At 57.3% G+C, this 54,048-nt stretch carries 46 protein-coding genes, 1 tRNA gene, 1 pseudogene and 1 CRISPR repeat array (1 of these 49 cut by a window edge); of the genes and pseudogenes, 22 read left to right on the plus strand and 26 right to left on the minus strand.

Annotated features, from left to right (window positions below):
- The 4 genes from AC2FNC_RS04380 to AC2FNC_RS04395 form a co-directional block, all read right to left on the minus strand.
- Positions 1-1,120, minus strand: the 5' portion of a protein-coding gene (locus AC2FNC_RS04380) for a glutamate--cysteine ligase (RefSeq protein WP_496714691.1). 251 nt of this gene lie to the left of the window's left edge; 1,120 of the gene's 1,371 nt are visible here — the first part of the coding sequence; its start codon is at positions 1,118-1,120; its stop codon lies off the left edge, out of view.
- Between the two features lie 66 nt (positions 1,121-1,186).
- On the minus strand, positions 1,187-1,714 hold the full coding sequence (locus tag AC2FNC_RS04385) for a hypothetical protein (RefSeq protein WP_496714692.1): 528 nt from the start codon (positions 1,712-1,714) through the stop codon (positions 1,187-1,189).
- Positions 1,711-2,439, minus strand: coding sequence for an endonuclease NucS domain-containing protein (locus AC2FNC_RS04390; protein ID WP_480518330.1), 729 nt, complete (start codon positions 2,437-2,439; stop codon positions 1,711-1,713). The genes AC2FNC_RS04385 and AC2FNC_RS04390 overlap by 4 nt, the downstream gene beginning before the upstream one ends.
- Before the next feature lie 9 nt (positions 2,440-2,448).
- A complete protein-coding gene (locus AC2FNC_RS04395) occupies positions 2,449-3,174 on the minus strand; it encodes a 16S rRNA (uracil(1498)-N(3))-methyltransferase (RefSeq protein ID WP_496714693.1) in 726 nt (241 codons plus the stop codon).
- A gap of 11 nt (positions 3,175-3,185) precedes the next feature.
- Between AC2FNC_RS04395 and ubiA the strand changes: the two genes are divergently transcribed.
- The 3 genes from ubiA to AC2FNC_RS04410 all read left to right on the plus strand — a co-directional run bounded on the left by ubiA (position 3,186) and on the right by AC2FNC_RS04410 (position 6,454).
- Positions 3,186-4,148 carry a 4-hydroxybenzoate octaprenyltransferase gene (ubiA, locus tag AC2FNC_RS04400; protein ID WP_209598711.1) on the plus strand — a complete coding sequence of 321 codons (963 nt, stop codon included), beginning with the start codon at positions 3,186-3,188 and terminating at the stop codon, positions 4,146-4,148.
- Between the two features lie 64 nt (positions 4,149-4,212).
- Positions 4,213-6,132, plus strand: a complete 1,920-nt coding sequence (locus tag AC2FNC_RS04405) for an OmpA family protein (RefSeq protein ID WP_496714694.1) — start codon at positions 4,213-4,215, stop codon at positions 6,130-6,132.
- A gap of 1 nt (position 6,133) precedes the next feature.
- On the plus strand, positions 6,134-6,454 hold the full coding sequence (locus AC2FNC_RS04410) for a hypothetical protein (RefSeq protein ID WP_267365430.1): 321 nt from the start codon (positions 6,134-6,136) through the stop codon (positions 6,452-6,454).
- 54 nt (positions 6,455-6,508) lie between these two features.
- On the opposite strand, the gene AC2FNC_RS04415 is transcribed toward AC2FNC_RS04410, so the two are convergent.
- Genes AC2FNC_RS04415 through pgsA form a run of 3 tightly spaced genes read right to left on the minus strand, consistent with a single transcriptional unit; the run spans position 6,509 to position 7,873 of the window.
- The gene (locus tag AC2FNC_RS04415) at positions 6,509-6,952 is read right to left on the minus strand and encodes a molybdenum cofactor biosynthesis protein MoaE (RefSeq protein WP_480474924.1); all 444 of its coding nucleotides are present in this window, start codon (positions 6,950-6,952) and stop codon (positions 6,509-6,511) included.
- 3 nt (positions 6,953-6,955) lie between these two features.
- Positions 6,956-7,201, minus strand: coding sequence for a molybdopterin converting factor subunit 1 (gene moaD / locus AC2FNC_RS04420; protein ID WP_480474923.1), 246 nt, complete (start codon positions 7,199-7,201; stop codon positions 6,956-6,958).
- Between the two features lie 3 nt (positions 7,202-7,204).
- Positions 7,205-7,873 (minus strand): CDP-diacylglycerol--glycerol-3-phosphate 3-phosphatidyltransferase, encoded by a 669-nt coding sequence (gene pgsA / locus AC2FNC_RS04425; protein ID WP_496714695.1) that lies wholly within the window; start codon positions 7,871-7,873, stop codon positions 7,205-7,207.
- Positions 7,874-8,047: 174 nt separating this feature from the next.
- On the opposite strand from pgsA, the gene AC2FNC_RS04430 reads away from it, so the two are divergent.
- Complete coding sequence (locus AC2FNC_RS04430) at positions 8,048-8,932, plus strand: DMT family transporter (protein ID WP_480518322.1); 885 nt, start codon at positions 8,048-8,050, stop codon at positions 8,930-8,932.
- Here AC2FNC_RS04430 and uvrC read toward each other — a convergent pair.
- The 6 genes from uvrC to AC2FNC_RS04460 form a co-directional block, all read right to left on the minus strand.
- Positions 8,929-10,791: an excinuclease ABC subunit UvrC gene (gene uvrC / locus AC2FNC_RS04435; protein WP_480554262.1), complete on the minus strand. Its 1,863-nt coding sequence runs from the start codon at positions 10,789-10,791 to the stop codon at positions 8,929-8,931. The two genes, AC2FNC_RS04430 and uvrC, sit on opposite strands and share 4 nt — an antisense overlap.
- Positions 10,792-11,081: 290 nt before the next feature.
- Entirely contained in the window at positions 11,082-11,861 is a 780-nt protein-coding gene (locus AC2FNC_RS04440; protein WP_496714696.1) for an SDR family oxidoreductase, read from the minus strand.
- Between the two features lie 21 nt (positions 11,862-11,882).
- Positions 11,883-12,845, minus strand: coding sequence for a calcium/sodium antiporter (locus tag AC2FNC_RS04445; RefSeq protein WP_480518634.1), 963 nt, complete (start codon positions 12,843-12,845; stop codon positions 11,883-11,885).
- 171 nt (positions 12,846-13,016) lie between these two features.
- Positions 13,017-13,814 (minus strand): S49 family peptidase, encoded by a 798-nt coding sequence (locus AC2FNC_RS04450; RefSeq protein WP_496714697.1) that lies wholly within the window; start codon positions 13,812-13,814, stop codon positions 13,017-13,019.
- A gap of 114 nt (positions 13,815-13,928) precedes the next feature.
- Entirely contained in the window at positions 13,929-14,690 is a 762-nt protein-coding gene (locus AC2FNC_RS04455; protein ID WP_209598717.1) for an ABC transporter permease, read from the minus strand.
- Positions 14,687-15,616 (minus strand): ABC transporter ATP-binding protein, encoded by a 930-nt coding sequence (locus tag AC2FNC_RS04460; RefSeq protein WP_496714698.1) that lies wholly within the window; start codon positions 15,614-15,616, stop codon positions 14,687-14,689. The genes AC2FNC_RS04455 and AC2FNC_RS04460 overlap by 4 nt, the downstream gene beginning before the upstream one ends.
- A 170-nt stretch (positions 15,617-15,786) precedes the next feature.
- Between AC2FNC_RS04460 and AC2FNC_RS04465 the strand changes: the two genes are divergently transcribed.
- Positions 15,787-16,875 (plus strand): CaiB/BaiF CoA transferase family protein, encoded by a 1,089-nt coding sequence (locus AC2FNC_RS04465; RefSeq protein WP_496714699.1) that lies wholly within the window; start codon positions 15,787-15,789, stop codon positions 16,873-16,875.
- An 81-nt stretch (positions 16,876-16,956) separates the two neighbouring features.
- Here the strand turns inward: AC2FNC_RS04465 and hemE are convergent, their stop codons facing one another.
- Positions 16,957-17,991, minus strand: coding sequence for a uroporphyrinogen decarboxylase (gene hemE / locus AC2FNC_RS04470; protein WP_496714700.1), 1,035 nt, complete (start codon positions 17,989-17,991; stop codon positions 16,957-16,959).
- Between the two features lie 106 nt (positions 17,992-18,097).
- On the opposite strand from hemE, the gene hemC reads away from it, so the two are divergent.
- Positions 18,098-19,063, plus strand: a complete 966-nt coding sequence (gene hemC / locus AC2FNC_RS04475; protein WP_480554268.1) for a hydroxymethylbilane synthase — start codon at positions 18,098-18,100, stop codon at positions 19,061-19,063.
- A 223-nt stretch (positions 19,064-19,286) separates the two neighbouring features.
- Here hemC and AC2FNC_RS04480 read toward each other — a convergent pair whose 3' ends face one another.
- Genes AC2FNC_RS04480 through AC2FNC_RS04505 form a run of 6 tightly spaced genes read right to left on the minus strand, consistent with a single transcriptional unit; the run spans position 19,287 to position 26,873 of the window.
- Positions 19,287-20,558 carry an aspartate aminotransferase family protein gene (locus AC2FNC_RS04480; protein ID WP_480474913.1) on the minus strand — a complete coding sequence of 424 codons (1,272 nt, stop codon included), beginning with the start codon at positions 20,556-20,558 and terminating at the stop codon, positions 19,287-19,289.
- Position 20,559: 1 nt separating this feature from the next.
- Entirely contained in the window at positions 20,560-21,663 is a 1,104-nt protein-coding gene (locus tag AC2FNC_RS04485) for a mandelate racemase/muconate lactonizing enzyme family protein (RefSeq protein WP_496714701.1), read from the minus strand.
- On the minus strand, positions 21,660-22,766 hold the full coding sequence (locus AC2FNC_RS04490; protein ID WP_496714702.1) for a mandelate racemase/muconate lactonizing enzyme family protein: 1,107 nt from the start codon (positions 22,764-22,766) through the stop codon (positions 21,660-21,662). Before AC2FNC_RS04490 ends, AC2FNC_RS04485 begins: the two co-directional genes overlap by 4 nt.
- The gene (locus tag AC2FNC_RS04495) at positions 22,763-23,341 is read right to left on the minus strand and encodes a dimethylsulfonioproprionate lyase family protein (protein ID WP_496714703.1); all 579 of its coding nucleotides are present in this window, start codon (positions 23,339-23,341) and stop codon (positions 22,763-22,765) included. The genes AC2FNC_RS04490 and AC2FNC_RS04495 overlap by 4 nt, the downstream gene beginning before the upstream one ends.
- Positions 23,338-24,420 (minus strand): alcohol dehydrogenase family protein, encoded by a 1,083-nt coding sequence (locus tag AC2FNC_RS04500; RefSeq protein ID WP_496714704.1) that lies wholly within the window; start codon positions 24,418-24,420, stop codon positions 23,338-23,340. Before AC2FNC_RS04500 ends, AC2FNC_RS04495 begins: the two co-directional genes overlap by 4 nt.
- On the minus strand, positions 24,420-26,873 hold the full coding sequence (locus tag AC2FNC_RS04505; protein WP_480604622.1) for an FAD-dependent oxidoreductase: 2,454 nt from the start codon (positions 26,871-26,873) through the stop codon (positions 24,420-24,422). The genes AC2FNC_RS04500 and AC2FNC_RS04505 overlap by 1 nt, the downstream gene beginning before the upstream one ends.
- Before the next feature lie 68 nt (positions 26,874-26,941).
- Between AC2FNC_RS04505 and AC2FNC_RS04510 the strand changes: the two genes are divergently transcribed.
- From AC2FNC_RS04510 to AC2FNC_RS04520, 3 genes are all read left to right on the plus strand, one after another.
- The gene (locus AC2FNC_RS04510; protein WP_480518298.1) at positions 26,942-27,829 is read left to right on the plus strand and encodes a MurR/RpiR family transcriptional regulator; all 888 of its coding nucleotides are present in this window, start codon (positions 26,942-26,944) and stop codon (positions 27,827-27,829) included.
- On the plus strand, positions 27,826-28,914 hold the full coding sequence (locus AC2FNC_RS04515) for an aromatic ring-hydroxylating oxygenase subunit alpha (protein ID WP_496714705.1): 1,089 nt from the start codon (positions 27,826-27,828) through the stop codon (positions 28,912-28,914). Before AC2FNC_RS04510 ends, AC2FNC_RS04515 begins: the two co-directional genes overlap by 4 nt.
- Positions 28,915-29,151: 237 nt before the next feature.
- Complete coding sequence (locus tag AC2FNC_RS04520) at positions 29,152-29,535, plus strand: carboxymuconolactone decarboxylase family protein (RefSeq protein WP_480604617.1); 384 nt, start codon at positions 29,152-29,154, stop codon at positions 29,533-29,535.
- A 6-nt stretch (positions 29,536-29,541) separates the two neighbouring features.
- On the opposite strand, the gene AC2FNC_RS04525 is transcribed toward AC2FNC_RS04520, so the two are convergent.
- The gene (locus AC2FNC_RS04525) at positions 29,542-31,161 is read right to left on the minus strand and encodes a hypothetical protein (protein WP_496714706.1); all 1,620 of its coding nucleotides are present in this window, start codon (positions 31,159-31,161) and stop codon (positions 29,542-29,544) included.
- 32 nt (positions 31,162-31,193) lie between these two features.
- On the minus strand, positions 31,194-31,505 hold the full coding sequence (locus tag AC2FNC_RS04530) for a hypothetical protein (protein WP_496714707.1): 312 nt from the start codon (positions 31,503-31,505) through the stop codon (positions 31,194-31,196).
- A gap of 68 nt (positions 31,506-31,573) precedes the next feature.
- Here AC2FNC_RS04530 and AC2FNC_RS04535 point away from each other — a divergent pair, with 68 nt between their 5' ends.
- Positions 31,574-32,515, plus strand: coding sequence for a YcaO-like family protein (locus AC2FNC_RS04535; RefSeq protein WP_496714708.1), 942 nt, complete (start codon positions 31,574-31,576; stop codon positions 32,513-32,515).
- A gap of 8 nt (positions 32,516-32,523) precedes the next feature.
- Here AC2FNC_RS04535 and AC2FNC_RS04540 read toward each other — a convergent pair whose 3' ends face one another.
- Together AC2FNC_RS04540 and AC2FNC_RS04545 are read right to left on the minus strand one after the other, a co-directional pair.
- Positions 32,524-33,732, minus strand: coding sequence for a DUF8225 domain-containing protein (locus AC2FNC_RS04540; protein WP_496714709.1), 1,209 nt, complete (start codon positions 33,730-33,732; stop codon positions 32,524-32,526).
- A 184-nt stretch (positions 33,733-33,916) separates the two neighbouring features.
- Positions 33,917-35,899: a phosphatase PAP2 family protein gene (locus tag AC2FNC_RS04545; RefSeq protein WP_496714710.1), complete on the minus strand. Its 1,983-nt coding sequence runs from the start codon at positions 35,897-35,899 to the stop codon at positions 33,917-33,919.
- Positions 35,900-36,332: 433 nt separating this feature from the next.
- On the opposite strand from AC2FNC_RS04545, the gene AC2FNC_RS04550 reads away from it, so the two are divergent.
- The 7 genes from AC2FNC_RS04550 (at position 36,333) to AC2FNC_RS04580 (ending at position 43,116) form a co-directional block, all read left to right on the plus strand.
- Positions 36,333-36,422, plus strand: a tRNA-Ser gene (locus AC2FNC_RS04550).
- A 224-nt stretch (positions 36,423-36,646) separates the two neighbouring features.
- Entirely contained in the window at positions 36,647-37,051 is a 405-nt protein-coding gene (locus tag AC2FNC_RS04555) for a helix-turn-helix transcriptional regulator (RefSeq protein WP_496714711.1), read from the plus strand.
- A gap of 118 nt (positions 37,052-37,169) precedes the next feature.
- Complete coding sequence (locus AC2FNC_RS04560) at positions 37,170-38,966, plus strand: DUF927 domain-containing protein (RefSeq protein ID WP_496714712.1); 1,797 nt, start codon at positions 37,170-37,172, stop codon at positions 38,964-38,966.
- A 237-nt stretch (positions 38,967-39,203) separates the two neighbouring features.
- Positions 39,204-39,605, plus strand: a complete 402-nt coding sequence (locus AC2FNC_RS04565) for an XRE family transcriptional regulator (protein ID WP_496714713.1) — start codon at positions 39,204-39,206, stop codon at positions 39,603-39,605.
- Positions 39,606-40,543: 938 nt separating this feature from the next.
- Complete coding sequence (locus tag AC2FNC_RS04570) at positions 40,544-41,431, plus strand: LysR family transcriptional regulator (RefSeq protein WP_496714714.1); 888 nt, start codon at positions 40,544-40,546, stop codon at positions 41,429-41,431.
- A gap of 106 nt (positions 41,432-41,537) precedes the next feature.
- Positions 41,538-42,161: an NAD(P)H:quinone oxidoreductase gene (gene wrbA / locus AC2FNC_RS04575; RefSeq protein ID WP_496714715.1), complete on the plus strand. Its 624-nt coding sequence runs from the start codon at positions 41,538-41,540 to the stop codon at positions 42,159-42,161.
- Positions 42,162-42,219: 58 nt separating this feature from the next.
- Positions 42,220-43,116 (plus strand): EamA family transporter, encoded by an 897-nt coding sequence (locus AC2FNC_RS04580; protein ID WP_496714716.1) that lies wholly within the window; start codon positions 42,220-42,222, stop codon positions 43,114-43,116.
- Between the two features lie 692 nt (positions 43,117-43,808).
- Here AC2FNC_RS04580 and AC2FNC_RS04585 read toward each other — a convergent pair.
- Entirely contained in the window at positions 43,809-45,839 is a 2,031-nt protein-coding gene (locus AC2FNC_RS04585) for a hypothetical protein (RefSeq protein ID WP_496714717.1), read from the minus strand.
- 18 nt (positions 45,840-45,857) lie between these two features.
- Between AC2FNC_RS04585 and AC2FNC_RS04590 the strand changes: the two genes are divergently transcribed.
- The 5 genes from AC2FNC_RS04590 to cas2 all read left to right on the plus strand — a co-directional run bounded on the left by AC2FNC_RS04590 (position 45,858) and on the right by cas2 (position 51,333).
- A complete protein-coding gene (locus AC2FNC_RS04590; RefSeq protein ID WP_496714718.1) occupies positions 45,858-46,226 on the plus strand; it encodes a hypothetical protein in 369 nt (122 codons plus the stop codon).
- A gap of 69 nt (positions 46,227-46,295) precedes the next feature.
- Positions 46,296-46,448 carry a hypothetical protein gene (locus AC2FNC_RS04595; protein ID WP_496714719.1) on the plus strand — a complete coding sequence of 51 codons (153 nt, stop codon included), beginning with the start codon at positions 46,296-46,298 and terminating at the stop codon, positions 46,446-46,448.
- Positions 46,449-46,669: 221 nt separating this feature from the next.
- Complete coding sequence (gene cas9, locus AC2FNC_RS04600) at positions 46,670-50,005, plus strand: type II CRISPR RNA-guided endonuclease Cas9 (protein ID WP_496714720.1); 3,336 nt, start codon at positions 46,670-46,672, stop codon at positions 50,003-50,005.
- 75 nt (positions 50,006-50,080) lie between these two features.
- Positions 50,081-50,992, plus strand: a complete 912-nt coding sequence (cas1, locus tag AC2FNC_RS04605) for a type II CRISPR-associated endonuclease Cas1 (protein ID WP_496714721.1) — start codon at positions 50,081-50,083, stop codon at positions 50,990-50,992.
- Positions 50,993-51,027: 35 nt separating this feature from the next.
- A complete protein-coding gene (cas2, locus tag AC2FNC_RS04610; protein ID WP_496714723.1) occupies positions 51,028-51,333 on the plus strand; it encodes a CRISPR-associated endonuclease Cas2 in 306 nt (101 codons plus the stop codon).
- Between the two features lie 72 nt (positions 51,334-51,405).
- A CRISPR array of direct repeats spans positions 51,406-52,826; the repeat unit is 36 nt; unit sequence AGCTTACCCATTCAGAATTCGAGGTCCAGCCGCAAC.
- A gap of 78 nt (positions 52,827-52,904) precedes the next feature.
- Here cas2 and AC2FNC_RS04615 read toward each other — a convergent pair.
- Positions 52,905-54,047: pseudogene (locus AC2FNC_RS04615) on the minus strand (tyrosine-type recombinase/integrase); the annotation flags it as partial.
- Position 54,048 lies beyond the last annotated feature (1 nt).

Below are 54,048 nucleotides of genomic sequence, written 5' to 3' on the forward strand. Positions count from 1 at the left end.
CGTCTTTGGCCGCTGCAACACGCAGCCCCTCGCGCGTTTCAGCATCCCAGCCCTTGACCAGATCCCACGCCGCATTCAGCGCGGTTTGGTCATAGGTCAGCCCAACCCAGAAGGCCGGCAAGGCGCAAAGTCGTCGCCAAGGGCCACCATCCGCGCCGCGCATCTCCATGAACTTCTTGATCCGCGCCTCGGGAAAGGCCGTCGTCAGGTGATCGGCCCAATCCGACAGGGTCGGCGTTTCCCCCGGCAATGCAGGCAATTCACCCTTGAGGAAATCGCGAAACGACATGCCCAGCGCGTTGATGTACTGCCCGTCGCGGTAGACGAAATACATCGGCACATCGAGCGCGTATTGGACATAGCGTTCGAATCCAAAGCCATCCTCGAACACGAAGGGCAACATGCCCGTGCGCGCATCGTCCAGATGTCGCCAGATATGGCTGCGCCAGCTTTTCTGGCCGTTCACCTTGCCTTCGAAGAACGGAGAATTGGCAAACAGCGCCGTCGCCACCGGCTGCAACGCCAGCGCCACGCGCAGTTTCTGTACCATGTCGTCCTCGGACCCGAAGTCGATATTGACCTGAACGGTACACGTCCGCCGCATCATGGCGCGGCCCATGGTGCCGACTTTTTCCATATAATCGTTCATCAGCCGATACCGCCCCTTGGGCATCAGCGGCATCTGGTCATGCGTCCAGATCGGCGCCGCGCCCAGGCCGATGAATCCAACGCCGATCTCATCGGCGATATCCTTCACCTCGCGCAGGTGAGTGTTCACCTCATCGCAGGTTTCATGGATCGTCTCCAGAGGGGCGCCCGACAGCTCCAGCGCGCCACCCGGTTCAAGGCTGACATTTGCGCCGTCCTTTTCCAGACCGATCAGATGACCGGATTCACGGACCTCTCCCCAGCCGTGGCGATCCCGCAACCCCTCCAACACGGCGACAATGGATCGCTTTCCTTCAAAAGGCAGAGGTTTCAGCGTGTCCTTGCAATAGCCGAATTTCTCATGCTCGGTGCCGATGCGCCAATCTTGCTTGGGTTTGCAACCCGATTCCAGATATTCGGCCAGTTGTTCATGGCGTTCGATCGGACCGCCGCCGGACTGAGGGATGGACATGAACCGTGCTCCGATCCTGCTGTGTCTGTTTTGAAGGTCAAGTGGTGGTCGTAAATGGCGCCAGTGTCAATGCAACGGCAAATGCGCCGGACGCGACGGTGTGCGTTCCCAGATAACGACCGGATGCCGCGATTTGCCGTTGAGTTCCGACAGCATTTGCTCGGTTTTGAGGCCCGGCAGGTTTGAGAATACGTCGAACAACGCCTCGGCTCCTTCCGCATTCACAGGAATGTGAAGCGCAGGTTGGCCCGGCTGATCCAGAACCCAATGTGCGGGGTCGGAGGTCGGGTCAAGGGCCAGACGCTCAATTTCGCGGGACGCGACGATGCCGCCATCCAAGGGGCCCAGATAAGTGATCTGACCTTCATCAATCGTCACGACACCTTGCCCGCCCGCGCCTGTTCTGAAACGCGCGCGCTGTATGCCGATCACAGCCAAAGCCGCTGACACGACAATCAGAAACCAGCCTACCCAGGCCAACAGCCCACCCGGCCCGCTGATCCAGCTCAGACCAAGGATCAGGATAAAAGCCGCGACCAGAACCTCACGCCAACGCCAAAGCGCCAGTTTTGCTTCGGGTCGGATGAAACTCATGCCATCGCCTCAAACGAAAATGACACCGCATAGCGAACAAGCTTCAGGTTTGGCACGGCCTTTGCAGCCGATACTGTGCGTTTGTCGAAGTCGTGGGCGACAATGATGCCCCGGATTGACTCATCCTCACCTTCTTCCAAAAGATCGCCCATATAGCCCAAGATCTGAGCCACAACCTTTGGGTCCGTCCTTCCCGCTTTCAACTCAATAACTACTAAGCCGCCTTCTACATCTCGACACAAAATATCAATAAAACCAGAGACTACTGCGCGTTCGGCGCCATCATCAATGATTGACAGGCTTCCATCTAACAAAGAAATCTCTCGTCGCAGGGCAGACTGCATATCCCGCTCGAGCGCAAATCTCTGGCGCTCAGAGGTCAGAGCTTCTATTGGGGCGGCAGGATCGTTCGCGGGTGCCTCTTTGTTTTGCGAACTAGCTTCGCGCCGAAATCGAGCGTAACGCTGAACCGCGTTTTTGTAAGACTGAAGTCCATTTCGCAAATTGCCGTTTATTGGAATTCGAGAAGGGTTCTTTCGACCGCTGCGCTCGTCTGCGGTGGAATAATTCAAGCCTAAAACAACGTCCTGCAGCTTTCCAGCGTTAAAGGCATCATCTAATGAACCATAGTGCTCTTCCACTTTCTGCACACGATGAATCTGGGCGATACAGGTGTTTTCGGCATACCCTTCCGAAACAAGCCAATCATGATAATTTTTATCCATACCGATTCCTTAAGTCCAATCCCCCAATGCCTGCTGCCACATGGTCAACGCGGCCACCGCCGCTGTATCCGCCCGCAGAATACGCGGGCCAAGACTGACCACATGCGCATAGGGTAAAGCCGACAACCGTGCGCGCTCAGCGTTGGAAAACCCGCCTTCCGGGCCGATGAGAATAGCCCAGGGGCGCCCTTTTTCATTCGCTGCCAGCCGCAAGGCCGAGCCGACCTCGGCTTCGTTGCAGAACATCAACTGCCGACCTTCAGGCCAGGTCTTCAGCACACGGTCCAGCCGCTGAAGGTCTGCCACTTCGGGCACGTAGGTTCCTCCGCATTGTTCAGCGGCTTCGATTGCATGAGCCTGAAGCCGGTCTTGCCGGATACGGTCTGCGTTGGTGAATTCGGTCTGAACTGGCAGGATGCGAGCCGCGCCCATTTCAGCGGCTTTTTCAACAATGAAATCGGTGCGCGCCTTTTTGATCGGCGCAAACAGGAACCACAGATCGGGGGGCAGCTGCAAAGGTTTGGTCTGCCTGATACAGGTCAGAGCGCCGCCACGTTTTCCGGACTCAGCCACCTCGGCTAGCCACTCTCCATCTTTGCCGTTAAATAGCGCCACTGCTCCGCCAACCGGCAGTCGCATGACGCCAAACAGATAGTGCGCCTGATCGCGTGTCAAAGGAACCGATTGCCCCTGACCCAAGGGCTGCTCTACATACAGTCTGATTTTCGCACTCATGAGACCTACATATGCAAGGCAATGCCCCAACACCAGATGGTCAAGTCGCCGATGCCGTCACCGGCAATTGGGTCGACACCCATGCCCCAGCCTTTGCCCGTCCGTATCTGCGCCTCAGCCGCGCGGACCGGCCCATCGGCACATGGCTGTTGCTGCTTCCATGTTGGTGGGGGCTGGCGCTGGCCATCCTGCATGACGGCCAACCGCGTTGGGAAGATCTGTGGATTGCCCTAGGCTGCGCATTCGGAGCCTTTTTGATGCGAGGTGCCGGTTGCACGTGGAATGACATTACAGACCGGGAATTCGACGCACAGGTTGAACGCACACGATCACGCCCGATACCGTCGGGGCAAGTCAGTGTCCGGCAAGCTGCGGCCTGGATGATCCTGCAAAGTCTTCTGGCGCTTGGCATTCTGCTCAGCTTCAATCAGGCGGCCATTGCCATGGGTGTGTTATCTTTGCTGCCGGTGACCGTTTATCCGTTTGCCAAGCGGTTTACCTGGTGGCCTCAGGTTTTTCTGGGTCTGGCCTTCAACTGGGGCGCATTGCTGGCCTGGACGGCGCATAGCGGGTCGCTCGGCTGGCCTGCTGTCACACTGTACCTGTCCGGCATCGCGTGGACCCTGTTCTATGACACGATCTATGCACATCAGGATACCGAGGATGATGAACTGGTCGGCATCAAATCCACCGCGCGCCTGTTCGGCACCGACACGGCGAAATGGCTGAAGTATTTTCTGGTCGCAACAGTATCGCTGATGGGGCTGGCCATTATTGATGCCGGGGTGCCTGACGCGTCGATTCTGGCGTTGGGGATCGCGCTTTGCGGTCCCTGGGCCATGGGCTGGCACATGATGTGGCAATTGCGCGGGCTAGATACCGAAGACAACGCCAAACTACTGCTGCTGTTTCGGGCCAACCGCGATACCGGCTTTATTCCGCTGATCTTCCTCTGCGTCGCCTTGCTGCTCTGATTGCACCCGCTGTACGGGGCCTGTAAAGATCGGCGCAAACGCCTGAGGAGTGCCAAACCCAAACATGCGTCTGCCGTATTTTATCGCTGTTTCCCTGATCTTTCTCGTATCAGCAGGCCTGTCGCTTCTGGCAGCCAGCTATGCCGTTACCGAGATCGAAGAATCATCAGAACTGGCTGTACGGCGCTCGCTGGACCTAAAAGGACATGATTGGGCCGAGGTCGAGGCCGATGGTTTGCGGGTGGTCCTGACCGGTACAGCGCCAGATGAGGCGACCCGCTTTAACGCTCTGACCGCCGCGGGAACCGAAGTTGATACATCTCGCGTAATCGATGAAATGGAGGTTATCGCAACTTCTGCCCTCGCAGCACCGCGCTTTTCGGTAGAAATCCTGCGCAATGACAGTGGAATCTCGGTGATTGGTCTGATCCCGGCCAGTGAGAACAGGGACAAGCTGATCCAACGGCTGGGCAATCTGGACAGATCCGTTGCCGTGTCGGACCTGATGGAAACAGCGGATTATCCAAAGCCCAAAGGATGGGATGCCGCAATTTCTTACGCGTTAGAGGCCCTAACCCACCTGCCCCGCGCCAAAATTTCCGCCAACCCGGATTTGGTCAGGATCACGGCAATTGCCAACAGTCAGCAAGAAAAACAAAAACTGGAACGCGACCTGACCCGTACGGCACCGCCCAGCCTGCGGGTTGGGCTGGCAATTTCAGCACCTCGCCCGGTCGTCACGCCTTTTACTTTGCGTTACCTGATCGACGAAGGAGGTGGGCATTTTGACGCCTGTTCCGCCCAGGATGAGAAGGCACGTGACCGTATCGTGGCCGCCGCGAAAAACGCGGGGTTGACGGGGTCTTATTCCTGCACCGTCGCCTTGGGCGAACCATCGCCACGCTGGCCAGAAGCAGCCGAGAAAAGCATTCAGGCGCTGTTCAGGATCGGCCAGGGTTCGGTCACCATTTCCGACGCAGACATTACCCTGATTGCTGCCGAGGGCACCGATCCTACGGTGTTCGACCGGGTTGTGGGCGAGCTTGAAACCGAGCTGCCTGCGGTTTTCGCACTGCACGCCGTTTTGCCAGAGCCTGAAACAACGAACGCAAACGGCCCGGTCGAGTTCTCGGCCACCCGCAGCCCTGAAGGGCTGGTGCAATTGCGCGGACGGCTGGGTGATGAAACTCTGCGCGACATGGTCGACAGCTACGCGCGCGCGGCCTTTGGGTCCGATCAGGTGTATACCGCCACCCGCATCGTTTCGGATCTTCCGGCGGACTGGCCAGTACGTGTTTTGGCCGGTCTGGAGGCTTTGGGTCAGCTCCACAACGGCGTATTGACCGTTACACCCGATACGGTCGAACTGATCGGCCTCAGCCACGAAGAAGACGCCAAGGCTCGCATCGCAGGTCAACTATCCGACAAGCTGGGCGAGGGGCAGGAATACACCTTGACCATAACGTATCAGCCCCCACCGGAACCCGAGGACGCTCTGCCCGACCCGGAAATCTGCGAGACCCAGATCGCCGAAATTCAGGCCACCGGTAAGATCGCCTTTGAGCCCGGATCGGCCACGATTGCATCAGACTCGCGCGATGTGGTGAACCAGATTGCGGATATCCTGCGCGACTGCGGTCCGATCCGTATGGAGATTCAGGGCCACACAGACAGTCAGGGCCGTGAAGAGATGAACCAACAACTCAGCCAGGCGCGGGCACAATCCATCCTGAACGAATTGCGCGGGCGGCGCATTCCTACCAGCAGCTACACCGCTGTGGGATATGGGGAAACGCAACCCATCGCTGACAACGACACAGAAGAGGGCCGGGAAGAAAACCGCCGGATCGAGTTCCGTCTGATCCGCCCTGAGCCTGTTGCAAGTACCAAAACAGGGCTTGAAGCGCTTGAGACCGAGGCTGCGACATCCACAGAGGACCAAACCGACACGACCGCACCTGATGCGGATGCAGGGGACCAGTAAGTTGAACAGAACAGAATTCGTCATTGTCACTGCCATTATCCTGTTCGCGGCCTTCTGCATGGGCTGGTTTGCCAACTGGCTGGCGCACCGCCTGTCCCGCGTAAGTCAAAGCGATGTCGCTGATCTGGACCGGATGAGTCAGGAGTTGCACGAGGCCGAGGAAACACGCGATCAGGCCATCACCTATTTGCAGCAACGTGAGGCCGAATTGACGAACCAGCTAACCCAGACAGAGGCCGAGCTGGCAGCCGCGATGGATGGCCTGCGGGCCGCGCGTCAGGAGGCCGAAGAACTGCGCGGACGGATCAACAACGCGGATTAAGCGCACGACCTTGCGCCGTCGCCGAAGTTTGCAAGAATAAACGGTCGCTAAGTACTACCACCGGGTCAGCGCGTCTTCGTCTTCGTCTTTGGCTGCGACCCATTCCGCACCAGAGTGGGTGATTTCCTTCTTCCAGAAGGGTGCGCGAGACTTCAGATAATCCATCAAGTATTCCGCTGCCTCAAACGCATCTTTACGATGCGGCGCAGCGGTGGCCACCATCATGATCCTGTCCCCCGGGGCCAGTCGGCCATGACGGTGAATCACCAGGACGTCACCCAATGACCACCGCTCCTTGGCTTCCCGGGCAATCTTGGTCAGGGCCCGTTCCGTCATACCCGGATAGTATTCAATCTCCATCACGTCCAGATCACCGCTTGCCAAGTCGCGCACAACGCCAGTGAAGGTGACAATGGCTCCGTTGGCATCATCCCCGGCGGCAAAAGCATTGGCCTCGGCCCCCAGATCGAATGCTTCCTGCTGAACAGCGATCCGCATGGGTCAGCCGCCTGTCATTGGTGGAAAAAATGCCACTTCCCGAACGCCCGACAGCGAGGCGTCGAAATCCGACAACTCCTGATCCAGTGCAACGCGCAGGGCGGACAAATCGGCAAATGCCGCGGCATAGCGATCTTCCCGCGCGCTCAACTCGGCCACCAGGTCATTGACTGTGACTGCCTGCGTCTCGACCTTTTCCTTTGGCAAGCCGATACGCTCGCGAACCCATGCAAAATACAGCACATCCATCCCTTAGATCTCCTTCAGATGTGGCATGGCTTTACGTAGGTAATCATAGCCGGTGATCAATGTCAGCGTCGCCGCAATCCACAGCAACCACAGCCCGATCTTGCCCGCCCAAAACATGCCATGGATGTTCCAGCGCAGGTGGTTCACATCTTCAACCTGGCCCGCGATGACCTGTTCTACCAGCGCAGCGTCCATGCCGAAACTCGCCATCACGGCATAGTGTTCAAAGATACCCTGCGAAAACAGCACGGCAATGGCGATCATCTGCGCTGTTGTTTTCCACTTAGCCAGCTTTGTAACCTTCAGCGTCCCCGCAACATCGCCCAGATATTCGCGCAGACCCGAGACAAATACCTCGCGGAACAAGATTACGGTGGCGGGTAGCACGAGCCATGGCGTCCAGTGTTCGGTCGAATAGCCAACCAGAATCATCAGCGCGATCACCACCATTGCCTTGTCGGCAATAGGGTCCAGCATCGCACCCATCTTGGTTTCCTGTTTCCACGCACGGGCCAGATAGCCATCAAACCAATCGGTGATCGCCGCCGACAGGAACAGGATCAAAGCGAACCAGTCCGCATAGGGCCGCGTGAAGTACAAAAACATAACGGCCAGACCGGGCGCAGCCAGCAGGCGTAGAACCGTCAGGATATTGGGCAAATTCCACTTCATGGCTTGGACCCTATATCGCCGGTTCAAGACAGAAAAGACAAACCGGTAAAAAACTACATCACTCACAACAGCTTGGTCAAAGCGCCGCAGGTCCGACGCTTTGCGCCTCGTGCACTTGGCGTTTCACGTCTTTGCAGTCAGATTGCCCGTCGACTGCAAAGCGGAACGTACAGGATGACAGCGCATATTCAAACCGACGCCCGGTCGAACATGATCGGCAGCCTGTGGATGGTGGCCGCAATGGCGGGCTTTGCGTTGGAGGATGCGTTGCTGAAAGCAGCATCGACCGCGCTTCCGATCTGGCAGGTTCTGGTTCTGTTCGGGACTGGCGGGTCCGTAATCTTTGCCGCGCTGGCGTCGGCTCGTGGAAAACGTCTGATACACCCAGACGTTCTGTCCCGCCCGATGAAAGTTCGGGTGCTGTTCGAAGTCTTTGGTCGGCTGTTCTATGTGCTCGCCATCGCGTTGACGCCCTTGTCCTCGGCCACCGTGATCTTGCAAGCAACGCCTTTGGTTGTGGTCGCAGGCGCGGCGTTATTCTTTGGTGAAGCGGTTGGTTGGCGGCGATGGAGCGCGATTTTTGTCGGTATGATCGGAGTCGTCATTATTCTGCAACCGACCGGGGACAGTTTTTCACTACTGTCGATGCTGGCCGTGCTGGGTATGTTAGGGTTCGCAGGGCGTGATCTGGCCAGCCGCGCGGCCCCTGCGACCCTTGGAACCGAAGTACTGGGGTTTTATGGTTTCCTCAGCATTATCGTCGCGGGCCTTGCCTATCGGATGTGGGAAGGCGCGCCCGTGGCACCGGTTAGCCTGCACACCAGCCTGCATCTGACGGGCGCGGTTCTGATGGGCGTCATGGCCTATGCCGCGCTCATGAACGCAATGCGCACGGGTGAAGTGTCTGCCGTGACCCCGTTCCGCTATACGCGACTGCTGTTCGGTATCGGGTTGGGTATCGCCCTGTTCGGCGAAAGCCTGGACCGTACTATGTGGGTCGGCAGCGCGCTTATTGTGGCTTCGGGCCTCTATATCCTGTGGCGGGGGCGACAGGTCTAACCCTTGTCGTGGAAGAAATCATAGACTTTCTGAGCCAACCCGGCCGAGATTCCCTCGACCGCTTTCAGGTCTGCCAGATTGGCCCGGCTTACCGCTTTGGCGCTGCCGAAGTGAGTCAGCAAGGCGCGCTTGCGTGCAGCCCCGACGCCCGGAATTTCATCCAGCGGCGTGGCACCAACAGCCTTGGCGCGTTTCGCACGGTGGGTGCCAATGGCAAAACGGTGCGCCTCGTCCCTTAGCCGTTGAATAAAGTACAAGACCGGATCGTTGCGTTTTAGGGCAAAGGGGCGCTGGCCGATCCGGTGAAACTCTTCCTTGCCGTGGTCACGGTCGACCCCTTTGGCAACACCGACCATCGGAATGTCTTCGACCCCGTGAGCCTGCATGATCTCGTGCACAGCGCTGACCTGCCCGGCACCGCCATCGATCAGCAGCAGGTCGGGCCAAAGCCCCTTATCCCGATCCGGGTCTTCTTTTTGCAGGCGGGTGAAGCGACGGTTCAGAACCTCTTTCATCATGCCGAAATCGTCACCCGGGGTCAGGTCATCGCCACGAATGTTGAACTTGCGATAGGCGTTCTTCATGAACCCGTCGGGCCCTGCCACGATCATGCCGCCAACAGCGTTGGTACCCTGAATGTGAGAGTTGTCGTAGACCTCGATCCGACCGGGCGGGCCGTCCAGATCAAATGCTTCGGCCACACCGCGCAACAACTTGGCCTGTGTCGCGCTTTCCGACATGCGCCGGGCCAGAGACTCTCGCGCATTGCGCAATGCACCTGCAACCAGTTCCTGTTTTTCCCCGCGCTGCGGCACGAGAAGCTCGATCTTACGACCGGCTTTTTCCGTCAAAGCTTCCTGCATCAGATCGGCGTTTTCGATCCCGTCCGACAAAATCAACTGCCGTGGTGGTTCCTTGTTGTCGTAGAACTGGCCAAGGAAAGCTTCCATCACCTCGGCCGGAGATACATCTGGTCCTACACGCGGGTAAAAATCCTTGTTGCCCCAGTTCTGGTTGGCACGGATGAAGAATACCTGAACACAGGCTTGCCCGCTGTCCATATAAAGGCCGATCACATCTGCTTCGGTCACACCACGAGGGTTGATGCCTTGTGCGGTCTGTACCTGCGTCAGCGCCCGGATACGGTCGCGCAGACCGGCGGCGCGTTCGAACTCCATGGCCTCGGACGCAGCCATCATCTGTTCGGCCAGTTCCTCCTGAACCTTGGTCGAGCGCCCCGACAGGAAACGTTCTGCATCCTTCACGCTTTCACTGTAATCCTGTTCCGAAATCAAACCGACACAGGGCCCCGAGCACCGTTTGATCTGATAAAGCAGACAGGGCCGCGTGCGGCTGTCGAACATGGAATCCGAACAGTTGCGCAGCAGGAATGCCTTTTGCAGCTGGTTCAATGTGCGGTTTACAGCACCCGCGCTGGCAAATGGTCCGAAATAGGCGCCCTTCTCCTTCTTGGCCCCACGGTGTTTCTTGATCTGCGGAAACTCATGATCCTTGGCGACCAGGATATTCGGAAAGCTTTTGTCGTCCCGCAGCAGCACATTGTATTTCGGTTTAAGCTGCTTGATCAGGTTCTGCTCCAGCAGCAGCGCCTCGGTTTCAGTTCTTGTGGTCAGAAACATCATCGAAGCGGTCGAAGCGATCATCTTCTCGATCCGGCCCGAATGACCCGGCCTTGTATAGTTCGACACCCGCGCCTTCAGGTTTCGCGCCTTACCCACGTATAAAACCCGACTGTCGGCATCCAGCATCCGGTACACCCCGGGTGAGCTGTCCAGCGTCTTTGCGTAGCGCTGAATGCAGGCATAACCGGTCAGGGACGATTCACTGTGGGTAGTCATGGGATTCCGATATGATTCTCTTTTACTGGCTGCAATCTTGCGGGCCTCAGATCAAGAGAAAACAAATCCACGATTCCTGTGGATAAGTGTGAAGATAAGTTTTCACAGCCATAGAATTTCCCTTGTTTCATTACCACTTCATTAACATGCACAAAAAATAGGCACATTTTCAAGATATTGATTTTTAACAATATTTTTTCACACATCTAGCAAGTGTATGAAAAAAAAGACATTTTTGTAACACGCGGGTAACACAAACGTGCGCGGTGCAAAACTTGCAGCGATATTGCTTATTCAACTCCCAGAACATCCGGCGTTTTCCACCCAAGGTGCTGACCGCCATCCACGCAAATAAGTTGTCCCGTTACCGCGTGCGCATCCAGAAAATACCCCATGGCGGCGGTGATATCCGATGGATTTGACCCGCGTTCCAGAACCGTATTCGATCTTTGCGCCTGGAAATGCTCGGCGCTTTGACGATGCCCCTGTACCGTCGGTCCGGGCCCAATGGCATTGACTCGGATTGCCGGGGACAGCGCCTGTGCCGAGGTACGGGTCAGCGTCCATAACCCCATTTTGGCGATGGTGTAAGACATGAACTCGGGTGTCAGCTTGCGTACGCGCATGTCCACCATGTTGATGATCAGACCGGTCGCAAGGGGTTCACCGTTTTCGTCTGTATCTGGGACCAGCCCCTGCCCGGCCATGGCTTGGGTCAAAACGAACGGTGCGCGCAGATTGCTGTCGAGATGGCGGTCCCAGCTTTGGCGGGTCGCTGTGTGAACGCTGTCATATTCAAAGATCGATGCGTTGTTTACCAGACAGGTGATCGGCCCACCCAGAGCCTCGGCTGCTTTGGGCAGCAGGTCCTGCACCTGTGCCTCGTCCAGCAGATCGGCCTGCAATGCCACCGACCGTCGATCCAATGCCTGTACCTCCGCCACGGTCTCGTGCGCGGGGCGTTCTGAGGACGCATAATGAACGGCGACATCATATCCACGACCCGCCAGATAAAGCGCCATGGCCCGACCCAGACGAATACCGGCACCGGTCACTAAAGCTCGGGTCATGCTTCACCTCGTTTCGTCAGATCACACCAGCAATACAGTGACATAAAGCGCATAAAGGAGGGTCAGCACCAGACCCCAAACGCGAGAGATATCCTGCTTGAAGACAACAAAGGGAACCAGAAGCAGTGATGCGCCCAACATGACCCAAAGGTCAAAATGCAGGAAACCGGGATCGACCGGGATACGCCCGAACCAGGTTGCGATCCCGATAATGGCCAGAAGATTGAACATGTTTGAGCCAATCACGTTGCCTAGGGCCACATCAGCCTGCCGGCGCAAAGCGGCCATGACAGTCGTTGCCAATTCGGGCAATGACGTTCCGACCGCAATCAAGGTCAGACCGATAACCGTTTCACTGACACCATAGTTCCGGGCGATGACCGTCGCATTTTCCACCAGCAGGTGCGCCCCCATCGGAAGACCCACAAGCCCGAGGATCAGGTAAACTGATACCTTCCAGTAAGGCATGTCAGGATCGGCTTCTTCCAGGCCGTCTAGATCGTCATCATCCGCACAGGCTTCGCCACAGGCCTTGCGGTGCGCCTTTGCTTCACGAAAGGCATTCGTCAGAACCAGGCCCAAAGCCGCCAGCAGGATCAGGCCGCTGACGACGGTGAATGTTCCACAAAACGCCAACCCTATGAACAGGGCCGTCGCCATCAGCATGAAGGCATAGTTCCTACGGCTGTCGCATTCGCTGGTATGGATCGTTGCCAGCATCGCTGGAAGACCAAGAACCAACAGGATATTGGCCGTGTTTGATCCGACAACATTGCCCAGCGCGATACCCGGTGCGTGTTCCTTGACGGCGCTGATAGCAATCAGCAACTCGGGCGCTGACGTGCCGAAGGCCACAATCGTAAGGCTGACGATCAGGGCTGGGACACCCAAACGCAGGCTCAGGTTCACTGCGCCCCGCACCAAGGCATCGCCTGCCAGCAACAGGATCAACAGGCCAAGACCAGACAGCAGCCACGTGGTGATCAAGCCCGGCCTCCTTTTTCACAGGCACAGGGGCCCTTTCCGATGCGGTACCGACCGCATCGCGGACATTTTGCCGAGCTTAGCCTTTTCTGCCCGGGAAACCGCAACTTGCCGAACATTGCCAATACGCCCATTGCGATCAGAAAAAGAGTGACAGCCTTTACGATCACGTCACAAACCGAAACGCGCGTAGGCTGCCCGCTCCTCTAACCCTGCGATGGCGTCCTGCGCCAAGCTGGCCCCAAACCGGGTCCAGACCGGTTTTTTCACGCCATAGCGGCGAAATTTGACCTTGTCGCCGAAACGGTCCTGCATCTTTGGCTTCAGATGTGCGATGCCGTCGATCAACCCCAATTCCTGCGCGCGACGCGCCAGCCAGACCTCGCCCGTGAACAGATCAGCTTCCTGATTCAGCTTGTCCCCGCGCCGATCTTTGACATGCGCAATGAAATTCTCGTGGATATCGCCCAACAACCCTTGCAGGCGGGCCACGTCCTCTTTCTTTTCCGGTGAAAACGGATCGAGCATGGACTTCGATTTCCCGGCGGTATGGACCCGCCGCTCAAACCCTTGCCGCGCCAGAAAGACATGCGCACCAAATCCAGCCGAGATCACACCGATCGATCCCAGTACGGAACTGTCATCGGCCCAGATCTCATCCGCTGCGGCGGCCAGCCAATACCCACCGGATGCAGCGACGTCTTCGACAAAAGCGATGACCGGCACGTCCAGTTCTTCGGACAAACGCCGAATGCGCGCACCGATCATTGAACTTTGGACAGGGGATCCGCCCGGTGAATTGATCTCAAGCGCCACGGCCGCAGGTTTTCCCTTGCGAAAGGCTTTCTCGAGAACCGGCGCCAGCGTGGCGTCGTTCAAAGATCCGCGCCCGGCCATTCCAATGGCGCCGGACAGGCGGACGATGGCCACACAGGGGTGATTTTTGACGAACGGCAGGCTGAGCTTCATGGGTGCCGATGTAGAGTGCCACCAACCCGTAAACAAGGGACTCTTCGAACCTTGAACGCGACGTGAACCAGATTCGCACACTCGACGGGCAAAAATGCAACGCCCCGGCGCGGGTTAGCTGCGAATGCGCCAGCCGGTTTTGAAGATCCAGCCAATGACCGCCAGACACACCCCAGTAAAGGCTATGATGGCCAGCAAACTCAGGGCGATGGGCACATCCGCAAGCCCGAAAAACGACCAGCGAAACCCTGAAATCAGATAGACGACCGGATTGAACAACGTGATCGTCTGCCACAAGGGCGGCAGCATCGAGATTGAATAAAACGTACCACCAAGGAAGATAAGTGGCGTAACCACAAGCTGCGGCACCAGTGACATCTGTTCAAAATTACTGGCCCATATGCCGATGATAAAGCCCAGCAACGAGAAGCTGAGACATGACAGGATCAAGAACGCCGCCATGGCAAAGGGGTGTTCGATCCGTATGTCGACGAAGAAGGTCGACGTGGCCAGAATGACCAACCCCACAAACAGTGCTTTGGTGGCCGCCGCACCGACATACCCAATCACGATTTCTATAAAATTCACCGGTGCCGACAACAGCTCGTAGATGGTGCCCAGAAACTTGGGAAAATAAATTCCGAAAGACGCGTTCGAGATCGACAGCATCACTACAGACAGCATGATCAAGCCCGGCACGATGAACGCGCCGTAGGATACGCCCTCGACCTCCTGAATTCGACTGCCGATGGCGGTGCCAAACACCACGAAATACAGCGAAGTGGAAAGAACCGGCGACAGGAAGCTTTGCGCCAGGGTGCGAAAGAAGCGGGCCATTTCGAACCGGTAGATTGCAGCAATTGCGGTCCAGTTCATGCCGCCTCTCCGGATACCAAATTGACAAATATCTCCTCCAGGCTCGATTGCCGTGTCTGCACATCGCGCAACACCAACCCGGCCTGCGACACGTCATTCAAAAGGGTCGTAATGCCTGTGCGATCCGCATGGGTATCGTAGGTATAGATCAGGCTATCCCCGGCGCCATTGAGGGTCAGATTGTGGTTGGCCAAATCATCGGGAATCTTGGCGATTGGCTCGGTCAGCATGACGACAATCTGCTTTTTGCCCATCTGCGCCATAAGCGTGTCTTTGTCCTGCACCAAAAGCAACTCACCCTTGTCAATGACGCCGACGCGATCCGCGATGGCTTCGGCCTCTTCGATATAGTGGGTTGTCAGAATGATGGTGACACCGTCCCGTTTCAGCTCGGCCACGATTTCCCACATATCCTTGCGCAGCTCGACATCCACACCTGCCGTCGGTTCATCCAGAAACAAAACACGTGGTTCATGCGCCAGAGCCTTGGCGATCAGCACGCGGCGTTTCATGCCGCCCGACAGCTCCTTGATGGGGTTCTTGCGCTTGTCCCATAGCGAGAGCTTGCGCAGAATGTCCTCGATCCGGGCGTTGTCTTTGCCCAGCCCAAACAACCCGCGTGACAGCCGAACTGTGTTCCAGACCTTTTCAAACGGTTCCAGCGCGATCTCTTGCGGGACAAGCCCGATCATCCTGCGCGCTGCGCGATAATCCGACTGAATGTCGTGCCCGCCGACTGAAACCGCACCGGATGTTGGCGTGGTTATTCCGCAGATCGTCGAGATCAGAGTGGTTTTCCCCGCCCCATTCGGCCCCAGAAGCGCAAGAATTTCGCCTTCTTCAATGTCCAGAGACACACCTTTCAGCGCCTCGAACCCATCGGTGTAAGATTTGCGCAGATCTCTGATGGATAAAATGGTCGTCATATCCGCTCCCCGTTCTGGCCCAGACCCTATCGCCCCGAACACAGGGATAACAGGCCCATTCCGTACCATGTGATGAACAACTGCCAAAAGGAAGACCGTCCTCGTCGGCAATCATCCGGCTTGCAATCCCGACACCAGCTAGCAAACTCTGCCGGGAACGGAGGGCCCTGATGCTGAACGGAATACGTGTTGTCGAACTCGAAGGTCTGGGCCCCGGCCCGTTTGGTGCCATGTTACTGGCAGATCTGGGCGCTGACGTGATAACAATCCACCGCAAAGGGGGCGCCGCAACACCGGGTATGCCGGAACGTTCCCTGCTGGACCGCGGCAAAAGATCCATCGCACTTGATCTGAAGGACGCCAATGATTTGGATATCGCGCTTCGCCTAATCGACACAGCCGATACGCTGATCGAAGGATTCCGTCCCGGTGTGATGGAAAAACTGGGGCTCGGCCCGGATGTCTGCCTGACCCGCAATCCAAAACTGGTCTACGGGCGCATGACGGGCTGGGGGCAGGATAGCCCGCTGGCCGACACGGCGGGGCATGACCTGAATTACATCGCCCTGTCCGGTGCGCTCTGGTATGCTTCGCATCCCGGCCATGCACCGCAGACCCCGCCAACGTTGGTAGGTGATATCGGCGGTGGGGCCATGTATCTTGTGGCGGGCATTCTGGCCGGGCTGATCAATGCACAGCGAACTGGCGCAGGTACTGTCGTTGATGCGGCAATCTATGACGGCTCAGCCCATATGATGAACCTGCTTATGACAATGCGCCAAACCGGCAACCTGTCTGAAACCCGGGGTCAAAGCCTGTTGGACGGTCCCCACTGGAGCAGCACCTACGCCTGCGCCTGCGGCGGCTTTATTTCCGTGCAATGCCTCGAACCAAAATTCTATAAGCAGTTTCTGAACTTACTGGGCCTCACAAACGATACCGAGTTTCAGCGGCAATACGACCGTGTTCTGTGGCCTTCGCTTTCACGCCGTCTAACCGACATCTTCGCCAGTCAACCGCGCGACCATTGGGAGGCCCTGTTTCGCGGAACAGATGCCTGCGTTGCTCCTGTCCTCAGCCCGGACGAAGCCCGCTCACACCCGATGAACCGCCATCGCAACAGCTGGCAGGATTTTGACGGCACGTTCCAGGCCGCCGCCGCCCCACGGTTTTCAGGCCATGACTGGACCCCGAAACCCAGCCCCAAGCGCGGCGAGCATACTAATGAGATCCTCGCAGAGCTCGACGGCCTGCGCTGATCCGTACTTCATCTGGCCCAAAATATCCCGGGGGGTGGATTGGCCTCAGGCCAAGAAGGGGGCTGGCCCCCTTTAACCTGCTTACTGCCCGCGTACCGTATCGATCATCAGCCGAACATTCTCAGGATCGGCATCCGGCGTGATCCCATGTCCCAGGTTGAAGATGTGCGGTCCCTTAGAGAACGCCTCGACAATCCGCCGCGTCTCATCCACCAGAGCCTGCCCACCGGTCACCATATGCGACGAGGCCAGGTTTCCCTGTACACAACCATCAATCTGTACATGTCTGGCGGCCCAATCGGGCGACACCGAATTGTCCAGCGCGACGCAATCCACACCCGTCGTCTTGGCAAACCCGACATACCCCTCCCCCGCCTCGCGCGGGAAACCGATCACCGGGATGCCGGGGTGACGCTCCTTGATGGCCTGTGTAATCACACGACACGGTTCCACCGCGTATTTGCGAAACGCGTCACCTTTCAGGGAACCCGCCCAGCTGTCGAAAATCTTGACCACCTCGGCCCCAGCGTCGATCTGAGCTGACAGATACTCAATTGTTGCCTCCGTGATGCGATCCAGAAGCGCCTCGAATAAAGCAGTATCGCTCTCTCGCAGAGCGTGAGCTGGTCCCTGATCGGGTGTTCCACGCCCGGCGATCATGTAGGTCGCGACCGTCCAGGGCGCGCCGGCAAACCCGATCAGCGCGGTCTCAGACGGCAATTCTCGCGACAGGAACCGAACCGTTTCATAAACGGGCGACAATGTCTCATGAATCGCGTCCACCGGCTTCAGCGCTTCAAACTCGGCTTGCCGCGTGATCGTCGACAAACGTGGGCCTTCGCCGGTCACAAACCACAGATCCGCACCCAACGCCTGCGGCACCAGCAGGATATCGGCAAACAGGATCGCAGCGTCAAACCCATAGCGCCGGATTGGCTGCAATGTGACTTCGGCGGCCAGTTCCGGGTTATAGCATAAAGACAGAAAATCCCCGGCCTGGGCACGGGTGGCCCGGTATTCCGGCAGATACCGACCCGCCTGGCGCATCATCCAGATTGGCGGCACATCCTGTACTTCACCCGCCAGCGCCCGCAGCAGCTTCTTTGTCTCGGCCATATTCGCCCCCAATCTTCCGGTTTTGGCAACGGGTCGTCCTTCGGCGGCAATTTGTCAAGCTCAGCCCCCATTGTCAGGGCAATGTGACGCGACTAAAGCTGTGCACATGACTTTGACCCTGCCCACTCCCGCATCGCCCCTCAGAATTGGCACCCGTGGTTCACCGCTGGCTCTGGCTCAGGCCTATGAAACCCGCCAACGCCTGAGCGATGCTTTCGATCTGCCCGAAGCGGCCTTTGAAATCGTCGTGATCAAAACAACCGGCGACAATCGCGCAATGATCGATGCGGATCGTCCCCTGAAGGAAATCGGCAACAAGGGCCTGTTCACCAAGGAAATCGAAGAGGCGATGTTGCGCGCTGAAATCGATATCGCCGTGCATTCAACGAAAGACATGCCTGTTGAACAGCCCGAAGGGCTGGTTCTGGACACATTCCTCCCGCGCGAAGATGTGCGTGACGCTTTCATCTCACCGCGCCTTAACTCAATCCACGATCTGCCCGAAGGGGCCGTTGTGGGCACCTCGTCTTTGCGGCGCCGGGCACAACTGCTGAATCGGCGGCCGGATCTGAAAGTGGTCGAGTTTCGCGGGAACGTGCAGACGCGGCTGAAAAAACTGGAAGCCGGGGTCGCGGATTGCACTTTTCTGGCCATGGCTGGCATTCGCCGTCTGGACATGGACGAGGTTCCAGCCAACGCCATTTCTCCGGATGACATGCTGCCCGCGATTGCACAGGGTACCATTGGCATCGAACGGCGCAGCAACGACATGCGCGCAGCTGAAATGCTTGAAGCGATTCATCACGCGGAAACAGGATGGCGGCTGGCCGCCGAACGCACCTTGCTGGCCGCGCTGGACGGGTCTTGCGAAACTCCGATCGCCGGTCTGGCAGAACTGGACGGAGACAACTTAAGGCTGCGCGGCGAAGTCCTGCGCCCCGATGGATCGGAAACCGTGAACAGAGATGTGACCGGTGCTGTCAAAGACGGGCCGGAAATGGCCCGCGCGATGGCGGCGGAACTGCTGGAACAGGCGGGTCCGGGTTTTTTCGATTGGAAAAAATCAAATTAAATTGAGGCAGTGTGAACTTGATCACTGTGGCTGCCAGGAATCTCAGGCATTAATGTGACATACCGATGAGGAAGTCGGGTCAGTCTCGAAAGTATCGAAAAGTTTTCAGATTGCCGGTGATTTAATCAGTATTCGAGGGGGCGAGGCTGACCCCCGACTTCCAAAGGTAGCGGGTCGCTGTTGAATTCAACGGCGACCCGTTTACGTTGTATACATCCAACCTTCAGGAAATGGCATCAACAGCGTGACGGACAGCGTGGCGGGTCTGTTCCAGATCCGCATCGGTGATCGCCAGCGACGGATAAAGCTTGCCCGGAGACTTGAAGATTCCATGGGCGCGCAGCACCGCATTGTAAGTGGCGTTACGCTGTTGATCATCATGGTTTGCACTGCGATAATCACGGCATTCAGCGTTGGTGAAATAGATGTCAAACAAAGTCTCGTCACCGCAAATCCGATGCGCGATGCCCGCTTCATTCAAGGCGTCCGACTGAATCTGCTGCAAGTGTTTTCCAATTGCGCGCAAACGCTCATACGCGCCGTCACGCCGCAGAATCTCCATCGTCTTCAGACCAGCTGCCGAGGCGACCGGATTCCCCGATAGGGTCCCCAACTGCATCAGCCAACCTTCTTCCCCGACCTTCGATTTATCGAAATGCTTCATGATCTCGACGCTGGCACCGAGCGCAGCCAGAGGGAAGCCACCGCCCGTGATCTTACCCAAAGTGCAGATATCCGGTGTGACCCCGTATCGTTCCTGCGCCCCGCCATAAGCCAGCCGGAATCCGGTGACAATCTCATCAAAGATCAACAGCACACCATGTTGATCACACAGGGCTCGAAGGCCCTGCAAATATCCTGGTATTGGCGGGATAATCCGTTGTAAAGGCTCGACCATAATCGCGGCAACGTCGTCATTTTCATCCAGCAAAGCAGCGACGGCTTCCAGATCGTTAAAGGGCGCGATCAGCATTTGCTCGGCCACGCTGTCGGGGATACCGGCGCTGTCGGGAACTGCCTGCGGGAAATTGACTCTGCGGCTTGGGGCAAGGCTCATCTGCGCCTCGGCGCTCATACCGTGATAACCGCCTTCAAACTTCAGGATCTTGCTGCGCCCGGTATAAGCCCGCGCCAGGCGAATCGCATACATGTCGGCTTCGCCGCCCGACGCGACAAAGCGCACCTGCTCGCAGCAGGGAACGGCGTCGATGATCGCTTCGGCCAGTTCGATGCCCTTGCTGTTGTTTGCAAAAAACGTCATCCCCTTGGGCAGCTGTTCCAATACGGCTTCCATCACCTCGGGGTGGCCATGGCCCAGCAGCATCGGACCCGACCCGATCAGATAATCGACATATTCGTTGCCGTCCTCGTCCCAGACTCGGCTGCCTTCACCACGGGCGATGATGATTTCGGGATCAAAGTTGCCAAACCCCCCGGCGGGCAGAACGTCATTCGCGCGTGCAATCCACTCGGATTGTGTTCGGATTTTCAGCATCTCAGTCGATCTCCATAATTGGGGTGCCGAGAATATCGAGGTCCGGCACAACACCTAAACCCGGACCTTCGGGCGGAGCAATCCGGCCGTTTTCACGAATTGGTGCATCAGGACACAGATGTGGGGCCACGTAAGAAGACAAGTCGCACGTGTTCATCAGAGAACCTTTCGGCGTTGACGCCGCAAAGTGAAGTGAAGCCGCAGTAATAATACCAGACCCCCATGTGCATTCCGCGCATATCTCGGCGCCCAGATGCACGGTCAGATCCCGAGCACGACGCATTGCCGACAATCCGCCGAATTTCGAAAGTTTCAGCGCCACTGCATCCATGCACCCCAGTTCATGCGCACGCATAAGCGAGGCAAGATCAAAGGCACTCTCGTCGATTTTCATCGGAAGACCGGTAGCCTGACGGACAGCGGCACAGTCTTCCAGCGTTTTGCCGGGCTGTTCCAACATCACGTCCAGATGTGCCACCGCACGCCCGGTTCGGGTCGCCTGCAAGCGCGATGCCCCACAATTCCAGTCACCATATACCAACGGCCCGGTTCCCACGGCTTCGCGCACTTTGATCAACCGTTCGGCATCCGCCTGCCAATCTCCCTCGACGCCCAGCTTGACCTGAAACTGGCGGATGCCGGTTTGAAAAGCGGATTTGGCAATGCGCGCCATCTCGTCCGGTGCAATGCAAGTAATTGAATGATAGAGTGGCATATTTGCCTGCGTTCGCCCACCCAACACCGCATAAACCGGCAACCCTGCCGCCTGACCGAACAGGTCCCAAAGCGCGATATCGACGATTGATTTCGCGTATTGATGCCCTTGCAATAGCCCGTCCAGCTTGCGCATTGGGGCGTCTATACCAAAAGGAGTGATCCCGAGGATTTCAGGCCCCATCTCAGCAATGGCTCCCGGCACCCCATCCGCATAGGCCGGCAGGTAATGCGGGATCGGGCAGACCTCACCCCATCCCCTGTGACCGGTATCCGTTTCAAGGCTCAGAATATGGGATTTCACAGTGGCACAAGTCTTGCCGTCAGCCATGTGGTACGTTTCGTGACTTGTCAGATCGACAGACCAGAGCGTTATCTTGTTGATTTTCAAGCGTATACTCCCACTGGATCACCTAATGTGCTTTCATCCGGATGAACGCCAAGTCCAGGCTCTTCTGGCAGGTGCAAGTGGCCATCAACATTCCGAGGCCCACGCCCCCCGGCAATATCGACCGTGATCATGTCCTGACAGGCCCATACTGCAAGGCAGTTGTTATCCGGGATGGTCGCGGCCAGATGCAATGCTTCGGTATCGGCCAGAACCGTACCGCCAGTGGCCATTACGAACATGTCTATCCCATGGGCCAATGCGATATCCCGAATGCGCGCAGCCTTGGTCAGCCCGCCGACGCGGTTCAACTTGATCCCGAAAATCTGAGTCAGACCATCGCGGGCGATAAGGGCCGCATCCTGCAAAGTCACAAGGCTTTCGTCCACTGAAACGGGCGACGAATGAAGCCCCGAGATTGCAGCAATGTCATCCAGCGTCTCACAAGGTTGTTCGAACATGACATTAAGTTCCGCGCAGGTGCTCATCACACGCAACGCTTGCTGACGCGTCCAGCCTCGATTGACATCATAAAGAACGATCTCGCCGGGTCGCCGAATACTCTCGACATCGCGAACACGCGCGATGTCCCGTTCAACGTCACCGCCGATCTTTACGGAATGGGCGATGTAGCCCCGCTGGCGATAACGCTCTATGACCGCGCGCGTTTCGTCGACGGTTTTCGCCCCGACCGAGGACGCAATCGGGCGCGGTGTCCGCGATCCACCCCCCATCAGATCGGCAATCGGCACGCCCGCCGCCTGACCCGCGATATCCCAGCAGGCCATATCAATTGGGCTTTTGGCATAAAGGTGCCCGGGCAAGGCAAGATCCATCGCCCGTTCCACCTCCAAAACCCGTCGCGGATCCAGGCCCAGAATGAACGGCGCCATCGTTTCAATTCCAGCGCGGATACCCGGTCCATGCGCGGGCACATAGGTATGGCCCCATGGGGTCCCTTCACCCCAGCCAACAAACCCCGCATCGGTCTCGATTTTCACGAGTGTCGCGTCAAGGGTTTCGAATTTCAGCCGCCCACCAGACAACCAATATGGATGCTCAAGCGGGAGATCGATGTTATATACAGTGATAGCTTTGATCTTCATGCGATATCCATCCGGGGCAAGTCACCCATGCCTTCACCGCGCCACAGGACATAGGTCAGGATCGGCTGATCTGTGGTGACCATGGCATGACTTTGCCAACTTGCGTGCAAGCGCGTTTGATTGGCACCAATATAAGTTTCGACCCCATCGACCTTGAACAACGCACCTCCGCCAAGAACGAGGTAGAGTTCTTCGGCCTGATGGCTGTGCCAATCGTAATTCAGGCCAGCCCCCCAATACGCGATGTAGCCGCGCAGCAGGGTCGAGTGAAAATGTCCGGTTGGACCGAACAGCTCATAATAGCCGTATCGGTTCAGGAAATCCGCACCAACTTCGTCTTCAGTGTAGGTGTGTTTCCAATGTGCCAGATGCGCCGTCGCTTTGACCGCCGTGATCAGGTCACGGGTTGGCGCGTCTTCAACAAGGTCGAAGGCTGCCACCAGTCTCGTTGCGGGAATGGGTGCGGGATCCAACCCCGTCGGGGTCAGATTACCCGGCCAAGACGCGAACGCAGCCAGATCCGGATGCGCATGGTGCATTTGCCGGGCAGCTTTAAGAACATCGTCAAGCGTCATGGCATCACCACGATGTTGCCGGCGTGCTCTTTCGCAATGAACGCGGCTTGCGCATCTCGGAGATCCTCCAACGGGTATGTCGCGGCAAGCGCTGGCTGGATCTCACCAGCCTCGATGTATGTTACGAGGTTCTTCATGACCTGAGGGTCAATGACGGTCGAACCGGTGAAGGTCAGGTCGCGCAGGTAGAATGTGCGCAGATCAAGTTCGACGATCGGGCCTGCAATTGCGCCCGAACAGTTATAGCGGCCACCCCGTTCCAATATGTCGATCAGGTTCGGCCAGTATGGTCCGCCCACGACATCTGCGACCACACTGATCTTTTCTACGCCCAGCGCCTCGCGCAGGTTCGCAGGAGCGCGTGGCAGAATGACGTCAGGGCCAAGCCTGGCCACGTCCGCGTGTTTGGATTCGGATGCCATCGCGATCACCCGTGCGCCGCGCCGTTTGGCCAGTTGCACAAGCGCACCGCCCACACCGCCGGAAGCACCTGGAACCAAAACCGTATCCTCGCCGGTCACATTGGCACGGGTCAACATGCCTTCGGCGGTGGAGTAAGAGCAGGAAAAAGTTGCCAGTTCAGCATCCGTCAGGTTCGAGGTGATTGCCACAGCATTCACCGCCAGAGTTGTCGCGTATTCGGCAAAACCACCATCCCGTTCCGAGCCGAAATAACCAGTCTTGTCCATATTGTCGGGTTCCACCGGGTCGCGCAGCCAGCCATCCGTGATAACACGCTCACCAATACGCCCCCGGTCAACACCGTCGCCGACGGAAACGATATGCCCGCAGATATCGGCCCCTTGAATTCGCGGAAAGGTGATCGGATTACCGCCCCAGGTGGGATCTTCTTCGCCAACCTCTTCAAACGCACCACCGGTCGTTGCGGCTGAGACCGTCTTAGAGTACCAACCCGACCGCGTGTTGACGTCCGTATTGTTCAGCCCACATGCCGCAACCTTGATCAGCACTTCACCCTCCGCAGGTTCAGGACGCGGCCAGTTATCGTGCCAAACTATCTGCTCTAAACCTCCATGGCCCATCGTGACCATGGCTTTCATTGTGGTGGGCAGGTTCATCAGGCGGTCTCCACTACTGCGTCTATGCGGGGCAGCAGGCTGTCTGGATCGTAGGCGGGCTTATCCAGTACTCGGGCCGGACGCGGCTTGCCGTGAATCACGACCTCCAATTCGGTTCCCGCTTTTGCTGCTTCGGGTTTGATGTATGCAAAGGCCAATATCTTACCGACCGTGTGACCGAACGCGACCGAAGCCGTCGAGCCTATGACACGCCCGTCCAGCATCACCGCCTCGCCTCCATGGCCGTCAATTTCGCCATCCGGCTCGATTTGCAGATAGGCACATATCCATGGCAAATCGGCGTTCAGCGTCTTGTCCCTGCCCAGGTAGTCCTTGCCCGTACGGGCAAAGCGCAGCGCGTCAGCTTCGGCCAGCGTGACCTCGTTGGTCAGCTCACCTGCCCCTTTGAAGCCCTTCTCCATCCGCATCACGTTCATGGCGAAACTGCCATAGTCTGCGATGCCATACGCCTCGCCCGCAGCCCATAGCGCATTGTAGACATCAAGGCAGGCGGCGTTGGGCATATGCAGCTCCCAACCCAGTTCACCCGCATAAGACATGCGAAACGCCCAGAGTTTATGACCGGCAATCGTGACCTCTTGCGCCGACAGCCAGCGGAACCCGGCATTGCTCAGATCGGTATCCGTACAGCGCGCCAGAACTTCGCGTGATCTGGGGCCGTTCAGCGACAAGGCAGACCAATCAGAAGACAGCGCGGTGATCTGCACATCTTCACCCTTGCGCTGATGCGCCAAATGATCAAGCAAACGCTGTTCGAAGAACGCAGCACAGACCAGATAGAAGCGGTCTTCGGCCATGCGGACAATCGTAGTCTCCAACTCAATCCGGCCACGGCGGTTCAGCATATGGGTCAGTGTGATCGAGCCAACCTTTTGCGGCATCCTGTTAGCAGTCAACCGATCCAGCAGAGTATAAGCATCGGGCCCCGATACTTCGACTTTGGTGAAGGCAGTGACATCCATGATCCCGACACGTTCCCGCACGGCTTTGACCTCGGTCGCGACCATATCGTCGGCAGGAGTGCGGCGGAAGGAATAGTGATCGCGTTGTTCCACGCCATCGCGGGCGAACCAGCGGGGGCGTTCGAAGCCATAGACCTCTTCATGTACCGCGCCTTTTGATTTCAACAACTCATACAGTGGCGACGGCTTGATCGGACGCCCTGCAAGTCGATTGAAGTGTGGAAACGGGATTTCGTGACGTAAGCAATAATCTTCCTCGGCCTTGATCACCTGCCAGTCTTTGCTGGCATAGCTGCCAAAGCGGCGCGGATCGAAATCCCGCATCGAGATATCGGCAGCCCCATGCACCATCCAGCGGGCCAGTTCACGGGTCAGACCCGGCCCCCAGCCGATGCCGATCTGCGTCCCGCAACAGCACCAGTAATTTCGCACACCCGGCGCAGGACCGATCAAGGGGTTGCCGTCCGGCGGATGTGATATCGCCCCATGCACATCACGTTGAATGCCCAGTTCGGAAAAAATCGGCATCCGGTTCAGACTTTCCTCAAGCCATGGCATTACCCGGTCATAATCCGCGTCGAACAACCAGTTCTCGTACTCCCAAGGGCAATGATCATGCCAGACCGAGTTCGGATTCTCTTTCTCGTATATTCCGATCAGGCCGCGCTGCTGCTCCATCCGGATATAGCCCGAGACTTTGCGGTCATCGCGGATCACCGGCAGTTCCTTGTCCAAGTTCTGGAATTCGGGCACTGGCTCAGTCACGAAATAATGGTGCGTCATTGACGTCATGGGCAGTTGCAGCCCGGACCATTCGCCCATCTGGCGCGCGTAGGTGCCGCCCGCGTTCACCACATGCTCACAGATGATGGTGCCCTGTTCGGTCTCAACAATCCATTCGCCGTTTGCGCCCTGCGTGATGTTCGTCGCCCGGCAGCTGCGGAAGATGCGCACGCCCTTCTGGCGTGCCCCGGCTGCCATCGCCATGGTCACATTGGTCGGGTCCACATGCCCGTCATCCGGTGTATGCAGCGCGCCCAGAACACCTTCGAGGTTATAAAACGGATGCAGTTCAGCCACCTTCTCGGGACCGACAAGTTCGATATTGAAACCCAGCGACCGGCCCACCGACAGGGTATGGCGCAGCCAATCCATCTCATCCTCGGTATATGCGAGACGGAACGAGCCGCAGCCATGCCATGTGACAGGCTGACCTGTCTCGGCCTCAAGCAGGCCGGAATACAAACTGATGTTGTAATCGACGCATTTGCCCAGACCAAAGCTTGAGGTTGAATGCGTAATCTGCCCTGCCGCATGCCATGTACTGCCGCTGGTCAGCTCGGCCTTTTCCAGCAGAACAGTCTCTTCGCCCCAGCCTTCATGGGCCAGATGGTAGGCCAGACCAACGCCCATGACGCCGCCTCCGACGATGACCACGCGTGCGTGTGACGGCAGTTCATTCCCGGACATGATTTTTCCTCTTCCCGAGTCGCTTTTCTGCTCGACAGGCTAATTCCACATTTGTACCATCGTCAATCATGAATGACACAAATGTATCATCAACTGTTCTGGACCGCCTGACCGAAGAGTGGGACGCCCTGACCCCTGAGGCGCAGAAAGCCGCGCGTTACGTTCTGGAGAACCCTACGGATGTAGGGGTCTCAACCGTGCGCGAAATTGCCGAGGCGGCAAAGGTCAAACCCAACACATTCGTGCGCATGGCACGGCAAGTGGGGTTTGAAGGGTACGAAGATTTTCGCGAACCCTTTCGCGACGCGATCCGAAAAGGGCGCGTGTCGTTTCCAGACCGTGCCAGATGGCTTCAGGACATCGGCAAATCCGGTGAATTGGGCGGCCTGTATGCCGATATGATCGGCGCCGCGATCCGGAATATCGAGGAAACATTTGCAGGGATCGACGCGAACCGCCTGAAATCTGCTGCCGAAGTCATCTGGAATTGTCGCCAGATTTTCACACTCGGCGTGGGCGTCAACAATTCCAACGCGCGCAACTTTACCTATCTGGCTTCGACCGGGATGAAGCAGTTTCATGCAATCCCCCGCCCCGGTTCAACCCCGGTAGACGATCTTGCATGGGCGGATGAACAGGACGTGCTGATTGCGATCACCTGTCATCCCTACCGAACCGAAGTGATCGAGGCGGTCAAACTGGCACGTCAGCAGGGCCTGACTGTCATAGGTATCTCAGACAGCCCGGCCAGCCCTGTGATCCGGAACGCCCATCACGGGTTTGTCGTCGCAGCAGATACGCCGCAGTTTTTCCCATCATCCGTTTCGACCATCGCGCTGCTGGAAACGCTGCTGTCTTTCGTGATCGCGGTATCCAGCGACGAGATCGTCGAACGGGTCGAACGTTTCCATCGTCGCCGCCATCAGCTTGGCATCTATGCGGAGGAACCCGAATGAATGTACCCCTGACCCATTCACTGGACGCGCGCTACTATACGGATCCCGCCATTTTCGAGAAGGAGATACAGGGGCTTTTGGCCCGAACATGGCAGTTCGCAGGCCATGTCGCGCAGGTTCGGGAAACAGGGGATTACTTTGCTTTTGAGATCGCCGGGCAAAACCTGTTCTGCATTCGCGGACGCGATGGCGAAATTCGCACTTTCTATAACGTCTGCCAGCACCGCGCGCACGAAATGGTCTCGGGCGCAGGAAACACCCGCGTCGTCGTCTGCCCTTACCACGCGTGGACTTACGAGTTGTCCGGCCAGCTGCGCGCGGGTCCAAATATCAAATCCGTCCCCGGATTTGACCGCAGTGCAATCTGCCTGACGGCGGTCCGGACCGAAATCTTCAATGGGTTCATCTTCGTCAATCTCGACGAAAACGCAGCCCCGATGGATGACTGGTATCCCGGAGTGCGGCAGGAAATCCGTACATTTGTCCCACATATCGACGAGCTTGAGCCGCTGGAATGGGTCGAGATCCCTGAACACTGCAACTGGAAGGTCAGCGTCGAGAATTATTCGGAATGCTATCACTGCCCGACCAACCACCCGACTTTTGCTGAAGGTGTCGTCAAGCCCGAAACCTACGACATCCAACCCGATGCAGGCGGCGGTTTCGTGCTGCGCCACACGACCGAATGTCAAAGTCTCGACAAGATGACTTACCCTATCGACTTGTCGGTGCCTCATGCGGGCGAATACCAATCGTGGTTCCTGTGGCCTATGTTTTCGTTCCAGTGCTACCCGGGCAATGTGCTGAACACATATCACTGGCGCGCAAGTGACACGGATCACTGCACCGTCTGGCGCGGTTGGTACACCGAAGGTGGTTCGGAAAGCGCGGTGATCCTGCAACTGGCCGTTCAAGACAGGGAAACAACGGTCGAAGAAGACATCCGGCTTGTGGAATCCGTGCATCGCGGCCTCAGATCGCGCGGTTACCGCCCCGGCCCGCTGGTGCTGGATCCGGGTTGCGGTGTGATGTCTGAACACTCAATCGCGAAGTTGCAACAATGGATGCGCGAGGCCGTGGAATGAAACCCGCCCCAGGCAGACATAACCTGTTTGCCCTGCCCTTGAGCGGATAGATCAACCACGCTGATGCCCAAGGAATGGCACCTTTGCGAAGTCGACCGGTCCTGGCCTAAAGCCACGTAGGTATATCGAGATAATGGACCAGCCACACCGGTTAAAACAGATGTGCCACTGGATAATTTCGCACTACGATCCCGCATACAACCACCACCTGACACGCTGACAAACCGGAGACCCGCAATGGCCGACTTATTTGACGAAGACCTGTTCCTGAAAGGGTTGGAACAACGGAAGAATACACTGGGCGCGGACTATGTGGAAAAGAACCTTGCAGCAGCTGACGATTTCACCCGCCCGTTTCAGGAAGCCATGACCGCCTGGTGCTGGGGTTTTGGCTGGGGGGATGACGTGATCGACGCAAAAACGCGATCGATGATGAACCTGTCCATGATCGGCGCTTTAGGAAAGATGCATGAATGGGAAATCCACTGCCGCGGCGCCATCACCAACGGGGTCACCAAAGAAGAAATACGCGCCATCATCCACGTGGTCGGGATTTATTGCGGCGTTCCGCAAGCATTGGAGTGTTTCCGCGTCGCCCGTAAAGTGCTGGAAGACAAATAAACGCCATCAAAGACCAGCTTCGGCCAACAGTCGCGCGCCTTCGTCATAGTATTTTCTGTTTTTGAAACAGCCGGGCCAGGCCCAGCGCTCGGCCGTAAATCCGGGCTGCAATTCCAGGATGCGACGGGCGTGCCGACGTGCCAGTGACTGGTTGCCTGCCGCAGCGGACAACATGCATAACACGACCCGCGCCCGCACGCTGCCGGGGTCCACTCGCAAGACATTATGCGCGTGCTGCCATGCTGCCTTGTCTTCCGAGAGGGCAAGGGTCATTGACAAGTTCGCCTCGATCCAGATCGGCGGGTGCGGAGTTAACGCAAGAGCTTGCCGATACGTGGCTATTCCGTCCTCAAGCCGGTCGTCATACATCAACAAGACACCATAATAGCCCAGCAATTCGGGGCTGCTGTGGAACCGCTCAAGAACCTTGCGCATCAGCTGGCAAGCCTTGGCAGTATGGCCAGCAACATTTTGGGTAAACGCTTCGAGCGCGGCACAATAGGGATCCGCCGGGTGTTTTTCACGCATGATGGCGCAGTCGGCCTCGACCAGAGCCAGCGTTTGTTCCGGCGAATCTTCCATGCCCAACCGGATCAGGTCCAGGCGGCAGAAACCGACAGCGATCCGCGCAGGCAGATAGTCCGGATCGCGCTGCAAACAGACCTCATACTGGCGGATGGCACGAAACAGGCCGTCCTTGGTCGTAAGGCTTTCCTGAATGCGGCCATTCTGAAATGCCGTCCAAACTTCGGTGGATGTAGCGTGTGCTGACCAGATATCGGACCAGTGACCATCCCGCAGCCGCAACTGAAGCGCTTCGACAACTTTCATTGCGATTTCTTCAACGGCGTCAAACGTATCCTTTTCCCGAAACCGGAAACGTTCGGTCCACAGGCACACCTGATCCACAGTTGACGTCAATTGTGCTGCCACGCGCAGCCCTTCGGCCCCTACCACGCTGCCGCTTAGCATATAACCGTCGACAGGCCCTTCCTGTCTTCGCGCATCGCGCAATTCAATGACATCCGACAACGTGCCCAAAAGGAAAAGCAATTCGTCCCGGATCGAGGCCGCCGCCACGTTGATGTTGTTATCGTCACCAATTACTTCAAACGGCTCGACAACAATTGCTGGTCTCTGGCGCCCCCAATGGGATGGAAAGCGCGCGCCAACCGGAACGGGCGCGTTTTCATCAAAACCAACATCCCAATAAGCTTGCCGTTCAACGGCCAACCAGTCTTCAAATTCCGGGTCTGCAACATCCAACCCTTCCAGAAGCTCGGCGCGATCCGGTTGAAGCGGTTCATCAAACAAATCAATTTCAAGCGCTTTCAGGTCGATGGAGACATTCTCGCGCCCGATGTCCAGAAACCCCAGACCGAACCCGGCCAGATGCTTGGTCAGGATACTAAGTTCCTTGCGCAACGATGCCGCACCCTGTGCGGGTGAGCTTTTGCTCCAAAGCTTGTCTTGCAGCCAGGCCCTGCTGCGAACAGCATTTTTAGATAACAACACCAAGGCGAGAAGCGCTTTCGCCTTGGTGCCGCGTGGTGTTGCATCCTGGCCGTCGTCGCAAATCACCTGAAACGGACCGGTCAGGAATATCTTGGTTTTTGCCTTACTCAAATAAACTCCTCAGGCAAGTTCAGACACTGCGGTCAGGAACCACAGCCATAAACGACAATGCCACCCATCGCTTCATAGGCCAGCTTGCAGCACCATGACTGGTGATCGGGATTTGGGTCTGGCTCTTTTTCGCTCAGATCGGGGATGACAATGTGAACCCTGTCCTTGGAATCATAGACGAACTCCACCGCAGGATTACCGACATCCGAAAGGATGTCATGTATCTTCTGCTCAGACGCATCGCGATCTTCTGGCGACCCCAGCGCGTTGCTCCGGGCGGCGTTCAAAACTTCACACCCAAGATCCTTAAGTGTGTATTTCGGATTAATAGTCAAACGAGCCATACTAAAAGTCCTTTCTTAACAACCACAACCATTTGTATAACCCGTTACATACCTATCCGGAAACAAAAATGACCGACGCGCTGATTGAACTGGCCGAAAACGCAGGGCTTATTTCCAGACCTTCTTTTGCTGAATTTCCCAAAGGTGCTCCGATCCACACCGCCTTTCGCATGATCAATTTGCGAAACGGAACAGTGCCACCCGCTGGCGCAATGAAACATCGCGTGTCCTTCGGCACTGCGCGTAACCGGAACGAAGCCGCACGGCTTTCGGGTTTCGAAGCGATCGAACGTTATGCGCTGCAATACAGCGCGGATTCGCCTGAAACCCGCGAGAGCCTGATTTCATCGGACGGTGCCACGCATTTTCTGCCACGTGATGCCCTTGCTCTGGGTGCGCCGGGCAGCGACGGGCAGATCACGTCGAAGGGGGGCGCAGCGGGACCAACGCATGAGGCCGCTGCGCTATGGGCCTCGCTCGAATGTCTGGAACACGCGCTTGGACCACGTGGGTTCGACCAGGTGTTGCCCGAAACAGCGCTGCCGCGCGATCTGACCCGCTGGCTGAACACCTACCTGCGCAATCTGAGCGTTCACCTTCGCGTGGTTCCGGCGGTCGGCTTGCTACTGCGTGCGGTCTGCGCCGATGCGGATGGCGGGCGGCCAACCTATGGAACGGCTTTTTCCGCCGATCTAGCGACAGGTGTCTGGCACGCGGCATGCGAGGCGGTTGTGTCCTGGCGCAATATGGTGACGCTTGACCACACCGGCGTGACAGATGACGCGATGAATGAGGAACAGGCACGCTTGTTCCGACTGTATCGCGGCGCGCAAACCGATCGCCCGCCAACTCCGGCATCCTCTTTCGATGTGGATGCCTGGCAAAGCCCCGGCCCGACGCTAATGGCTGTATTGACAGCGGCGGCCAACGCTGCCGGGCGTCCGATTGCCATATTCGATATGACGGCGCCGGAAATACCTTTGCCCGTGGTCAAAGCCGTGCCGGTTTGAAACCTTTGTCAGTGACTGAATTGGCGAGTTAGCGCTACGTTGCCAAAGACCTCGGTTTCGGTCCGGTCCGCAAATTCAGAAATCTGTTTGCATCGTTTGGTTTCTGGAAGCCCACAAACGATGTCGCCTGGATCAACAGGCGGGACTTCAACAAATTCGACCCTTGTGATCGCGCGTGGTTTGGCCGCTACTGTTATCAAGGGGCCAACTTCGATCAGGCTGGCAAGCGCGTAACCCGACACAGGCCGTGCGGTTGGCCCTGTTCCCATGGTGATATCGTCCAGAAACCGGGGATCATCGTCGCCCGGCCCGAACTCAAGGCGCATGGGCATTCCAGCTTCACCGCGCGGATAACGCACCCAATCTGTCGGCACATTCACCGCATCCACGAAGAGTTCGGAAATGTGAAACGCCCGAAAATAAAGCCCCAGAGGATTCACGAATGCCATCGCACGCCCTGTCGGTGTCGCCGCGCCCATGGAGAAGGCCAGATCAAGGGCTTCACCCGCCAAACCAGATCCCGCATGGCGACAATACAGATCCTGTCGGTTGGCAAAATGTAACACCTCACAAAGCCGCGCGGGCCTTCTGCTTTCGCCATGGCCGACAACATAGGGGAATGAGGAAAGATGCATTGTGGCGATCAGGTCGCTCAGGCTGTTTGTCTCTGTGGTCATGAACAAAGCATGTTCGATATTCAACGGATGCTCTGGTGGATGGGCAAAATCTGTTCCCACCAGTCTTTTGTGAAAACGAGCGATGCGTTGAGGCACATCCATCTCGCACCAATCTGCTCGCGAAACCTCGAACAGCTCTTCGCAGGAATATGAACATCTGGATACGGTTTCGACGACCGAAAGGAAGTGATTCAGATCGAACACTGCCATGGTTCTCCACCACTCCATCAGTTCGGTCGTGGCGACAAAGCGCTTCGGCCGCATTTTGCCGTCGGAATCGGGACGTAAAATCAGCACATATTCTAAAAATTCATTGTGCAGTTCAGCCCGGCTTGCCCATCCCTGATCCGAAAGACTGGCGGCCAGCTCCTCGCCCAGACAATCCCGGGGTTCGCGCGGGTTGGCAGACCATTTGAACCCCGTCGATATCTGACCGTCGAAGATGTCGTCTGGGTCCATGACCAAGAACGGGCTCACTCCATTGCCATCGAACATCCCTTCAATTCTCGAGTTCCAATCCGACAGGGCAGCTTCACTCACCCCCCTATCGGCGCAACCTGGCGATTGAAAAACAGCCATCACCGAACACCGATCCGTATCTGAAATGCAGGGCTGATCTGCCATCAATAATTGCCACGGCAGTTCCAGCCTGGTTCGAGAGATCATCATCGTTGACGGGCACGGAAGCATCATGAAAAAACTCCCTCCGAAAAAATCTGAAACCTCATCCGCCCCAACCTGCCTGCTCTGGCAGATGGCGGGTCCACCACAACTCAGGCGAACTATTGGCAACGTGGATTTCACTGCCAGAAGACCGATTACCCAAGATGCTGAGATGATCGCCGTCAAAAGTCTCAAGCGACACTTTCGATGACGCCGGTGATTTTGCCATATGCTCTGCCAGTATTCCGACCGCGATACGCTCACCCATCCGGATACTGTCGAAATAATCGCTGTAGAAATGAACGCCCGCCAAGTTGCGCCCAAGTGCAATATTCGCAGCGAGCTTGTTTAACTCGCCATTTAGCGTCAGGCAGTCTGCACTGTCTTCCGGTCGGGTCGAGTTGTTCAGGGTCTTACCCCCCGCAGCTGGCACAAGGACCCGAGGCAGACCAGCCGCAGCCAAAGATACCCGTGATCCATCCAAAGCGTGCGTTCTGAAGAAAGCTTTGAGCACAGTGACGCATGCCCCGGCAACGGCACCATGAGCCGCCCCATAAGACGGGTGCATTGGCGAGCCTTCGGGATAAGCAACCGGCAGCAGCAAGTTACGGTCATTTTGCGGCAGGCCCTTATGGGAAATGGCGTTATGCGCAAACCTCTTCACCGAAGGCGAGGCGGCGATTGCATCCATAAGACTGAAACCTTCGCTTGCCGCAGCTTCGAGTTTTCTCAGATGAGCCGCGGCAAATGACTCGGCCGCGCCAAGAGTTGCGCCGTGACCGTTTGCCATCAAACTCGTCACACTGCCCAGCTTTTCAGGCCGGGCACGATTGTGCACCTGAAACGTCTGACGTTTCGCGGCCCTCAGGGCCCGTGCCCCGGCTTCCGTCAGCAGGGACAAAACATGCGCGCCGCCCCAGGTAGAGCCAGGATCACGCACACCGGCATATCCATCCTCAGGCAGACCTTCGTCTGTCGGAGTGCCCTGTCCAAGCATCAGCAGGCAGGCATTGAAAAAAGTCTGATAAATTCTGTCAAAATGCACGTAAGAGGCAAGGTCGCGCGGTGTTTCAATGAATTTCGTTCCGTCGCTCTCAAAGGCTTGTTCGGCCGTCGTGTCCGCCCCGTTCTGAACGTCCAGCCACTCAGCCCAATCCCGCAGATAGTCCACGCCCGCCGCCTGCGGCAAGATCTTCTGGTCGATCCTCAAAGCGCCGAAGGGAACAGGCCCGGCGGCCATTGCCAGCGTCAGCTTATGCTTCTGCCGGCGCGCTTGATCTGCTGTCAGTGGATCGTGGCCTTGTACCAGGAACTGCGACAGATACGGCCCCTGCGCACAGCCCTGCGAGCAACCACGAAACAGGGTTTGAGGGGTCAGGCCGCCACCATCCCGAACCCGCCGCGCCGCCGAAACCTTTCCAATCTCAGCGCCATCGGCGTCCCGAGGGCTGCCATCGCGCCGGAACCATTCCAACTGACCAAGGGCACCAGCCACGTTGGCCGCATCACCGACACCATCCCTGATGGATTCGAACGGTACATCCCGCAGAATGGCCATCGCGTAGATCTCGGCCATCTCCGCCGCCAGCTCATCCGAGCCAAGCCGGGGCGCGGGGGCAATACCCAAACCCCCGGCGTCACATCCGTTGAGACCAAGCCGGTGGCCCAGGATTGGCCCTTCCCACGCACGCCACCTAAATTCACCACCCTCTGATGGCGCGGTGCGGAAGGGCCCGGAGTAGGCTGGCATGTCGAACAACGCCAACCGATTGCCAAAATTGTCGGTGCAGGTCGGATCAGCCACTTCTTCCAGAAACTCGGTATAGACCTGCGCGTCGACAATTCCGTTTACGTCATGACGCAACCCCTTCGAGAAATTCGTGGGCCATGTTCCTTCAAAAAGGTCCGATTCACCGTTGTGATCCTTGAAAACCTCCTGAGAGGAACGCGCCAACACACTCAAACGGCTTCGACCCCGGCCTACCTTTTGATGGGCTTCATAAGGGTTCTGCCATGGTTCAGACGGAACGGTATGTTGCGACATGATGTTCTCCTCATCGACACCAGAACGAATCGCATCACGGCGTTACCGGATCGTGACTTCCAAAAAGGGAATGTGTTTTCTACTTTTTTTCAATAAGTTGCCAGCTTCACGCCGGCGTACAGAACGCTATCACGCAAAAAACCGTGACCCGGTCTCACGTTGCAAAGCCAACCGAGCACTTGAACGCCGCTGTAGACTTGCCACGTCTCAGATTCTCGCAAACCAGGCCAGATGCCACAGGCAAGGCCCGCGATTCTAAAGACATTGCGAACTGCATCAGTCCGGAAGAAAGTGAACCAGTTCGTACCAATGGTGGATGCAAACCGGTGCGATTCCGTTCTATTTCAAAGAGTTCGGATGGATCTGTAAAAAAAACCAAACACTGCGGAATTGACCTTGTATTTCCGTTGCTTGCACGGATATACCCGTCGGCGGAGACGTGGCCGAGTGGTCGAAGGCGCTCCCCTGCTAAGGGAGTAGGCCCGGAAGGGTCTCGAGGGTTCGAATCCCTTCGTCTCCGCCATAAAACCGTATAACTTATTGATTTATATATGTTTGATGGCTTAAAGTAATTTCTTGCCATCATAATTGCCACCAAAGATACTTCTATTGATTGCAACAAAAAGCAACGTTTTGCTGTTCCGTCGATTCTTAGACTGACGTGGTTCTCATTCTGTTGGGCCGTTCTGCTTCTTCGACGATGTTTCGTATCGGTTGCGATGCCGGACGCAATGCCGACCTCCAAGTATGGAAAAACCGAATTCGCACAGAATTCTCTCGAATTCTCATGCGGATCGGGAAAAAATCTGCTATACGCAAACCATACAACAACATGCACCCGAGTTGCCTCTGCCGGACCAGTTGAACTGTCCGAAGCGGGTAAAATTTGTATGCCTAAACTGGAGATCTGCGATTGTGACTGCCCCCGCGAATACCCTCTACCTTTCTGTTGACCAGGTTGCGCATCGTTTTGGCGTATCCAAGGACTCGATTTGGCGTTGGAAGCGCAAGGGCGACTTCCCTGCGCCTGTGAAGTTGGGTGGGACTACCACCCGTTGGCGTCTTGCCGATATCGAGGAGTGGGAAGGCCAGCTCGCGTGTGGTCTCATCTGTAGCCTGGATTTCGATCCGAGCGCCCTCTTGGCAAGCTGACAACCGGCTCCTTTCCATCATCATAAACCAGCCCCGAACCTCAGCGGGGCGCGGTGCCCTATGACGGCGCGGCTACTGTCGCGGCGATCGCCCCTTCTTGTCCAAAAGAGACTTCACAATGACCGATCAGAACACCCCTTTCAGTGCCGACTCCTACATTGAAAACGTCGTGCATTTTCCCTCGCGTGCAGGGTCGTCGGCAAGTGCTAAACCGGGCGCAATCATTGAGGTGACTCCCGACGGTATGCCGAGTAATTTCTCACTGAACGCTGATGGCATCTACCAGTTGCGGCCGGGGGAGGATGACGACCTGGTGCCGGTGCGGATTTGCTCACCGTTGATTGTCAAAGGGATGTGCCGGTGGCCGAAAATGGGTGGCTGGGGTCGCGTCGTGTCGATCGAGGATCCGGACGGGAATTGGAATGAGGTGATCCTTGAAGCTCGGGATGTTTCGAAGAAATCCGCCGCGGCACTGAGTCCCTTGTTCGATCGTGGGTTGGAATTGGCGCCCGTAGAGAAGGCAGTGCAGGGCGTGTCAGAGCTGTTAGCGACCTGGAGGCCGGCGGCACGGTATCTGCGCTCGGATCGGCTGGGATGGGCTGATAGTAGCTTCAGCGCCTTCACACTGGGGGATGGCCGAGTGCTTGGCGAAGGACTTGTGGTTACCGATACCGTTTCGGATGATGTCGCCGCCGCGATGCATGCAAGGGGCAGCCTGGAAACCTGGCGAGCGGCTGTGGCAGAGCCCTGCATCAGTAACCCGCTGATGATTCTGGCGCTGTCTCATGCATTCACCGGGCCGCTCCTGTCGGTGCTGGGGCGCGACGGCGGCGGCTACCACCTGCGTGGCGCCTCCTCTCGCGGAAAATCTACGCTGCTGGGGGTGGCTGCTTCGGTTTGGGGGGCACCGTCCTTGGTGCAGAGCTGGCGCGGCACTGACAACGGGATCGAAGGGATTGCTGCGGCCTGCAACGACAGCTTGCTGGTGCTTGACGAGCTCCACCAGGTGGAGCCGCGTGTAGCGGGAGAGATCGTCTATATGCTTGCCAATGGTCGCGGAAAGATGCGCATGGGTTCCAACGGCAAAGCCCAGCAGACCAAGCGCTGGTCAGTGCCAGTTCTCTCGAGTGGGGAGCTTTCTCTTGAGGAGCATATGGCGAGTGGTGGTCGCACCATGTATGCCGGTCAGGACATCCGTCTCATCGACCTCGCGGCCGATGCCCGACAGCATGGTGCCTTTGACTGTTTGCACGGCGCGACAGACGGACGGGCATTTGCTGAGCAAATGCAGCGAGCGGCGCGCGAGAACCATGCTGTGGCCGGCCCTGTGTTCGTCATGAAACTCATGGAAAGTCTGAACCAGCACGACAAGCTTCAGCGAGTTTTTGATGGTTTCTGTCACTTGTGGGGGAATAAGGCTGATCTTCCACCCGACGGTCAGGTCCAGCGCGTTATGGGGCGGTTCGCTATTGCTGCGCTTGCTGGCGAGACTGCGACGAAATTTGGGCTCACCGGCTGGCCCTGCGGCGCGGCGCAGTCGGCTGCGTTCGAGCTCTTCCAGGGCTGGCTCGATGCGCGCGATGGTGCCACCCGTGCCGAGATCAACGAAGCTGTGGAGCGGACCCAGTCCTATGTATTGAAAAACCTGGAGCGTTTTGCAGTGGTCGGCACTGGAATCGGTGAGAATCTTGACGGCTGGCGGGATCAGGACTGGTTCTACGTCACACCTGAGTGTTGGCGTCGGATCCATCAAAACGGCGATGCGGTTGAAATTGCGCGCATCCACAAAGCCGCCGGCCTTCTGAAGACGCAAAAGGGGGATGGGTTGCAGTTCAAGATGAGCCGCAAGGTGTCTGGCCGCCCTAACGTATATGCAGTCAGGGCTTCGGCACTTGTTAGCACTGAGGGAAGTTGAAGGACGATATTGGAACCGGTGCGCACCAAACAGACGCGTTCCGGTTTCGACTTGGACCACCCGGACCGGAAGCCTCAACATCGATATGATGGTGTATCAGGATTTGCCCGGTCCGAGCGGTCCGAGCGGCCCGAGCGCTCCAATCATCTTAGTTCCATCCCGCCACTCGTTCCCATTCTCATCGTCGCTATAGAGAAGACGTGCAGCGCATGCTGCGTCACATCTGAGAAGGTAGCGATGACTATGAAACCTTATGTTGACACCCGGCTGGCGAGGTATGTTGACCGCCGGGTGCTTGAACTGAAGCCCCAAAAATCCCAGTCGCAGATAGCCAGCGAGGCAGGCTTTCCGAACCCGAATATGGTGACAATGATCAAGCAAGGCACGTCAAAGCTGGCGTTGGATCGTGTGCCCAGTATGGCGCGCGCTCTGGATTGCGATCCGGCATTTTTGATGCGCCTGGCCTTGGAGCAGTCTGCTGGCGACACGGCGGCCTTGGCCATTGTTGAGGTGTTCGGCACCCCGGTCACGGCGAACGAGCTTGGTTGGCTGCAAGAGATCCGTGACGCATCCAAAAACGACGTTCCGCGGATTACCAGTAGAGCCCGTGCCGAGATCAGGGCAATCTTTGAGAGGTAGGCATTATGGAAGGCCAGAACGATCTAACCCCTAACGAGCGCGCCTGGTTACGCTTCTTGCGCGAAGTGAGTAACGACAGCGACCCCAAGCCCACATTGCGCCGGGTGCATCTCTTGCGTCGCCTTTGTCGACCTCACAAAGAAAAATGGAAAGGTTTCTCGAGATAGCGACGAGGAATGGCTGGTCCGCCTTGCCTCGCCGGATCCCGCGCAACCTCAGAGGTTGCATAAAGTTGACAAAGGTTTACATCGCGACGGCCGGGATGGACGGAATGTAAACCTTTCACCCCTCAAAACAGCCGATTTCGGGCCAAAAGGTTTACACTAAGTTTACATTAAGTTGACAAATCCGGACCGAAATCAGGTTTTTTCCAGAAAAATGTAAACCTTTGATCGAAACAAACCCAATAAAACATGGCTCTCCGGAATCTACATATCCCAACACAGGCCAGAAAAGCGCGCGCAGCGACGAAACACAGGCCATCTAACACCTGACACACAGAAGAAGACGGACGCAACTCAGGCCAGAGCACAGCGCTCCAGAGACAAAACCTCATACAGTGCATAAGCACAGGTCTAAGCCAGGCAGTGTATTGAGCGTCTCCGAAGCAGAGAAACCGACGATTGCTAATTGTGGGGGAATAGTCGTGAATAGTGAGCTGCACCGCGTAGAGGCTGACTGTGCCTTGATATACAAAGTAGTGCTAGGTCAGCCCTAAAAGCTGGTTGTCTAATAGAGAGGCTGGTGATGGGGAGATTGTAGGGAGGAGCTCTCAGAACCGAGAACTGTTCCCGAGCTCCAGTTCACAGGTGTGATGGATGCTCCCCAAACAGAACTGAATTAGATCAGCTCAAACTTAAAGAATGTGAATTTGGGCATGATTTAGATCCGATCTATCGCGTATCACGTCATAAGCAGCTTTTTCGAAGGGTCATAACTTGGACAAACTGTCAGTCATGCAAGCTTTTCGCCGTATCGTTGAACGCGGTAGCTTTGCCCGTGCGGCGGAAGACCTTGGTGTTTCTCCTGCGCTTCTCAGTAGAGAAATCAAGCTTCTGGAAGAGAGCCTGGGAACCGTTCTTCTCACCAGAACGACGCGATCCATGTCACTGACGGACACCGGCAGTCTCTATTACCAAGATGCAATTGGAATTCTCGACGCGGTCGAAAAAACGGAACAGACCATCAGGGAAGGCTCAAAAGCGATGCGTGGGCACCTTCGGGTGAATGCGTCAAGTTCCTTCGGCCAAACCGTTATCGCACCGATGCTTCCAGAGTTCTTGGAAACCTATCCTGATCTGCGATTTACGCTTTCGATGGACGACAAGGTGATCGATATGGTCGAGGGCGGGTTCGATCTGTCGATACGCATCCGTGCCGCGATGCCGGATTCGGCACTTGTTGCCCGACGGATTGGCGTGATGCGGCAGAGAATATTTGCGTCTCCTGACTACTTGGAGCGATGCGGGACACCGACCCAGCCGGCGGATCTAAAAAATCACGCGATCATCGGCTTTTTGCTTGCTGATCATTTGTCGAGCTGGAAGCTCTCGGCCGCCGAAGGTGTCACAACATTAGAGCTTGATCCGCGCGTGCGGGTCGGCAACAGCCTCGTTTTGCGAGATCTGCTGATAGCGGGGCAAGGTATCGGAACACTGCCCGAGTTCGTCTCTGACGCTCCCGAAGCCAGCGGGGCCTTGGCGCGAGTTCTTCCTGACCACGAACTGCCCGCGCCGGAAGTATTCGCCGTTACAGCATCTCGCTTGGGAATGGACGCAAAGGTTACAGCCTTTCTTGATCATCTGCGCCTGGCTCTCAGGTCCTGACATTATTCAATACAGGTAAAGAGTGATGTCAAAGAGCGCGACTTAATTGGCGGCGCAACAAATTCCATTCTCTCAGGGAACAAGTCGCAGCCCTGAGAGGTATCCTATGTCACGTATTCTCGTTCTCTACTATTCAAGCTATGGCCACGTCCGCGCATTGGCCGGTGCCGAGGCCGAAGGTGCCAGAAGTGTTCCCGGCACCGAGGTTGACGTCCGGCGCGTGCCCGAAACTGTCCCTGAAGAAGTCCGCCAGCAGGCCGGCTATGTCGTCGATGATACGCCTGTCGCCTTGCCGACAGATCTGGAAAACTATCATGCAATAATTTTAGGAACACCGACCCGATTTGGCATGATGGCTGGCCAAATGAAGTCCTTCCTGGATCAGGCCGGAGGGCTTTGGGCCAGGAATGCACTGGTTGGTAAGGTCGGAGCGGTCTTTGCATCAACAGGTTCGCAACATGGCGGGCATGAGGCCACCCTTCTGACAACGCAAGTCCCGCTTCAACACTTTGGGATGCTGATTGCCGGAATGCCCTACACATTTGCTGGCCAGACTACATCAGAAGAAATCATTGGCGGCGCACCATATGGTGCCGGAACGATCGCCGGTGCTGATGGTTCCCGCACGCCTACCGAAACTGACCTGGCCGGAGCGCGTTTCCAGGGCGCGCATGTTGCAAGGATTACAGCGTGCCTCGCTGGATCAAACCTCCAAGCGGAAGCAGCGTAACCCGCGCGCCTCTGACGTCTCACTCAACTTTTCCAACGCCTCAGCCGGGAGACATACCATGTCACGCTCAACCGATATTCTGCTCACTTCACTCGCCCCAGCGGTATGGGGAAGCACTTATCTGGTAACTACGGAAGCGCTCCCGGCAGGCTATCCTATTACCCTGGCTGCGTTACGAGCTCTGCCTGCTGGCTTGTTGTTGCTTGCAGTGACGCGCTGCGTTCCACCACGCGAATGGCTCGGTCGAACTTTCGTCTTAGGCAGCCTCAATTTCGCTCTGTTCTGGGTGCTCCTCTTCGTTGCTGCGTATAGGTTACCCGGTGGTGTGGCCGCCACCCTGGGATCGTTGCAAGCAATGATCGTGATTTTGATGGCGTGGGGATGGCTGGGAACCCCAATCCGACTTGGTGCACTCGGCGCCGCCGCGACTGGCGTAATGGGTGTTTCCCTGCTGCTTATCGGACCAGAAGCACAACTTGATTGGATCGGTATAGCAGCGGGTTTGGGAGGAGCCGCGTCAATGGCTGCTGGCACTGTTCTCAGCCGGAAATGGCAACCTCCGGTCTCGGCGCTTAGTTTCACAGCGTGGCAATTAACAGCCGGTGGTTCGATACTGCTGCCAGTTGCACTGTTCCTTGAGCCGCCTCTACCTGCGCTCAGCGCGACAAATGTCGCCGGCCTTATTTGGCTTGGCTTGATTGGTGCTGCAGCTACTTATGCTCTTTGGTTCCGGGGTATAGCACGTCTGGAGCCCAGTGCAGTCTCGATGCTCGGCATGATGAGTCCTGTTTCAGCTGTCGTGCTCGGCTGGGTATACTTGGGGCAAACGCTTAGCCTCACTCAGTCAATAGGAGCAGCCATAGTTATTGGCTCTGTTGTGGTCGGCCAGAGCGTGAGTCGAAGGGACAATTCGGGTGTGAAAAAATGGAGACCAGCAACAGCTGGATCTGCTTGATGGGTTTGAGTCGCAAACAATGGGCCCGATCACGCAAGTGGGCGAGGAATGGCTCAGCGCCTCGCTCATGCCCGTTCGCCAGACCTCTAGAATGTCGAAGTCCTAGGTTTTCCCACGCGCAGCGAAGGGGATGGGTTCTGGTGCCGCGGCATCTGGACGATCCAAACCTCCCTTAGCTTTTGTTGCGTTGTGGGCGATCGATCCAAAGCGCTGAGAGCGCTCAGGGCTTGCGTTTCTATTTCAGTGCTGTCGTGATCAAAAACTACGTTGGATGCTGTCAGCGAGCACCCTAGCCAGCCCAGTGATCTTCCTCGGCGGGAAACGGAACCGACATCAGCTCCTAGCGCTGGTAACTCCGAGCATACGATTAGCTCCTAAGCACACCAATTTGACATCAATTTATCGGATTAAGGAGTGGCAAGATGCTGATCCCACGAGGGATGAAAGCACTGAATGTTCAGTAAACGCTTACTTTGAGGCGTTTTGCCGCCCATCGCCGCGCCTGCGACCGCGGATCGCCCTAATAACTAGGGGAACCCTTCTTCTTATACACCATACCTACACATCACACACTAAGCATACTCCTCACCTTGCATCACGCTGAAGACAGATGCGCAGGCGTCGAGGTCGCGGCGCTGGCACAATACGTCGAACTTGATCACTCGGCCCCTAATTCGCTTCGCGCGCTGAGCCTATTTCCAGGAGAAGCAGGTCCATCGACGCTGTAGTTCATCAAGCGCTTTCCCGACCACGTCATTCATCTCCTTCCAGCTTACCAGTCCTCGGCCTTCCAAATCATTCTTGCGGCCCATTTTCTGGCCGCCGCGTCGCCGCTCCTCACGTTCCTCAAGCGCTCGTGCGCGGTTCCTCAACTCTATCCCGTAGACGCCGCGTGTCCGCATCTGGATTTGTGCGTCGTCAAATAAGTGTTGAAAGGGCTCAATCTCAGCGAGCTTGAAAGAAAGAAAGGGCATGGCCAATTTTCGGAACGAAACAGACGCCAGGTCGATCACGTTGTCTAGCCCTTCCTTTCGAAGTGTGTCACCTCCGGAAATCGTAACCTCAATCCGTGCACGGCGCTCTGGACCTTGCAGGTCTTCCTTAGTTTGCTTTCCAGGGTTTCGACGGTTGGCGATCTTGTGCTGGATACTGACCTGGTATGCTGAGTTTTCGGCGCCCTTCCAGATTGTCGAGTTCAGGTAAAGATCTCGTCCGGGACGGGTGGCCAGCAAGTGCTTTCGAACATCCGGATCGTCGAGGTCGCAATCAGAGCCGGATGTCGTTTGCCTCTCCTTCGCGAAGAAGTAGTCTGTCTTCGCTTTATTATTGGCTTCCAGATAGAACTGTCTCGCATCCGCATTACGTGGAACAGGCAGACAGTGACGATGAAAGAGGCTGTGCTTTGCCCAATGATGGCGCTGTAGTAGCCCAACCATCTTCTCTCGGAACAGAATTGCCTCTTCCGGAAATCCGCTATTGCGCGGGTAGAAGTCGATGGAAATCTCGATCAGATGAAAATTGACCTCACCATCGATCCCATGGGCGTCTCGGATCACGTTAAGAATGACAGAAAGCAATTCCGGGTCGGGATCTTGGATCAAGACTGCGAAATAGTGACCTAAAGGTTTCGTGGAGTTTAGTCGCGGAAGAGAGGCGCGCCAGTCTCGCTTGTTGATTTGCTTTCTTAAGTCATGTGCGAAAATCTTTGAGCCCGTCGCCTCGAAAATCTTATTGTTGAGATAATGAGGTGCCGTTGGGGTCGTTGTCTTAACCAGGAGCACCAGCCGGTCGACCAACGCCTCGACCATCCAGTTGCCGCGTATGGTGATTTCCGGGACCAAAACGATCTTGTCTTTCCGACCCTCGCGGACCGTGCCGCTCGTTGATGTAGAAGACACCGAAGTCGGCTTGTATCGCAGTCGGGATGGCGGCAGCGAGCTTCCGGTGAGGTTGCGATATTCATCCTCCTGCGCAGACGACGAATAACGTAGCTCGATATCGAATGGTGCCAGATCTGCCGGCACTGGCGTCACTGACTCCGCCATCGCGGAGACGTTCGCTTCTGGTCGAGGCGTGTTTTTGCGGGATATCGCCTCCAGAACTCTCGTGATTTCCTGCGATTCCCAAATCTGCTTGCCGTCAACCACAAAGGCTCCGGACTGCATGTGCTCTAGGTAGGCGGATAGGATACGCTTCATTGACCGCAGGCGCGTATCGAAAAACGAAGGGTCTTTCAGATCACCGAACATACCTTCCCATCGTAATGCTAGGTCTCGTTTTGTGATTTCCTTCTTGCGACTTTCCCGAGTGGCATGGGCGAGGCCGAGCTCTTGGAGTTTAGGGCGGACTCGCAACTCATTCATGGCAATTGCGACGCATTTCAGGATCACGCGTGGGTCCGGCTGCTTTCCGCCATGTTTCTTCATCCCGGCTTGTCCTTCGAGAAGAAGCCAGCGTCCGAAGGCGGCGAGTTCCGCGTGCCTGTGAAGCTTCCCTTTTGACGAGATTGCACCCGAGAGATTGGCCGGCGTGTTCTTCTCGGCATCTGCTTTTCGCCGAGCCACGGTTGTGTTGAGGCGAAGAATGAAGCTTTGATCAGAAATCTCTTCTGAAAGCTCGCCGATTTCGAACAGGGCGGAGGCGGCCGCAAGACGTTGGGCGCGTGGCTTGTGAACGGCTTTTTCCGACGCAGTATTGCTATTGGACATGAGGATGTTCTTCATCTGGGACGACAGCGGTCTATGCCGCTGGGCAGCTATGCTCAAGCTGCACTGTCAAATTTCTTTACGCCGAGAGCCGCATTGCGGCGGGCAAGCGATCTGACGCGAAGCAGCTGCAATCGTGCTTGCGCTTCCGATCGCGACGTAACATCCTATACGAGAAAAGAATTTGCGGCATTCATGAGCAACAACGACATCAAGAGCTCGGGCAGTTTTGTTTGGTCAATCGCTGAACTTCTCCGATGCGATTTCAAGCAATTCGAGTGTGACAAGGTCGTGTTGCACTTAGTGGTGTTGCATCGTCGCGATTGCATCCTGGCGCCGACCAAGGATGGTGTGTTCTCATTGGCTGAGACCCTCCCGGTCGACATGGACGAGATCGTCCGGTAGCAGATCCTCTATGCCGCCAGCGGCGATCACGTCAGCGCCTACAACACCAGCCGATTCACTATTGCAACGATGCTCCAGCAGCAGGCGAGTAACATCCACAAGAACCTCACCGACTTCATCACCAAGTTCTCGCCCACCTACGGCAACCGGGGCACGACCGATCGCAGCCTCGGCCGAATCGCGAAAGAGATGGACGAAGCCGGTTTACGGCCGCCACGCTGATCTGAGGCCTATGGCGAGTTGGAGCGCGCGGACCTGATCTGTTTCAAGGTCAACTCGGTCACCGAGCTCGATCGCATCCTGGATCATCAATAGGTGGGGGCATGAGCGCGCTTCGCGGGATGTGATATGACAAAAATGGGCGCAAAGGAAAGGCGGGCCGTGGCCCGCCTTTCAATTTGGTGCAATCGAGTGCTTGTTAACGGCTCGACCACGAATTCTGAATGTTGTTGGATATTATCATTTCCCAGCTATTGCTGCAATATCATCTTGCAGTTGAATTGTTTCTTCAGGAGATTGTCTCCATTCGGAGGGTAATTTTCATGCGGCTTGGTCTCGATATTGGCACGAACTCCATTGGCTGGTGGCTCTATGCAACCGATGGCGAAAACATTACCGAAGTTATCGACGGTGGGGTGCGGATATTCTCAGACGGAAGGGATCCCAAATCCAAGGCTTCGCTGGCCGTTGACCGACGCGCCGCCCGGGCCATGCGTCGGCGGCGCGACAGATACCTGCGCCGCCGCGCGTCGTTGATGCGCAAGCTCGCCGACGCCGGGCTGATGCCTGCCGACCCGGTCCAGGCCAAGGCGCTTGAACTTCTTGACCCTTATGAGCTTCGCGCCACCGCGCTCGATGATCCGTTGCCCCTGCACCACCTTGGCCGTTTGCTTTTTCACCTCAATCAACGGCGCGGTTTCAAATCGAACCGCAAGACGGATCGCGGCGACAATGAAAGCGGCACGATCAAGGATGCCACAGCGCGGTTGGATCAGGAAATGGCCATCAAGGGGGCCCGGACCTATGGCGAGTTTCTTCACATGCGCCGGGCCGCCGCCCCCGATCCGCGCCGTGTGCCGTCGGTGCGCACTCGGCTGACTGTTGCAAAACGCGGCGGGCCGGATACCAAGGAGGAGGCCGGTTACGATTTCTATCCCGATCGCCGCCATCTGGAGGATGAATTCGCGCAGATATGGGAGGCGCAGGCGGTGCATCAACCTGAGGTGCTGACGAACGAACTGCGCGAGGCGGTTTTCCAGACGATCTTCTACCAGCGCCCTCTCAAGGAACCCGAGGTCGGCCTTTGCCTATTCTCGGGCCATCACGATGTGCCGTCGGACGAGCGTCGCCTACCCAAGGCGCATCCGCTGACCCAGCGCCGCGTCCTCTACGAGACCGTCAACAACCTGCGCATCACCGTCACTGGCCGTGAAAGCCGCCCGCTAACGCGGGAGCAGCGGGATACGATCATCCACGCGCTAGACAATAAGAAACCGACCAGGACGCTCGCCTCCATGGCGATGAAGCTGACCGCACTGGGCAAGGAGGTGAAGCTTGCCCCGGGGGAACGCTTCACGCTGGAAACGGCCAACCGTGACGTCATCGCCTGCGATCCCGTGCGCTCCTCTCTGCGCCATCCGGAGCGCTTCGGGCCGAACTGGTCGACGCTCGATCCCGACACGCAATGGGAAGTGATACGCCGCATCCGCGCAATGCAAAGCGAGACCGAATTCGCTGCGCTGGTCGACTGGTTGATGAGCACACACGGTTTGGAACGCGCGCAAGCCACCGCCACCGCCAATGCCCCCCTTCCAGAGGGCTATTCCCGCCTCGGGCCGACCGCCACGCGACGCATCCTTGCCGCGCTGCAATCAGATGTGCTGACCTATGCATCCGCCGTTGCAGCCTGCGGCTGGCACCATTCCAATCATCGCACCGGCGAAGTTCTGGATCAGCTTCCTTATTACGGCGAGATCCTCGAGCGTCACGTCATCCCCGGCAGTTTCGAAGCCGCCCGGCACGATCCGGTCAAGCAGGCCGCCGACTACTTCGGCCGGATCACCAACCCCACCGTGCATATCGGCCTGAATCAGCTCCGCCGCCTGGTGAACCTCATCGTCACCGTCCATGGCAAGCCCGACCAGATCGTCGTCGAACTGGCGCGCGAGCTGAAGCAGTCGGAAAAGCAGAAGGCCGAGATCAATCGCAAGAACCGCGACAACCGCGATAACGCCGAGCGCCGCAGCGCTCAGCTGGTCGACCTAGGACAGCCGGATACAGGCGCCAACCGGATGCTCCTGCGCCTCTACGAGGATCTCGGACCCGCCATCGGCCCGCGGCAGTGCCCCTACACTGGCAAGCCGATCAGCGTCGAGATGCTGTTCAACGGCACTTGCGATATCGACCACATCCTGCCCTATTCCCGCACCCTCGACGACAGTTTCGCCAACCGCACTATCTGCCTGCGCGAAGCCAATCGCAGGAAGGCGAACAAGACTCCGTGGGAAGCCTGGGGCGATACTGAAGAATGGGACGCCATCGAGTCCAACCTCAAAAACCTCCCCGACAACAAGGTATGGCGCTTTGCCCCCGACGCAATGCAGAGGTTCGAGGGAGAGAACGATTTCCTCGACCGAGCTCTCGTCGATACGCAATATTTGTCACGGCTGGCGCGGACCTATCTTGACGCACTCTATACCCAAGGCGGCCATGTCTGGATCGTGCCCGGTCGCCTGACTGAAATGCTGCGTCGCCACTGGGGGCTGAATTCCCTGCTGCCCGACAGGGAAGGTGCCGGCAAGGCCAAGAACCGCACCGACCACCGCCACCACGCCATCGACGCCGCCGTCATCGCCGCCACTAGCCGCAGCCTGGTCAAGAAGATTGCAGACAGCGCCGGACATGATGAGGAAGACGGCAAATCCGCGGAGGAAGTCGCTCGCTCTACCCCCGAACCTTGGGAGCACTTCCGCACTGACATCGGCAGCCAGTTGGATCGCATTATCGTCTCGCACCGCGCCGATCATGGGCAGATCGGCAGGACAGCGCGAAAGCAGGGACGCGACAGCACCACCGGGCAGTTGCACAACGACACTGCCTATGGAATCGTCGATTCGCAGACTGTGGTCAGTCGCACGCCGCTCCTATCGCTCAAACCTGGCGACATCGAGGTCACCACCAAGGGCAAGAACATCCGCGATCCGCTGCTTCAGCGCAAACTCGCCCTCGCCACCATGGGCAAGGACGGCAAGGTTTTCGAGGGCGCCCTGCGCGCTTTCGCGGACCAGCCCGGCCCCTATCACGGCATCCGGCATGTCCGCCTGATCGAAAGCCTGCAATCCTCGGCTAGGGTCGAAATCGACGGGCCGGACGGCACCCCGATCAAGGCCTATAAGGGCGACAGCAACCATTGCTATGAAATCTGGCGCCTGCCCGATGGCAAGGCCGTGGCCCAGGTGATCACCACGTTCGAGGCGCATGGCAACACGAACCGGCGCCCTCACCCCGCCGCCAAACGCCTGCTCCGCATCTTCAAACGCGACATGGCGGCGATCCAGATCGGGGGGCAAACGGTGATCTGCTACGTGCAGTCGATGCACGTGAAGAACGGACTCTACATGGTGCCCCATACTGAGGCCAACGCGGATGCGCGAAACCGCGACGGTTCCGACCCGTTCAAGTTCTACCAGATGTCCGCCAACTCGCTCCTCAAGGCGCGCATCCGCCGTGTTTTCGTGGATGAAATGGGTAGGTTGCGCGATCCGGGTCCCGCAACCTGATCTTGCTCAGATCCGGCAAGGTTCGCGCGAATCGAAAAATTGTGCCATTCTTCCAACGTGTTGGGAGTGCAACAAATGGATCAGATTATAGATATCACCACCGACGGGCGCCACCTGTCGCGCGATCGGGGCTTTCTCAAGGTGTCGGAAGGCGGTCGGGAAATCGGTCGCACGCCGCTTGACCAGATCGCCGGTGTCATCGTCCATGCTCATGGCACCACATGGTCGACCTCTTTGCTGACCGAACTGGCGGATCGGGGAGCGCCGGTGGTGCTCTGTGGGGCCAACCATGCGCCCCGTTCGGTTCTCATGCCGCTCGAGGGTCACCATGCTCAAGGCGGCCGGATCCGTGCTCAGTGGCAAGCAAGGCAACCCCTAATCAAGCAGGCCTGGAAACAGGTCGTCACGGCCAAGATCGCCATGCAGGCCGCCGCCCTCGCCGCCATGGGAGAGACCGACGCACCGCTGCGCATGATGCTGCGCAAGATCACCTCGGGGGACAGCACCAATATCGAAGCTCAGGCCGCCCGCCACTACTGGCCTCGGATGATGGGAGAGGCGTTCCGCCGCGACACCGACGCCCCCGATGTCAACGCCTTGCTGAACTATGGCTACACCGTGCTGCGCGCGGCTACGGCACGTGCCATCGTCGCCGCCGGGCTGCATCACTCGATCGGATTGCACCACTCAAACCGTGGCAATGCCTTCGCCCTGGCCGACGACCTGATGGAGCCTTTCCGTCCGCTTGTCGATTGCGCCGCGCGTCATATCGCGCTGGATCACGGGCCACAGGTTGACACCCTCGCCAAGCAGACCCTCGCCCGTCTGATCGCCATCGACCTGCCTCTTGGCGACGGCCTCACGCCGGTCTCGGTCGCCTTGACCAAATTGGCCACATCGCTCGGGCAGAGTTTCGAGGCAGGAAAGCTGTCCCTTGCCTTGCCGCGTCCGCCCGACACGCTCACACTCGCGGGGCTGGGCCGATGAGCGTGAAACCCGAAGTTCTATCAGGATACCGGATCATGTGGATACTTGTGATGTTCGACATCCCGACCGATACGAAACCGCAGCGCAAGGCCGCGACCGATTTCCGGAATTTCCTGCTGGACGAGGGGTTCGAGCGCAGCCAGTTCTCGGTCTATGCCCGCTTCGTCAACGGCAAGGAGTCCTTCCAGACCCGGGTCAACCGAATCGGGCGCAACCTACCGGAGATGGGCGACATCCAAATCCTGAACTTCACCGATCGGCAGTATCGTGATATCGTCCACTTCTCGGATCAGGGCCGCCGCAAAGCCCGCGAAAATCCACAGCAACTGGTGATGTTTTGACCGATTCGCGCTGGAAATTTCAGCTAGTAGCCGAGAATGCTCCTGTAAAAACAATAACATCCCCGGCGATCTAGCTTACCCATTCAGAATTCGAGGTCCAGCCGCAACATGCGTCGGGTTTGAATCCCGAAGGCTTCTAGCTTACCCATTCAGAATTCGAGGTCCAGCCGCAACTGATGCCCATCAGGTAAGCAACAAGGGAGCAGCTTACCCATTCAGAATTCGAGGTCCAGCCGCAACAAATATCCCGCTGCACTGGCGGCAGCTTATAGCTTACCCATTCAGAATTCGAGGTCCAGCCGCAACAGGGCCTTGAGGTGAGAAAATGAGCAATTTAGCTTACCCATTCAGAATTCGAGGTCCAGCCGCAACGATTGACGCTGTGCGGATTTTGCGGATTGTAGCTTACCCATTCAGAATTCGAGGTCCAGCCGCAACAAGATAATGTGGCGACGTTTGTTCGTAGAAGCTTACCCATTCAGAATTCGAGGTCCAGCCGCAACACCGTAGACGGGTGTGTAGCCGAGTTCGTTAGCTTACCCATTCAGAATTCGAGGTCCAGCCGCAACAATGCAGCCGCCGCATATACCCTGACATCAAGCTTACCCATTCAGAATTCGAGGTCCAGCCGCAACTGAAGCGATGGCCGTGGCTCTCGCCACCCAAGCTTACCCATTCAGAATTCGAGGTCCAGCCGCAACTGACGGCCAGCCCGACGCTACGCTGGTGCGAGCTTACCCATTCAGAATTCGAGGTCCAGCCGCAACATGTTCCCCGTCAAGAAGTGGGCCGCAGAGAGCTTACCCATTCAGAATTCGAGGTCCAGCCGCAACCTTCGGTCCCTGCCGAAAGTGTCCGCGATGAGCTTACCCATTCAGAATTCGAGGTCCAGCCGCAACAGCCCAACCCGGAGGGGTATCTCACATGAAAGCTTACCCATTCAGAATTCGAGGTCCAGCCGCAACTAAACCGCGCCCACGTCCGGATCGTCCAACAGCTTACCCATTCAGAATTCGAGGTCCAGCCGCAACACGGACATTGACGCCCTGTTCGTGGGCACCAGCTTACCCATTCAGAATTCGAGGTCCAGCCGCAACTACTTGTATCCGTGACCGATTTTCTTGACGAGCTTACCCATTCAGAATTCGAGGTCCAGCCGCAACTCAGGAACCCTGGGCGTGAATGAAAATGTCAGCTTACCCATTCAGAATTCGAGGTCCAGCCGCAACACGGTCAGGTGTGGGGTGCGTCGGTATCCTAGCTTACCCATTCAGAATTCGAGGTCCAGCCGCAACTTTGCGGGCGATGATAGCTTGATCGGTCCCAGCTTACCCATTCAGAATTCGAGGTCCAGCCGCAACTTCCACGATGAACAAGAACAATACGACCCGAGCTTACCCATTCAGAATTCGAGGTCCAGCCGCAACAACACAACGGCGTCACCGTCGAGATCAAGCAGCTTACCCATTCAGAATTCGAGGTCCAGCCGCAACGACTTTTGGAATCAAAAACTGCGCCCATTCTTCCATCATCTCCCGCCGCTTCTCGACCATGTCGCCGCGCCTATACGCGCGTTCCACATCACTACCGACATTGTGCGCGAGTGCCATCTCGGCCATGTCTCGAGGGTAGTTAGTGCGCTCGGCAGCCCAGTCCCTGAAGCTGGAGCGCAGACCATGTGGCACTGCTGGTCGACGCGAGCGGGCGTCAAGGAAACCCGGGCGATCCTCCTTTTCCTCGGCAGCTTGGATCCGGCGCATCACGGCAGAGATAGTCATGTCGGACATCTGACCATTCTTTGGGGACGGGAAGACATAAGGGCAGTCCATCAGGCGCGGCTGGTCAGCAAGAAGGTCGACCGCAGCGGCGGAAAGTGGCACACGATGCTCGCGCCCGACCTTCATTCTCTCTCCGGGGATTGTCCAGATGCCATTGGCCAGGTCGATCTCATCCCAAACCGCGCCTCGCACTTCGCCTGATCGAGACGCGGTCAGTGTCAGGAACTCCAGCGCTCGGGCTGCGATACCCTCCCTAGTGCGCAGCACGTGGAACCACTCCTCGATCTCTTCCAGGGCGACGGCCGGATACCTGTTCTCCTTCTGCACCTTGTTGGGCGAGGGGAGGATCTGTTGCAGGTTGCCCTTCCACCGCGCTGGGTTCTCACCCTCGCGCAGCTCCATTACCTTGGACCAATCCAGGACCGCCTCGATGCGCTGGCGCACGCGCGATGCGGTCTCGTTCTTCGTGCTCCAGATCGGGCGCAGGACGGCTAGGATATCCTCGACTGAAATGATCGCGACAGCCTTATCGCCGATCACAGGGAAGGCGTAGGTGGTCAGCGTCGAGCGCCACTGTTTGATGTGCTTGACGTTCTTTAGCTCGCCTTGCACTTTCTCCTCGTAGTAGCGTTCGAAAGCATCCTCGAAGGTGGTGCGCTGTCTTTGCTCGACAGCGAGTGCGGCACGCTCGATCTGGCGCTCCTCAACCGGGTCAATGCCAGCACTGATCTTGCGCTTCATCTCCAGCGCTCGTTCGCGCGCTTCTGCGAGAGATACCTCTGGATAAGGTCCGAGGCCAATATGTCTGCGGTTGCGTCCAACCGTGACCCGGAATATCCATGATCTGGCCCCGGTATCAGTAATGTTCAGGCTCAGTCCGGCGGGGGTTCCACCGACCGCGTGGCGGCCTGGCTCTGATAGTCTTTTTACTTGGATC

This window comes from Ruegeria sp. BHSA123, assembly GCF_059613425.1.

Bases quoted from the DNA above. Each gene is read 5' to 3' on its own strand.
- AC2FNC_RS04385 (WP_496714692.1), bottom strand. From the start codon at position 1,714: ATGAGTTTCATCCGACCCGAAGCAAAACTGGCGCTTTGGCGTTGGCGT.
- AC2FNC_RS04390 (WP_480518330.1), bottom strand. From the start codon at position 2,439: ATGGATAAAAATTATCATGATTGGCTTGTTTCGGAAGGGTATGCCGAA.
- AC2FNC_RS04395 (WP_496714693.1), bottom strand. From the start codon at position 3,174: ATGAGTGCGAAAATCAGACTGTATGTAGAGCAGCCCTTGGGTCAGGGG.
- ubiA (WP_209598711.1), top strand. From the start codon at position 3,186: ATGCAAGGCAATGCCCCAACACCAGATGGTCAAGTCGCCGATGCCGTC.
- AC2FNC_RS04405 (WP_496714694.1), top strand. From the start codon at position 4,213: ATGCGTCTGCCGTATTTTATCGCTGTTTCCCTGATCTTTCTCGTATCA.
- AC2FNC_RS04415 (WP_480474924.1), bottom strand. From the start codon at position 6,952: ATGCGGATCGCTGTTCAGCAGGAAGCATTCGATCTGGGGGCCGAGGCC.
- moaD (WP_480474923.1), bottom strand. From the start codon at position 7,201: ATGGATGTGCTGTATTTTGCATGGGTTCGCGAGCGTATCGGCTTGCCA.
- pgsA (WP_496714695.1), bottom strand. From the start codon at position 7,873: ATGAAGTGGAATTTGCCCAATATCCTGACGGTTCTACGCCTGCTGGCT.
- AC2FNC_RS04430 (WP_480518322.1), top strand. From the start codon at position 8,048: ATGACAGCGCATATTCAAACCGACGCCCGGTCGAACATGATCGGCAGC.
- uvrC (WP_480554262.1), bottom strand. From the start codon at position 10,791: ATGACTACCCACAGTGAATCGTCCCTGACCGGTTATGCCTGCATTCAG.
- AC2FNC_RS04440 (WP_496714696.1), bottom strand. From the start codon at position 11,861: ATGACCCGAGCTTTAGTGACCGGTGCCGGTATTCGTCTGGGTCGGGCC.
- AC2FNC_RS04450 (WP_496714697.1), bottom strand. From the start codon at position 13,814: ATGAAGCTCAGCCTGCCGTTCGTCAAAAATCACCCCTGTGTGGCCATC.
- AC2FNC_RS04455 (WP_209598717.1), bottom strand. From the start codon at position 14,690: ATGAACTGGACCGCAATTGCTGCAATCTACCGGTTCGAAATGGCCCGC.
- AC2FNC_RS04460 (WP_496714698.1), bottom strand. From the start codon at position 15,616: ATGACGACCATTTTATCCATCAGAGATCTGCGCAAATCTTACACCGAT.
- AC2FNC_RS04465 (WP_496714699.1), top strand. From the start codon at position 15,787: ATGCTGAACGGAATACGTGTTGTCGAACTCGAAGGTCTGGGCCCCGGC.
- hemE (WP_496714700.1), bottom strand. From the start codon at position 17,991: ATGGCCGAGACAAAGAAGCTGCTGCGGGCGCTGGCGGGTGAAGTACAG.
- hemC (WP_480554268.1), top strand. From the start codon at position 18,098: ATGACTTTGACCCTGCCCACTCCCGCATCGCCCCTCAGAATTGGCACC.
- AC2FNC_RS04480 (WP_480474913.1), bottom strand. From the start codon at position 20,558: ATGCTGAAAATCCGAACACAATCCGAGTGGATTGCACGCGCGAATGAC.
- AC2FNC_RS04490 (WP_496714702.1), bottom strand. From the start codon at position 22,766: ATGAAGATCAAAGCTATCACTGTATATAACATCGATCTCCCGCTTGAG.
- AC2FNC_RS04495 (WP_496714703.1), bottom strand. From the start codon at position 23,341: ATGACGCTTGACGATGTTCTTAAAGCTGCCCGGCAAATGCACCATGCG.
- AC2FNC_RS04500 (WP_496714704.1), bottom strand. From the start codon at position 24,420: ATGAACCTGCCCACCACAATGAAAGCCATGGTCACGATGGGCCATGGA.
- AC2FNC_RS04505 (WP_480604622.1), bottom strand. From the start codon at position 26,873: ATGTCCGGGAATGAACTGCCGTCACACGCACGCGTGGTCATCGTCGGA.
- AC2FNC_RS04510 (WP_480518298.1), top strand. From the start codon at position 26,942: ATGAATGACACAAATGTATCATCAACTGTTCTGGACCGCCTGACCGAA.
- AC2FNC_RS04515 (WP_496714705.1), top strand. From the start codon at position 27,826: ATGAATGTACCCCTGACCCATTCACTGGACGCGCGCTACTATACGGAT.
- AC2FNC_RS04520 (WP_480604617.1), top strand. From the start codon at position 29,152: ATGGCCGACTTATTTGACGAAGACCTGTTCCTGAAAGGGTTGGAACAA.
- AC2FNC_RS04530 (WP_496714707.1), bottom strand. From the start codon at position 31,505: ATGGCTCGTTTGACTATTAATCCGAAATACACACTTAAGGATCTTGGG.
- AC2FNC_RS04535 (WP_496714708.1), top strand. From the start codon at position 31,574: ATGACCGACGCGCTGATTGAACTGGCCGAAAACGCAGGGCTTATTTCC.
- AC2FNC_RS04545 (WP_496714710.1), bottom strand. From the start codon at position 35,899: ATGTCGCAACATACCGTTCCGTCTGAACCATGGCAGAACCCTTATGAA.
- AC2FNC_RS04555 (WP_496714711.1), top strand. From the start codon at position 36,647: ATGGAAAAACCGAATTCGCACAGAATTCTCTCGAATTCTCATGCGGAT.
- AC2FNC_RS04560 (WP_496714712.1), top strand. From the start codon at position 37,170: ATGACCGATCAGAACACCCCTTTCAGTGCCGACTCCTACATTGAAAAC.
- AC2FNC_RS04565 (WP_496714713.1), top strand. From the start codon at position 39,204: ATGACTATGAAACCTTATGTTGACACCCGGCTGGCGAGGTATGTTGAC.
- wrbA (WP_496714715.1), top strand. From the start codon at position 41,538: ATGTCACGTATTCTCGTTCTCTACTATTCAAGCTATGGCCACGTCCGC.
- AC2FNC_RS04580 (WP_496714716.1), top strand. From the start codon at position 42,220: ATGTCACGCTCAACCGATATTCTGCTCACTTCACTCGCCCCAGCGGTA.
- AC2FNC_RS04585 (WP_496714717.1), bottom strand. From the start codon at position 45,839: ATGAAGAACATCCTCATGTCCAATAGCAATACTGCGTCGGAAAAAGCC.
- AC2FNC_RS04590 (WP_496714718.1), top strand. From the start codon at position 45,858: ATGCCGCTGGGCAGCTATGCTCAAGCTGCACTGTCAAATTTCTTTACG.
- AC2FNC_RS04595 (WP_496714719.1), top strand. From the start codon at position 46,296: ATGCTCCAGCAGCAGGCGAGTAACATCCACAAGAACCTCACCGACTTC.
- cas9 (WP_496714720.1), top strand. From the start codon at position 46,670: ATGTTGTTGGATATTATCATTTCCCAGCTATTGCTGCAATATCATCTT.
- cas1 (WP_496714721.1), top strand. From the start codon at position 50,081: ATGGATCAGATTATAGATATCACCACCGACGGGCGCCACCTGTCGCGC.
- cas2 (WP_496714723.1), top strand. From the start codon at position 51,028: ATGTGGATACTTGTGATGTTCGACATCCCGACCGATACGAAACCGCAG.